Origin of the sequence: Kitasatospora sp. NPDC058046 (assembly GCF_042885595.1) — a bacterium.
Taxonomy (GTDB): domain Bacteria; phylum Actinomycetota; class Actinomycetes; order Streptomycetales; family Streptomycetaceae; genus Kitasatospora.
The window spans coordinates 167,797-224,414 of sequence record NZ_JBHVRS010000018.1; the positions used below are offsets into that span (position 1 = coordinate 167,797).

50 protein-coding genes (1 of these 50 running past the window's edge) are annotated in these 56,618 nt (G+C 73.8%); 20 read left to right on the plus strand and 30 right to left on the minus strand.

Annotated elements, in window-relative coordinates:
- The 7 genes from ACFVU7_RS30900 to ACFVU7_RS30930 all read right to left on the minus strand — a co-directional run.
- A protein-coding gene (locus ACFVU7_RS30900; RefSeq protein WP_388048362.1) for an amino acid adenylation domain-containing protein crosses the window boundary here: on the minus strand, positions 1–2,757 show its 5' portion. 2,202 nt of this gene lie to the left of the window's left edge; 2,757 of the gene's 4,959 nt are visible here — the first part of the coding sequence; it begins with the start codon at positions 2,755–2,757; its stop codon lies beyond the left edge, outside the window.
- On the minus strand, positions 2,754–4,802 hold the full coding sequence (locus ACFVU7_RS30905) for an ABC transporter ATP-binding protein (protein WP_388048364.1): 2,049 nt from the start codon (positions 4,800–4,802) through the stop codon (positions 2,754–2,756). The genes ACFVU7_RS30900 and ACFVU7_RS30905 overlap by 4 nt, the downstream gene beginning before the upstream one ends.
- Positions 4,799–5,029 carry an MbtH family protein gene (locus ACFVU7_RS30910; protein WP_074005399.1) on the minus strand — a complete coding sequence of 77 codons (231 nt, stop codon included), beginning with the start codon at positions 5,027–5,029 and terminating at the stop codon, positions 4,799–4,801. The genes ACFVU7_RS30905 and ACFVU7_RS30910 overlap by 4 nt, the downstream gene beginning before the upstream one ends.
- A gap of 67 nt (positions 5,030–5,096) precedes the next feature.
- Positions 5,097–6,398 carry a (3,5-dihydroxyphenyl)acetyl-CoA 1,2-dioxygenase DpgC gene (gene dpgC / locus ACFVU7_RS30915; RefSeq protein WP_388048365.1) on the minus strand — a complete coding sequence of 434 codons (1,302 nt, stop codon included), beginning with the start codon at positions 6,396–6,398 and terminating at the stop codon, positions 5,097–5,099.
- Entirely contained in the window at positions 6,395–7,078 is a 684-nt protein-coding gene (gene dpgB, locus ACFVU7_RS30920) for an enoyl-CoA-hydratase DpgB (protein WP_049659703.1), read from the minus strand. Before dpgB ends, dpgC begins: the two co-directional genes overlap by 4 nt.
- A 21-nt stretch (positions 7,079–7,099) precedes the next feature.
- Positions 7,100–8,245 carry a 3,5-dihydroxyphenylacetyl-CoA synthase DpgA gene (gene dpgA, locus ACFVU7_RS30925; protein ID WP_387975187.1) on the minus strand — a complete coding sequence of 382 codons (1,146 nt, stop codon included), beginning with the start codon at positions 8,243–8,245 and terminating at the stop codon, positions 7,100–7,102.
- Positions 8,242–9,612 carry a PLP-dependent aminotransferase family protein gene (locus tag ACFVU7_RS30930; protein ID WP_063780398.1) on the minus strand — a complete coding sequence of 457 codons (1,371 nt, stop codon included), beginning with the start codon at positions 9,610–9,612 and terminating at the stop codon, positions 8,242–8,244. The genes dpgA and ACFVU7_RS30930 overlap by 4 nt, the downstream gene beginning before the upstream one ends.
- A gap of 941 nt (positions 9,613–10,553) precedes the next feature.
- Between ACFVU7_RS30930 and ACFVU7_RS30935 the strand changes: the two genes are divergently transcribed.
- On the plus strand, positions 10,554–12,566 hold the full coding sequence (locus tag ACFVU7_RS30935) for a M4 family metallopeptidase (protein WP_387821655.1): 2,013 nt from the start codon (positions 10,554–10,556) through the stop codon (positions 12,564–12,566).
- 155 nt (positions 12,567–12,721) lie between these two features.
- On the opposite strand, the gene ACFVU7_RS30940 is transcribed toward ACFVU7_RS30935, so the two are convergent.
- The 7 genes from ACFVU7_RS30940 to ACFVU7_RS30970 form a co-directional block, all read right to left on the minus strand.
- Positions 12,722–13,507, minus strand: a complete 786-nt coding sequence (locus ACFVU7_RS30940) for an MHYT domain-containing protein (protein ID WP_049659004.1) — start codon at positions 13,505–13,507, stop codon at positions 12,722–12,724.
- Between the two features lie 455 nt (positions 13,508–13,962).
- On the minus strand, positions 13,963–14,916 hold the full coding sequence (locus ACFVU7_RS30945) for an SAM-dependent methyltransferase (protein WP_388048367.1): 954 nt from the start codon (positions 14,914–14,916) through the stop codon (positions 13,963–13,965).
- Positions 14,904–15,527: a cysteine hydrolase family protein gene (locus ACFVU7_RS30950; RefSeq protein WP_388048369.1), complete on the minus strand. Its 624-nt coding sequence runs from the start codon at positions 15,525–15,527 to the stop codon at positions 14,904–14,906. The genes ACFVU7_RS30945 and ACFVU7_RS30950 overlap by 13 nt, the downstream gene beginning before the upstream one ends.
- Positions 15,524–16,657: an isocitrate/isopropylmalate family dehydrogenase gene (locus ACFVU7_RS30955; RefSeq protein ID WP_388048370.1), complete on the minus strand. Its 1,134-nt coding sequence runs from the start codon at positions 16,655–16,657 to the stop codon at positions 15,524–15,526. Before ACFVU7_RS30955 ends, ACFVU7_RS30950 begins: the two co-directional genes overlap by 4 nt.
- Positions 16,654–17,190 carry an EF-hand domain-containing protein gene (locus tag ACFVU7_RS30960; RefSeq protein WP_388048372.1) on the minus strand — a complete coding sequence of 179 codons (537 nt, stop codon included), beginning with the start codon at positions 17,188–17,190 and terminating at the stop codon, positions 16,654–16,656. The genes ACFVU7_RS30955 and ACFVU7_RS30960 overlap by 4 nt, the downstream gene beginning before the upstream one ends.
- A gap of 252 nt (positions 17,191–17,442) precedes the next feature.
- On the minus strand, positions 17,443–18,315 hold the full coding sequence (locus tag ACFVU7_RS30965; protein WP_388048374.1) for a hypothetical protein: 873 nt from the start codon (positions 18,313–18,315) through the stop codon (positions 17,443–17,445).
- Entirely contained in the window at positions 18,302–18,826 is a 525-nt protein-coding gene (locus ACFVU7_RS30970; RefSeq protein WP_049660912.1) for a SigE family RNA polymerase sigma factor, read from the minus strand. Before ACFVU7_RS30970 ends, ACFVU7_RS30965 begins: the two co-directional genes overlap by 14 nt.
- 221 nt (positions 18,827–19,047) lie before the next feature.
- Here ACFVU7_RS30970 and ACFVU7_RS30975 point away from each other — a divergent pair, with 221 nt between their 5' ends.
- Complete coding sequence (locus tag ACFVU7_RS30975; protein ID WP_074005407.1) at positions 19,048–19,860, plus strand: maleylpyruvate isomerase family mycothiol-dependent enzyme; 813 nt, start codon at positions 19,048–19,050, stop codon at positions 19,858–19,860.
- A gap of 52 nt (positions 19,861–19,912) precedes the next feature.
- Here ACFVU7_RS30975 and ACFVU7_RS30980 read toward each other — a convergent pair whose 3' ends face one another.
- A complete protein-coding gene (locus tag ACFVU7_RS30980) occupies positions 19,913–20,197 on the minus strand; it encodes a hypothetical protein (RefSeq protein WP_388048375.1) in 285 nt (94 codons plus the stop codon).
- A gap of 110 nt (positions 20,198–20,307) precedes the next feature.
- Complete coding sequence (locus tag ACFVU7_RS30985) at positions 20,308–20,766, minus strand: MarR family winged helix-turn-helix transcriptional regulator (RefSeq protein WP_049654428.1); 459 nt, start codon at positions 20,764–20,766, stop codon at positions 20,308–20,310.
- A gap of 145 nt (positions 20,767–20,911) precedes the next feature.
- Here ACFVU7_RS30985 and ACFVU7_RS30990 point away from each other — a divergent pair, with 145 nt between their 5' ends.
- The 4 genes from ACFVU7_RS30990 (at position 20,912) to ACFVU7_RS31005 (ending at position 25,887) form a co-directional block, all read left to right on the plus strand.
- Positions 20,912–22,168 carry an alpha/beta hydrolase gene (locus tag ACFVU7_RS30990; RefSeq protein WP_388048377.1) on the plus strand — a complete coding sequence of 419 codons (1,257 nt, stop codon included), beginning with the start codon at positions 20,912–20,914 and terminating at the stop codon, positions 22,166–22,168.
- A gap of 157 nt (positions 22,169–22,325) precedes the next feature.
- Complete coding sequence (locus tag ACFVU7_RS30995; protein WP_074005410.1) at positions 22,326–22,859, plus strand: PadR family transcriptional regulator; 534 nt, start codon at positions 22,326–22,328, stop codon at positions 22,857–22,859.
- On the plus strand, positions 22,856–23,542 hold the full coding sequence (locus ACFVU7_RS31000) for an ABC transporter ATP-binding protein (RefSeq protein ID WP_074005411.1): 687 nt from the start codon (positions 22,856–22,858) through the stop codon (positions 23,540–23,542). Before ACFVU7_RS30995 ends, ACFVU7_RS31000 begins: the two co-directional genes overlap by 4 nt.
- A complete protein-coding gene (locus tag ACFVU7_RS31005; RefSeq protein ID WP_388048379.1) occupies positions 23,539–25,887 on the plus strand; it encodes an FtsX-like permease family protein in 2,349 nt (782 codons plus the stop codon). Before ACFVU7_RS31000 ends, ACFVU7_RS31005 begins: the two co-directional genes overlap by 4 nt.
- 92 nt (positions 25,888–25,979) lie before the next feature.
- On the opposite strand, the gene ACFVU7_RS31010 is transcribed toward ACFVU7_RS31005, so the two are convergent.
- Positions 25,980–27,059, minus strand: coding sequence for a hypothetical protein (locus ACFVU7_RS31010; protein ID WP_074005413.1), 1,080 nt, complete (start codon positions 27,057–27,059; stop codon positions 25,980–25,982).
- A 482-nt stretch (positions 27,060–27,541) separates the two neighbouring features.
- Positions 27,542–27,760, minus strand: coding sequence for a hypothetical protein (locus tag ACFVU7_RS31015; RefSeq protein ID WP_074005414.1), 219 nt, complete (start codon positions 27,758–27,760; stop codon positions 27,542–27,544).
- 58 nt (positions 27,761–27,818) lie between these two features.
- On the opposite strand from ACFVU7_RS31015, the gene ACFVU7_RS31020 reads away from it, so the two are divergent.
- Entirely contained in the window at positions 27,819–28,163 is a 345-nt protein-coding gene (locus tag ACFVU7_RS31020) for a hypothetical protein (protein WP_388048381.1), read from the plus strand.
- A gap of 77 nt (positions 28,164–28,240) precedes the next feature.
- Here ACFVU7_RS31020 and ACFVU7_RS31025 read toward each other — a convergent pair whose 3' ends face one another.
- Both ACFVU7_RS31025 and ACFVU7_RS31030 read right to left on the minus strand, forming a co-directional pair.
- A complete protein-coding gene (locus ACFVU7_RS31025; protein WP_388048383.1) occupies positions 28,241–28,930 on the minus strand; it encodes a DUF6518 family protein in 690 nt (229 codons plus the stop codon).
- Positions 28,927–29,499: a VanZ family protein gene (locus tag ACFVU7_RS31030; protein ID WP_388048385.1), complete on the minus strand. Its 573-nt coding sequence runs from the start codon at positions 29,497–29,499 to the stop codon at positions 28,927–28,929. Before ACFVU7_RS31030 ends, ACFVU7_RS31025 begins: the two co-directional genes overlap by 4 nt.
- 1,037 nt (positions 29,500–30,536) lie before the next feature.
- Here ACFVU7_RS31030 and ACFVU7_RS31035 point away from each other — a divergent pair.
- Together ACFVU7_RS31035 and ACFVU7_RS31040 are read left to right on the plus strand one after the other, a co-directional pair.
- Positions 30,537–30,932 carry a hypothetical protein gene (locus tag ACFVU7_RS31035; protein ID WP_388048387.1) on the plus strand — a complete coding sequence of 132 codons (396 nt, stop codon included), beginning with the start codon at positions 30,537–30,539 and terminating at the stop codon, positions 30,930–30,932.
- The gene (locus ACFVU7_RS31040) at positions 30,932–31,102 is read left to right on the plus strand and encodes a hypothetical protein (protein ID WP_388048389.1); all 171 of its coding nucleotides are present in this window, start codon (positions 30,932–30,934) and stop codon (positions 31,100–31,102) included. The genes ACFVU7_RS31035 and ACFVU7_RS31040 overlap by 1 nt, the downstream gene beginning before the upstream one ends.
- A gap of 54 nt (positions 31,103–31,156) precedes the next feature.
- On the opposite strand, the gene ACFVU7_RS31045 is transcribed toward ACFVU7_RS31040, so the two are convergent.
- A complete protein-coding gene (locus tag ACFVU7_RS31045; RefSeq protein WP_380739712.1) occupies positions 31,157–32,137 on the minus strand; it encodes an endonuclease/exonuclease/phosphatase family protein in 981 nt (326 codons plus the stop codon).
- Between the two features lie 402 nt (positions 32,138–32,539).
- On the opposite strand from ACFVU7_RS31045, the gene ACFVU7_RS31050 reads away from it, so the two are divergent.
- From ACFVU7_RS31050 to ACFVU7_RS31060, 3 genes are read left to right on the plus strand one after another with little or no spacing between them, the layout of a single operon-like run.
- Positions 32,540–33,283: an ATP-binding cassette domain-containing protein gene (locus ACFVU7_RS31050; RefSeq protein WP_375876081.1), complete on the plus strand. Its 744-nt coding sequence runs from the start codon at positions 32,540–32,542 to the stop codon at positions 33,281–33,283.
- Positions 33,284–33,285: 2 nt separating this feature from the next.
- The gene (locus ACFVU7_RS31055; protein WP_388048391.1) at positions 33,286–34,545 is read left to right on the plus strand and encodes a hypothetical protein; all 1,260 of its coding nucleotides are present in this window, start codon (positions 33,286–33,288) and stop codon (positions 34,543–34,545) included.
- A complete protein-coding gene (locus ACFVU7_RS31060) occupies positions 34,542–35,144 on the plus strand; it encodes a hypothetical protein (protein WP_074005420.1) in 603 nt (200 codons plus the stop codon). Before ACFVU7_RS31055 ends, ACFVU7_RS31060 begins: the two co-directional genes overlap by 4 nt.
- 124 nt (positions 35,145–35,268) lie before the next feature.
- Here ACFVU7_RS31060 and ACFVU7_RS31065 read toward each other — a convergent pair whose 3' ends face one another.
- The 3 genes from ACFVU7_RS31065 to ACFVU7_RS31075 all read right to left on the minus strand — a co-directional run bounded on the left by ACFVU7_RS31065 (position 35,269) and on the right by ACFVU7_RS31075 (position 38,663).
- On the minus strand, positions 35,269–35,808 hold the full coding sequence (locus ACFVU7_RS31065; protein WP_388048393.1) for a hypothetical protein: 540 nt from the start codon (positions 35,806–35,808) through the stop codon (positions 35,269–35,271).
- A 249-nt stretch (positions 35,809–36,057) separates the two neighbouring features.
- Positions 36,058–37,575, minus strand: coding sequence for a S8 family serine peptidase (locus tag ACFVU7_RS31070; RefSeq protein WP_388048395.1), 1,518 nt, complete (start codon positions 37,573–37,575; stop codon positions 36,058–36,060).
- Between the two features lie 380 nt (positions 37,576–37,955).
- On the minus strand, positions 37,956–38,663 hold the full coding sequence (locus ACFVU7_RS31075) for a CHAP domain-containing protein (protein ID WP_388048397.1): 708 nt from the start codon (positions 38,661–38,663) through the stop codon (positions 37,956–37,958).
- Positions 38,664–38,892: 229 nt separating this feature from the next.
- On the opposite strand from ACFVU7_RS31075, the gene ACFVU7_RS31080 reads away from it, so the two are divergent.
- The 7 genes from ACFVU7_RS31080 to ACFVU7_RS31110 all read left to right on the plus strand — a co-directional run bounded on the left by ACFVU7_RS31080 (position 38,893) and on the right by ACFVU7_RS31110 (position 46,940).
- Positions 38,893–39,807, plus strand: a complete 915-nt coding sequence (locus tag ACFVU7_RS31080) for a helix-turn-helix domain-containing protein (protein WP_388048399.1) — start codon at positions 38,893–38,895, stop codon at positions 39,805–39,807.
- Between the two features lie 314 nt (positions 39,808–40,121).
- Entirely contained in the window at positions 40,122–40,721 is a 600-nt protein-coding gene (locus ACFVU7_RS31085; RefSeq protein ID WP_380739727.1) for a hypothetical protein, read from the plus strand.
- Positions 40,722–40,905: 184 nt separating this feature from the next.
- Entirely contained in the window at positions 40,906–41,382 is a 477-nt protein-coding gene (locus ACFVU7_RS31090; protein ID WP_380739729.1) for a hypothetical protein, read from the plus strand.
- On the plus strand, positions 41,382–43,556 hold the full coding sequence (locus ACFVU7_RS31095; protein WP_388048400.1) for a hypothetical protein: 2,175 nt from the start codon (positions 41,382–41,384) through the stop codon (positions 43,554–43,556). The genes ACFVU7_RS31090 and ACFVU7_RS31095 overlap by 1 nt, the downstream gene beginning before the upstream one ends.
- On the plus strand, positions 43,553–44,260 hold the full coding sequence (locus ACFVU7_RS31100) for a helix-turn-helix domain containing protein (protein WP_388048401.1): 708 nt from the start codon (positions 43,553–43,555) through the stop codon (positions 44,258–44,260). The genes ACFVU7_RS31095 and ACFVU7_RS31100 overlap by 4 nt, the downstream gene beginning before the upstream one ends.
- Positions 44,257–44,553 (plus strand): hypothetical protein, encoded by a 297-nt coding sequence (locus ACFVU7_RS31105; RefSeq protein ID WP_388048403.1) that lies wholly within the window; start codon positions 44,257–44,259, stop codon positions 44,551–44,553. The genes ACFVU7_RS31100 and ACFVU7_RS31105 overlap by 4 nt, the downstream gene beginning before the upstream one ends.
- Positions 44,554–44,597: 44 nt before the next feature.
- Entirely contained in the window at positions 44,598–46,940 is a 2,343-nt protein-coding gene (locus tag ACFVU7_RS31110) for a Helicase associated domain protein (RefSeq protein ID WP_388048405.1), read from the plus strand.
- A 114-nt stretch (positions 46,941–47,054) separates the two neighbouring features.
- On the opposite strand, the gene ACFVU7_RS31115 is transcribed toward ACFVU7_RS31110, so the two are convergent.
- From ACFVU7_RS31115 to ACFVU7_RS31130, 4 genes are read right to left on the minus strand one after another with little or no spacing between them, the layout of a single operon-like run.
- A complete protein-coding gene (locus tag ACFVU7_RS31115; protein ID WP_388048406.1) occupies positions 47,055–48,752 on the minus strand; it encodes an ABC transporter family substrate-binding protein in 1,698 nt (565 codons plus the stop codon).
- A 50-nt stretch (positions 48,753–48,802) separates the two neighbouring features.
- The gene (locus ACFVU7_RS31120; protein ID WP_388048408.1) at positions 48,803–50,947 is read right to left on the minus strand and encodes a dipeptide ABC transporter ATP-binding protein; all 2,145 of its coding nucleotides are present in this window, start codon (positions 50,945–50,947) and stop codon (positions 48,803–48,805) included.
- Positions 50,944–51,912, minus strand: a complete 969-nt coding sequence (locus ACFVU7_RS31125) for an ABC transporter permease (RefSeq protein WP_388048410.1) — start codon at positions 51,910–51,912, stop codon at positions 50,944–50,946. Before ACFVU7_RS31125 ends, ACFVU7_RS31120 begins: the two co-directional genes overlap by 4 nt.
- 1 nt (position 51,913) lies before the next feature.
- Entirely contained in the window at positions 51,914–52,897 is a 984-nt protein-coding gene (locus ACFVU7_RS31130; RefSeq protein WP_049649271.1) for an ABC transporter permease, read from the minus strand.
- A 330-nt stretch (positions 52,898–53,227) separates the two neighbouring features.
- Here ACFVU7_RS31130 and ACFVU7_RS31135 point away from each other — a divergent pair, with 330 nt between their 5' ends.
- Positions 53,228–54,382, plus strand: coding sequence for a DUF6183 family protein (locus ACFVU7_RS31135; RefSeq protein WP_388048412.1), 1,155 nt, complete (start codon positions 53,228–53,230; stop codon positions 54,380–54,382).
- 416 nt (positions 54,383–54,798) lie between these two features.
- Here ACFVU7_RS31135 and ACFVU7_RS31140 read toward each other — a convergent pair whose 3' ends face one another.
- Entirely contained in the window at positions 54,799–55,293 is a 495-nt protein-coding gene (locus ACFVU7_RS31140) for an HAD domain-containing protein (RefSeq protein WP_388048414.1), read from the minus strand.
- A gap of 185 nt (positions 55,294–55,478) precedes the next feature.
- Entirely contained in the window at positions 55,479–56,546 is a 1,068-nt protein-coding gene (locus tag ACFVU7_RS31145; protein ID WP_388048416.1) for an MBL fold metallo-hydrolase, read from the minus strand.
- Positions 56,547–56,618: the final 72 nt, after the last annotated feature.

Sequence of the window (56,618 nt, forward strand, 5' to 3'; positions counted from 1 at the left end):
CCACTGCGCCAGGTCGCCGGTGCGGTACATCCGGGCGCCCTCGGGTTCGTCCTCGGCGGGGAAGGGGCAGGCCACGAAGCGCTCCGCGGTGAGTGAGGGACGGCCGAGGTAGCCGCGGGCCAGTCCGGCCCCGGCGAGGTAGAGCTCGCCGGTCATGCCGACCGGCACGGGCCGCAGGAAGGCGTCCAGGACGAACACCCTGGTGTTGTCCATCGGCCGCCCCAGCGGCACGGTGTCGGGCACCGCGTCCGGGTCGGTGAAGGGCAGCTGGGTGGTGAAGGCGGTGGTCTCGGTGGGGCCGTAGGTGGTGCGCACCACCATGCCGGGGTGGGAGCGCAGCAGGGTCCGTACGGCGTTCGCGGAGACGACGTCGCCGCCGGTGGAGACCTCGCGCACGCCGCCGAAGATGTGCGGGGCCTGCTCGGCGAGCACCCGGAAGTGCCCGGCCGTGGCGTGCACGTTGGTGACCTGCTGGGCCGCGATCAGCCGGCCGCGTTCGACGGTGTCGATGTCCCCGGGGGGCACCAGCACCAGCCGGCCGCCGTGCAGCAGCGTCGTCCAGATCTCGTAGGTGGAGGCGTCGAAGGCGTGGTTGGCCTGCACCAGCACCCGCTCCAGGGCCCCGCTGGACCAGCACTCGTCGAGGCAGAAGGCGAGGACGCTGCCGTAGGTCACCGCGACGCCCTTCGGCAGGCCGGTGGACCCGGAGGTGTAGATGACGTACATGAGGTTCTCCGGCCGGACCGGCACCGGCGGGAAGGCCCCGGCCTCCGGCTCCGCGTCCGTCTCCTCGGCGGGCTCCGCCGCCAGGCGCAACAGCTCGGCGGGGGCGAACAGTCCGGCGTCGGCCAGGCCCCGCCCGGCGTTGGGCGCGTCCACCAGCACGACGGCCGGGCCCGCCTGCGCCGCGACCGCGCGGAGCCGCCCGGCCGGGTGCCGGCCGTCCATCGGCAGGTACGCCGCGCCGGCCTTCACCACCGCCAGCAGCGCGGTGATCAGTTCGGGCGAGCGCTCGGCCACCACGCCCACCAGCGTCTCGGGGCCCACGCCGAGCCCGGCCAGCCGGTGCGCCAGGCGGTTCGCCCGCCGGTCCAGCGCGGCGTAGGTCAGCTCGGTGTCCCCGGCGACCACGGCCACCGCGGCGGGGGTGCGGCGCACCTGCCGCTCGAAGAGCTCGGCGAGGGTCGCCTCGGGCAGCTCGCGGCGGGTCCGGTTCCCGGAGCCGTCCAGGTCCCGCCGCTCCTCGCCGGTCAGCACGTCGAGCCGGCCCAGGGGCACGTCCGGGTCGGCCGCGACCTGGCGCAGCACCAGCGTCATCCGGTCGACGAGGCCGCGGGCGGTGCGCTCGTCGAACAGGTCGGGCCGGTAGTCCAGCCGGATCTCGGTGTCGTCGGCCGGCGTGACGACGACGGTCAGCGGGTAGTGGGCGGCCTCCTCGCCGCCGCCGGCCGCCACCCGCACCCCGGTGGGGCCGCGCCGGGAGACCCAGGCGGGCATCGGCGGCGGCTTCGACGTCCCGTCGGCGGGCGCGGGCGCGGGCGGCTCCGGGCCCGGCCCACGCCCCAGTGGGCCGCCGGCCTGCTCCCCGCTGCGCAGCGCGGTGCCGCCCAGGCCCTCGCCCGGGGGCGGGGGAGCGGTGGGCCGCGGCGCGCCGGGCGCGGCCGGGTCGGCGGCGGGGGCCGCCATCGGGCCGCGGGGGTAGTTCTGGAAGACCATCAGGGTGTCGAAGACCGCGCCCGGGCCGCCGGCGCGCTGGATCTCGGGCAGGCTCAGCTGCTGGTGGTCGAGCAGGGCGGCCTGCTGGTCCTGGAGGGCGGCCATCGCGGTGCGGAAGGGCACGGCCGCGTCCAGGCGCACGCGCACCGGCACGGTGTTGATGAACAGCCCGACCATCCGGTCGGCCTGCGGCACGTCGGCGGGGCGGCCGGAGACGGTCGCGCCGAAGACCACGTCCAGGCGGCCGGACAGCTTGCCGACCAGCAGCGCCCAGGCGACCTGGAAGACCCGGTTGAGGGTGACCCCGGCGTCGCGCGCGGTCTCCCGCAGCCGGTCGGTGAGGTCGTCGCCGATCCGGTCGATCACGTGCCGGAGCATCACCGGCGGGCCGCTGCGGTCGGCCGGGCCCACCAGGGTGGGCTCCCCGGTGCCGGCCAGCATCGCGCGCCAGGCCGCGCGCGCGGCGTCGGTGTCCCGGCGGCCCAGCCAGGCGAGGTAGTCGCGGTACGGCGGCACCTTGGGGAGCACCGAGGGGTCGCCGCCGTTGTCGTAGATCCGCCACAGCTCGTCGAACAGGATCGGCAGCGACCAGCCGTCCATCAGGATGTGGTGCATCGTCACCACCATCCGGTACCGGTCGGGGCCGGCGCGCAGCAGCAGCACCCGCAGCAGCGGGGGCAGGCCGAGGTCGAAGCGCCGGGCGTCGGTCGCGGCCAGGGCGCCGGCGCGGGCGTCGGCCTCCCGCTCGTCCAGTGCGCCGAGGTCGGCGTACGTCCACGGGATCCGCACGCCCTTGGCGATCACCTGGACGGTGTCGCCGGCCGCGCGGGAGCGGAAGCCGGCCCGCAGGCTCGCGTGCCGGTCCAGCAGCGCCTGCCAGGAGGCCTGGAGCACCTCGGGCCGCAGTTCGCCGTCGAGGTTGAGGACCCGCTGCCCCACGTACACGTCCCGGGGCGCGTCCTGGTCGTACGAGGCGTGGAACAGCAGTCCCTCCTGCAGCGGGGAAAGCGGCCACACGTCCTCGACCGTCAGCTGGCTCATCGTGCTCTCCGTTCGGGTTGGTCGGGCCGTTCGGGTCGGTCGGGGCCGGCCGCCGCCTGGGGCGGCGGCAGCAGGCGCAGGGGGCCTCCGCCGGGCGGCGGCGGGGGCGGGGCGCCGTAGCCGTCGGCCGGGTCCGGCCCGGCTTCGGGGCGCGGCGCGGGCGGGTCGGCGAACTGGGTGCGGTAGAGCTCCGCGTACAGGCCGCCGGCGTCGACGAGCGCGGCGTGCCGGCCGCGTTCGACCACGCGCCCGTCCTGGAGCACCAGGATCTGGTCGGCCTCGCGGATCGTGGACAGCCGGTGCGCGATCACCAGGGCGGTGCGGCCGGCCAGGGCCGTCCACAGCGCCTTCTGCAGGGCCGCCTCGGACTCCGAGTCCAGGTGCGCGGTGGCCTCGTCGAGCACGACCACGGACGGCTTCTTGAGCAGCAGCCGGGCGATCGACAGGCGCTGCTTCTCGCCGCCGGAGAAGCGGTAGCCGCGGTCGCCGACGACGGTGTCCAGGCCGTCGGGCAGCGCCGCGACCACGTCCCGGACCTGCGCGGCCTCGCAGGCCTCGACGAGCTCCGCCTCGGTGGCGTCCGGCTTGGCGTAGAGCAGGTTGGCGCGGATGGTGTCGTGGAACAGGTGGGCGTCCTGGGTGACCATGCCGACGGTGTCGCGCAGCGAGGCCAGGGACAGGTCGCGCACGTCGACGCCGCCGATCCGCACGGTGCCCCCGGTCGGCTCGTACAGCCGGGCCACCAGCTGGCTGACGGTGGTCTTGCCCGCGCCGGAGGGCCCGACCAGCGCGGTCAGCCGGCCCGCCGGGGCGCGGAAGCTCACCCCGCGCAGCGCCTGGGCGGTGCCGGAGCGCTCCGGGGCCGGCAGCGACAGCGTCTCCAGCGAGGCGAGGGAGACCTCCTTCGCGGCCGGGTAGCGGAAGGAGACGTCCTCGAACTCGACCTCCGGGGCCCGGCCCGGGCCCGGTACGGGCAGGGCGACGGCATCGGGCCGCTCCACGATCAGCGGCTTCAGGTCCAGCACCTCGAAGAGCCGGTCGAAGGAGACCAGGGCGGTCAGGTAGTTCGACTGCAGGTTGGAGAGCTGGTTGATCGGGCCGAAGAGCCGGGCCAGCAGGGTGGCCAGGGCCACCAGGGTGCCGATCTGGATGCTCCCGGCGACCACCAGCTCGCCGCCGACGCCGTAGACCACCGCGGTGGCCAGCGAGGCCAGCAGCGTCACCGTCACCAGCAGCATCCGCGCGTAGACGGAGGTGACCACGCGCACGTCCCGCACCCGGGCCGCGTTGCCGGCGAACCGGCCGTCCTCGCGCTCGGGCCGCCCGTAGAGCTTGACCAGCAGCGCGCCGGCCACGTTGAAGCGCTCCTGCATGAGCGAGCCGAGCTCGGCGTCCAGCTGCATCGAGGTGCGCAGGTTGCGCTGCAGCCGCCGCCCGACGACCCGGCCCGGCAGCACGAACAGCGGCACCGTGACGAGCACCACCAGGCCGATCAGCCAGGACAGGTAGAAGATCGTGGCGACCACCAGGCAGAGCACCAGCAGGCTGGAGAGCACGTTGGACAGCAGCACCGTCACCGCCTGCTGGGCCTCCATCACGTCGGTGTTGAGCCGGCTCACCAGCGAGCCGGTCTGGGTGCGGGTGAAGAACGCGAGCGGCTGGCGCTGCACGTGCCGGAAGACCTCGGTGCGCAGGTCGTAGATCAGCCCCTCGCCGATGCGCGCCGAACTGCGGCTGACCAGGAAGCCCACCAGGGCCTGCAGCAGCGCCAGGACCGCCACCGCGACGGCGGCGCCCGCCACCACGGCCCGGTCGCGCGGCACGATGCCGCGGTCGATGAGCTCCTTGAACAGCAGCGGCGTGGAGACGGTGATGAGGGCGTCGACCACGGTCAGCGTCAGCAGCGCGACGATCTGCCGGCGGTAGGGCCGCAGGTAGGGCAGGATCCGCCGGGAGGTGCCGGGCCTGACCTGCCCCCGGGCCGGCTGCGTCCCGTCGCCGGGGGTCGCCCGGATGGTGATCAGCGGGCCCGGGCCGCTCGTCATGGCGCGACGACCTCCCTGCCGTCCGGCGCCGCGGCCGTCGGGGCCGGCGGGCGCTGGTCGGTCCAGACGCGGTCGACGTACGCCAGGCACTCGTCGCGGGAGCCCCGGCCGCGGGCGATCCGCCACCCGGCGGGCACCTGCGCGAACCCGGGCCACAGCGAGTACTGGCCCAGGGGGTTGACCAGCACGAGGTAGGAGGCGTCCGGGTCGTCGAAGGGGCTGGTCATCTCGGTCTCCTTGTTCGTTCGGGTGCCGCCCGCCGGGGCGGCGGGGGAGGGCAGCGGCGCGGCGCTCTCACCCGGAGGGCCGGGCCGTGAAGCGGCCCGCCTTGCCGAGCACGTCCGCCGCGCGGATGCGCAGCGCCTGTTGGACGGCGAACTCCGCCAGGTAGGCGCGGAAGCCGTCCGCCGGTTCCAGGGCGAGGTTCACCATGCGGCGGTTGGCGGTGACGGCCGGGTCGCGCAGCAGCTCCAGGGCCCGTTCGACGGCCCGGTCGAGGTCCGCCGGGTCGACGACCTGGTCGACGAGCGTGCGGGCCTCGGGGTCGCTCGCGCGCACCCGTCGGCCGCCGAGGATGATCTGCCGGGCCAGCCGGGGGCCGGTCACCGCGGGCAGCCGGAAGTCCGCCGCGCCCGGGACGATCCCCTCCTGCGCGGCCGGCAGGCTCAGGTAGGCGTCGGAGGCCGCGAGCACGTGGTCCACCGCGAGCAGCAGCTGCATGCCGCCGCCGATCGCGAAGCCGTCCACCGCGGCCACCCACGGCATGTCGGTGAACGGGTAGCGCCAGGACGCGTCGTCCGTGCGCAGCCCGAGCAGCAGCTTCCTGAGGTAGCCGAGCTCGCGGCGCAGCAGGAACCCGACGAGGGTGATCTCGCCCGCGTGCAGCCGCTTGAGGTTGATCCCGGCGCTGAACACCCGGCGCCCCGCGTAGCGCGGGTGGGTCATCTCGCCGCCCCGGATCAGCCCGATCTCGCAGCCCTCGTCCAGCAGCGCGAGGTCGACCGCGGTCTCCATGTCGTCGACCTGCTGCTCGTCCTCGGCGTTGAGGCGGTCCCCGGCGCACATGGTGATCCGGGCCACCCCCGCGCGCCGCTCCAGCCGGGTGCTGTCCATCCGCACCACCCCGGTGGCCCGGAACTCCCCGAGCAGCTCCAGCGCCCGCCCGGTGGGCCGCAGCATGGAGTCCATCAGGTGGCCGCCGGCGGCCGGGCCGCGCAGCACGCCGCGCAGCAGGACGCCCAGGTCGACCTCGTAGCCGAGGCGCTCGGCCACCGGCAGGGCCCGCTCCGCCCGCAGCTGCGCCGCGGTGGGCACCAGGTTCGGTACGGCGGACGCGGCGCCCTCCACCAGGGCGTCCAGCCGCGGGCGCAGGGTGCGGCCCGCGGTGATCCGGTCGTAGAGCTCCTCGGCGTGGCGGTCCAGGAAGGCGGTGCGCCGCGCGCGGCCGGCGTCCAGCTCCCGCTCGGCGCGCTCGCGCTCCTCGCCGGTGCGCGGCCCGGGCGCGGGGAACGGGGTCAGCAGCCGCGCCGCCCGGTCGAGCCCGTCCGCGGCGCGCTCCCGTACGGCGGCGGGCGCCCGCCCGGTGGCCGCGCTCACGCCGTCACCCCGTCCGGGGCCCGGGTGCGCCGCAGCGCGCGGTCGCAGGCGGCCAGGTGCGGGCCGAGCGCGTCCTCGAAGCTCATCCACTGGGCGTCGAAGGCCAGTTGGCGGCGGATCGCGAGTTCGGGGCCGGACAGGCGGCGCAGCAGCCGGGCGGCGGCCGCCAGGGTGCGCCCGGGGTCCCGGCTCACCTGGTCCACCAGGCACCGCTCCAGGGCCTCGCGGGCGGTGATCGGCACCCCGAAGAGCACCGTGCGCCGGGCGCGGGCCGGCCCGAGCTGCTGGACCAGCCGGTAGCCGGCCATGCCCGGCCAGACGGCCTGCCCGTGGAAGGACGGCAGCAGCCGCAGGTCCGGGGCCGCCACCCGGACGTCGGCCGCCAGCAGCAGGTCCAGCGCGACGCCGCCGCACTCCCCGCTCGCCGCCGCCAGGGTGGGCAGCCGCAGCCGCTCGAAGCGCCGTACCGCCCGCTCCCACTTCGTGACGGCGGCGGTGTCGCCCGCCTTCGCCACCGCCTCGCCGTCGGGGGCGCCGGACAGGAACAGGGTCGCGGCGTCGGCGCCGGCGCTCTCCGCCTCGTCGCACAGGGCGCCGAGGGCGGCGGTCAGCTCGGCCGAGATCTCCCGGCGGCCGTCCACGTGCAGCACGGGGCCCTCGGGCAGGGCGTTGACGGGCATTGCGGTCTCCCTAGGGTCGGTTCACCACTGGATGAGCGCGGACTCGATCGTCGAACCCGGCCCCATGGTCATCAGCACGCCGTAGTCGCCGTCGCGGACCACGCCCTCCCGCAGGAGCCGGTCGTAGGAGAAGAGGAACGAGCCGCTGGAGACGTTGCCGAAGTCGCGCAGCACGGTGATGGTGTGCCGCAGGTCGTGCCGGGTCAGCCCGAGGTTGACGGCGACCGCGTCGATGACCTTCTTGCCGCCGGAGTGCACCAGCCAGTGCGCGACGTCGTCGCGGCGCAGCGAGGTGCCCGCCAGCAGCCGGTCGACGACCCCCTCCACGTGCGCGCCGACCAGGTAGGGGACCTGCGGGTCCAGGAAGAAGCTGAAGCGGCCCTGGTCGCGGTCCCAGTCGTAGCGCATCGCGTCGATCGCGTCGACGATGGTCACGCTCGCGGTCCGCAGGATCCGGGGCCCCTCCAGCCGGCGGCCGGGCCCCTCCTCCTCGGCCTCCTCGTCCTCGGCCCCCTCCGCCGTGCGGCGCCCGTCGTTCACCGGGTCCGCCACCACCGCCACCGCCGCGGCGCCGTCGCCGAACAGGCTGTTCACCACGGCCGTGCGCATCGTGGCGTCCATCGTGTACGCGGCCGAGCAGGCCTCCGAGCAGACCATCACGGCCAGCCGGCCCGGGTTCGCCGCCGCCCAGTTGCCCACCACCGCCAGCGCGTTGAGCCCGGCGTTGCAGCCCATGCCGACGATGTCGGCCCGCGCGGTGTGCCAGTCCATGCCCAGCTCGCGGATCAGCAGCGCGCTCAGCCCCGGCGTCAGGAAGCCGGTCGAGGTCACGCAGCACAGGTACGCCACCTCCGACAGGTCGGCCCCGATCCGCTTGAGGCACAGCTGCAGCGCGTCCGCCCCCATGCTCACGGCCCACGCCTTGTGCTTGTCCAGCAGGTCGCCCTGGCTCTCCCGGAGCCTGGTGCCGTCCGGCGCCGCCGGCGGCAGCACCAGCGAACGCTGCCGGATGGAGCCCAGCAGGAACACCGAGCGCACCCGGCGGTCGGTGATCCCGAACAGGTCCAGCAGCTCCTCCTGGGAGTAGTGCTCGGGCGGCACGGCGGTGCCCACGCTCACGATGCGCGGGACCGTGGCGGCCGGCGCTCGGTCCAGGGCCGTGGTCATGGTGCGTCACTCTCCGTTCCGGGTACCGGGCACGTCACCACCGTGCGTCCACCACCGCGCGCCCCACCGCCGCGCGTCTCCTCACTGAGCGTCTCCACGAACCGCACCAGCCGCTCGACGCCCTCGACCACCTGCCCGGGCGTCAGGTAGCTGATCGACAGCCGGATGTCCCGCTCGCCCCCGCCGTGCGGATGGAAGAACTCCATCGGCGTCCAGATCACCCCGAACTCCCGGGCCGACCGCTCCAGCGCCGCCGTACCGGTCCGGAAACCGGTGCGCAGCGTGAGGAAGAAACCGCCGTCGGGCCGGTTCCAGCCCACCCCCAGCTCCCGGCGCCGCCGCTCCGGCAGCCACCGCTCCAACTGCGCGAGCGTCGCGGCCATGCTGCGCCGGTAGTGCTCGGCCGCCCGCGCGTTCAGCACCGACAGCCGCCCGTCCGAACCCAGCAGCGCACCCGCCGCGGCCGCCTGGCTGAGCGAGGACGTGTTCACCGTCACCATGCTCTTCACCTTCGCCAGGTCCCGCGCCAGCAACCGGATCCCGCCGCGCCCGTCGCGCACCTCCTGGTCGGCCACCACGTAGCCGACCCGCGCACCGGGGAACACCGTCTTGGAATAGGTGCCGAGCTGGATCACGCTCCTCGACGTGTCGAGCGCCTTGAGCATCGGGCACCGCGGCCCCGGGCCGCTCAACCGGTAGGGACTGTCCTCCAGGACGAGCAGACCCTGGCGCCCGGCCAGCTCCAGCAGCCCGGTACGCGTCGGAAGGTCCAGCGTCGACCCGGTCGGATTGGCGTGGTCCGGCACCACGTACACGGCCCGCGGCCGGCGGCCCGCCGCCCGCTGCGCCCGCACCGCCGCGTCCAGGTCCGCCACCACCAGCCGCCCGTCACGCTCCGGCACCGCGACCACCGGGATGTCCAGCAGCCGCGCGGCCCCCATGATCCCGACATAACAGGGGGTCACGAGCAGCAGCACGTCCGCGGGCGTCGCGAACAGCGCGCGCAGCACCAGGAACATCGCCTCCTGCGCACCGACCGTCACCACGATCGCCTCGGGCGCGACCTCGAACCCCTCGTCCTGCCGCAGCGAGTACGCGATCAGCTCCCGGATCTGCCCCGCCGCCGGCCCGTACTGGTAGAAGCCGCTGCGCACTTCGGCCGGCCCCGCGCCCCGGCTCTCCAGGTAGGCCGCGTACCGGCGCAGGTAGGTGTGGACCTCCTCGACCTCGAAGAATCCGTCATAGGGGCGGCCCGGCGCGAAGGACACCGCGTCCGGGTAGCTGGACGTGATCTCGTTGAGGAAGTTCATCCGGTCGAGAACCGGGTCCTCGATGCTCGAGTGCAGCGTGGTCGAATCGAGCACCATGGTGCCCGCCTTTCCGTGGACGAGCCGCCGTGCGGCACCCCGTCGGACGGCGGATGCCAGGGCTCGCGTGAAGGACGCGCGGCAGGGCGACGGTGCGGCGGCGCCCCGTGGGCGGATCGCCGGTACCGTCCTCCCGCGTTCGAACATCGGTCGGTCTCGACGTCGGTCTCATGGCGGCCCCTCGGACGGGCCACGGGCTCCGGCGGCGCCACCGCGGGCGCACCGTCCGAACGGCGGCGGCGCGGTGCCCGCACGCGAAAACCGCCGTCGGGCACCGGGCCGAAGGCGGCGCGAGGGGGTATCGAGATCCCAGCACGCCCTGTCGCCGCTTTCGCACCGGCCGCGGTATCCGACGGATATCCGGAGCACAGGGCCCTGTCTGCTGTTTGTCCTCGTTCCAGTACGCGCCCCCGGGCGAGGGGCTGTCAAGCGCTGTGGGTTTCCGCCCCGTCACAGCCTGCTACCGGATTCCCGGTCCCGCCGTCGTGCCCGCGGCCCCGGCGCCGACCGGCCCGCCTCCGCGCCCCCGCGGCGCCGGCCCGCCCGGGGCGCCGCCGGGGGAGCGTCCGGGGCCCCATGGCCGGGCGGCCCCGGGGGCCCGCCCACCGGCCCGGCCCACCGCCGCCGGCCCGCCCCGACCGGTCGCCGTCCGATCATGGCCCGTCACCTGACGTGGTCTCAACCACTGGGACAAAAGCCCAGGTTGGCGCCGAACCGGACCGCCCGGCTTGACGGAATTCGCCAACCCACCGCCCCGCGCGCACCGGGCATTGACCCGAGCATGACGCCGTGTGAGGGTTCGGGCACCCGAGCGCGGACGGCCCGCACGGCCGTCCCCCGGATACGGCTGCGCGGCGCGCCACCAGCCCCTACCGTCCGCGGTCGAGGACCCCCACATGCGAGGAGCCTCGATGCAACGCAGAGTCACCGCAGGCAGGTTGCTGACCACGGCGACCACCCTGACCGTGCTGGCCGGCATGATCGCCGCCGCCACGGGCCCGGCCACCGCCGCGCCCACCCCCTCCCCGGCGCCGCCGAGCGCCCTGGCCGCCGCCGTCAACGCCGCCGACGCCGTCGCCGCGGCCGGACTGGACGCGCTGGCCAAGGGCCCGGGCGAGACCTACGAGCGCAAGACCGTCACCCCCTGGCTCGGCGGCCTCTACTCCGTCTCCTACGAGCGCAGCTACCACGGCCTGCCCGTGGTCGGCGGCGACGCGGTCGTCCTCGCCGACTCCCAGGGCAAGGTCCGCGCCCTGCAGTCCGCCGCCACCGGCCCCGTCGGCGGCTCGACCGCCCCGCAGGTCAGCGCCGAGCACGCCGAGAAGACCGCCCGCACCAAGCTGGCCGCCGTCGACTCCGTCGAGTCCCGCCGCCTGGTCGTGCGCGTCAAGGACGGCACCGGCCGCCTGGCCTGGGAGACCGTCCTCACCGGCCACAAGGGCAGCGCCCCCAGCCGCCTGCACGTCTTCGTGGACGCCACCACCGGCGAGGTCGTCGACAGCTACGACGACGTGCGCGCCGGCACCATCAACAGCGAGTGGAACGGCCCCGCGCCCGTCACCATCAGCACCACCAACTCCGGCGGCTCCTACTCGCTGCGCGACCCCAACCGGCCCGGCCTGTCCTGCTCCGACTACAGCACCGGCCAGGTCTTCTCCAAGTCCAGCGACTCCTGGGGCACCGGCAGCGCCTCCAGCAAGGAGACCGGCTGCGGCGACGCGATGTTCGCGGCCCAGAAGGAATGGGACATGCTCCGCGACTGGCTCGGTCGCAACGGGCACAACGGCAACGGCGGCAGCTGGCCGGTCAAGGTCGGCCTCAACGACGTCAACGCCTACTGGGACGGCAGCACGATATCCATCGGCCACAGCCAGGCCAACAAGTGGATCGCCTCCATCGACGTCGTCGGCCACGAGTTCGGCCACGGCATCGACCAGTACACCCCCGGCGGCGCCAACAACGAGTCCGGCCTGGGCGAGGCCACCGGCGACATCATGGGCGCGCTGACCGAGTCGTACGCCAACGAGCCCGCCCCGTACGACTCCCCGGACTACACCGTCGGCGAGATGATCAACCTGGTCGGCAACGGCCCGATCCGCAACATGTACAACCCCTCCCTGGTGAGCAACAACCCCAACTGCTACTCCTCCTCCATCCCGCAGACCGAGGAGCACGCGGCGGCCGGCCCGCTCAACCACTGGTTCTACCTGCTCGCCGAGGGCTCCAACCCCGGCGGCGGCAAGCCCACCAGCCCCACCTGCAACAACTCCTCCGTCACCGGCATCGGCATCAAGGACGCCGGCCGGGTCTTCTACGGCGGCATGCTGCTCAAGACCAGCGGCATGACCTACAAGCGCTACCGCACCGCCACCCTGACCGCCGCCAAGAGCCTCGACCCGACCTGCACCTTCTTCAACCGGGCCAAGGCCGCCTGGGACGCCGTCAGCGTCCCCGCCCAGAGCGGCGACCCCACCTGCTCCAACAACGGCAGCAACGACTTCTCGCTCTCCCTCGGCCCGGCCTCCGGCTCCGCCCAGCCCGGCGCCTCCACCACCTCCACGGTGAGCACCGCCGTCACCTCCGGCACCGCCCAGACCGTGAGCCTCACCGCCTCCGGCCTCCCGGCGGGCGTCACCGCGAGCTTCAACCCCTCGTCGGTGCAGGCCGGTTCCTCCTCCACCCTGACCCTGTCCGCCGCCTCCAGCGCCGCGACCGGGACCTACCAGATCACCGTCACCGGCACCGCCGGCGCCACCACCCACATCGCCCAGTACAGCCTCACCGTCGGCGGCGGGGGCAACCCCAACCCCGGCGGCACCTGGACCGCCGGCACCACCTACCAGGCGGGCGACGTCGTGACCTACAACGGCGCCTCCTACCGCTGCCTCCAGGGCCACACCGCCATGGTCGGCTGGGAGCCGCCGAACGTCCCGGCGCTGTGGCAGGCCGTGTGACCCGCACGCGCTGACACCCCGTGAAGCCGCTGCGCCGCGGCCCGTCGAGGGGGACGGGCCGCGGCGCAGCCGTACGCGCCAAACGCCCCGGGGGCGGCCCGTTGTCCGGGCCGCCCCCGGGGCGTCGGTGCCGTGCGCGCGGCACGGCGGGCCGGTCAGGCGCCGCGGTCGAAGAGCTTGACGCGCAGCGGCTCCCGGGCCGGCACGTCGACCGGGTCCTGCGGGGAGAGGGTGAGGACGAACCCGCCGATCGCGATGACGGCCATGATGGCGACGGCGAGCGGGACGACGAACTGGGAGGCGGGCAGGCCGGCGGGCAGGAGCCGGTCGTCCAGCCGGACGGAGACGGAGGCCATCCCGGTGTAGTGCATGGCGGTGACCGCGACCCCGGCGATCAGGGAGGCGACCAGCGAGGCGGCGAAGCCGGTGATGTTGAGGGTCATCCACAGCGCCGCGGTGGCGGCGGCCACGGCGATGGCGATGGAGACAGCCACCAGGACGGGGTCGTAGGAGACCACGCCCTGGACCTGCATGGCGGCCATGCCGAGGTAGTGCATGGCCGCGACGCCGCAGCCGGTGACGGTGCCGCCGATCAGCAGGGAGGCGAGCGTCCTGCGGCGGTAGCCGACGTACAGGACGCCGGCGCCGACGACGACGATGGCCAGCAGGAGGCTGCCGAGGGTCTCGGGGACGCGGTAGACGACGGACGAGCCGGTGACGGCGAAGCCCATCATCGCCATGAAGTGCATGGTCCAGATGCCGCAGCCGAGTTCGACCGCGGACAGCAGCAGCCACCCCAGGCGGCGGGCCGGCGGCAGGGTCAGGGCCCGTACGGTGCAGCGCAGTCCGAGCGCCGCGCCGGTGCAGGCGATGAGGTAGGACAGGACCGGGTTGATCCAGCCGTAGTGGAACCCGTCGATGTGGGCGGTGTGGGGATGCATGGTCACCTGGAGTGCGTTCGTGCGGGGGGACGGGCGGAACGCGCTTCTGCCCGGGCCGGTGCGGCGACTGCGGGGGCTGCCGGTCCGGCCGGGGATCAGGATCCGATTCCTGAAGGATCGTATAGCGACGAACAGTTTCCGCGAAATCGACAACCGGGTGAACCGATGAGGATCGGTCAGGTGAATCCGCCGACGTCCGGCATTTCCCGGCACCCCCGCCGGTCACGCGGGGATCGGTGAAGTCCCTTGCCATGCAGCGGAATTGACGTGGACCCGGGCCCCGGCCAAGGGCGGCGCGAGGCGGCGGAATCCATGATCGACATTACGTCGAGTAATGCGGTTTTCGCAGCGGGTGCATCCTTTTCCCTTTCGGAAAACCCCTTGGATAATCCCGCCCGTCCGGCGGGGGAGACCCCCCGCCGAACGGCAGGGAATACCGCGGAATGCCGCGGAATTCAGCGGCGGCCCGGGATGCCGCCCGGGACGCCGCCCGGCCGACCGCGGCGGGCGGCGAAGACCCAGCGGTTGGCCGCCAGGGCGTCGTCCGGCTCCGGCGCCGGACCGCGGCCGTGCAGGGCGGTGAAGTCGTACGGGCTGCGCACGGCCACCGTCCAGCCCAGGCGGGTGAGTTCCGCGGCGGAGTCGGGGCGGGGGCCGGCGTCGAAGAGGGCGCGCAGGTCGATGCCGAGCCGCTCCCGGGCCGCGACGTACGCGGGGGCCGTGCGCACCGCCGGCGGTTCGGCGGCCACGTCCTTGAGCTCGTACGCCAGGGTGCTGCCGGGCGCGCTGAGCCGGTGCACGGTGGCCATCAGCCGCCGCTCGGCCTCGGCGGGGAGGTAGAGCAGCAGCCCCTCGGCGAGCCACGCGGTCGGCTCCGCCGGGTCGAAGCCGCCCTCCAGCAGCGGCCCGGCCCAGTCGCCGCGGAGGTCGGCGGCCAGCGGGCGGCGCTCGGTGGCGGGGGCCGCGCCCGCCGCGTCGAGGACCGCCCGTTTGAAGGCCAGCACCTGCTCGGTGTCGATCTCGTGGAGGACGCGGCCGGGCGGCCAGTCGAGCCGGTACGCCCGGGAGTCCAGGCCCGCGCCCAGGATGACGACCTGGCGCGTACCGGCCCGCGCCGCGGCCAGCAGGTGGTCGTCCAGGACGCGGGTGCGCAGCCCGAAGTAGCGCCCGAGGCGCCCCCACAGCGGGTCGGCCTCCGCGTCGGGGACCTGGTCGGGGTGGAGGGGCCAGTGCGCCGAGGCGGGGGAGGCGCGCACGAAGTGCTCGGCGAGCGGGTCGCGGGCCAGGGCGTCGGGGCGGTGGGTCTCGATGGCGCGGGCGGCCGCCACCAGCAGGGCGGTACGGCCCACTCCGGAGGCGACGCCGTGCGCCGCGGCCGTCCCGTCCTCCGGTCCGGTCAGGGCGTGCACGGGTCCTCCTCGTGCGCGGGCGCGGTCCACGCCGCGGGGTCGTCGCCGGTGGTGGTGCGGGCGCCGTACAGGACGCGCATGAACCGCAGGACCTCGTCGTGGGGCAGGTGCAGGGAGGTGGTGCAGTCCGTCAGGACGGTGATGTGGAAGCCCTTCTGGAAGGCGGTGCGGGCGGTGGAGTCCACGCAGACGTCGGCGTAGAGGCCGGCGAAGACGAGGTGCCCGGTGCCGCCGGCGCGCAGGTGCTCCTCCAGGCCGTCGCCGAGGAAGGCGTCGAAGCAGGCCCGTTTGGTGAAGACCCGCTCGCCCGGGGCCGGGGCCACCCCGTGGAACCGGGCTCCCCAGGTGCCCTCCAGGCACTTCGGCCGCTTGCCCAGCCGCCGGTCCCGCGCGCGCCAGGCCGCGCCCTGGTGGGCGGTGTCGCCGAGGAAGCGGACGAACACCACCTCCACGCCCGCGCGCCGGGCCAGGTCCACCGCCCGGACGCTGTTGGCGACCACGGCGTCCAGGACGGCGCCGTCGCCGCCGAACCGGGCCCTGGCCACCGGCCCGGTGCAGAAGTCGTTCTGCAGGTCCACCACCACCAGGGCCGTTCCCGTCCGGGCGCTCACGGCCCGCCCACCGGGGCGGTGGATCCGGTGGGCGCGCCGGGCAGGTCGAGGACGTCGACCAGCGCGTCGACCACCGCGGTGGTGGAGTGCCGGCCGCCGAGGTCCGGGGTGTGCACGCCCTTGTCGTCCAGGACGGCCAGGGCGGTCTCGACCGCCCCGACGGCGCCGGGCACCGCGGCGTGCCGCTCGGCGACGAGGGCCGCGGCGCGCAGGGTGGCCACCGGGTTGACCAGGTCGCGCCCGGCCAGGTCGTCGGCGGAGCCGTGCACGGTCTGGTACTCCACCAGTCCGGCCGCGCCGGGGCCGAGGTACACGTTCTCCGTGCAGCGGCTCTCCTGCCGCTGGGCGCCGAAGCGGTCCAGCAGGACCACGTGCATGATGTCGGCCCACTCGTTCCCGGCGATCAGCAGGGTGCGGTCCGGCAGGCCGTGGGTGATGAGGTTGCGGTTCACGGTGTCGGGCTGGAACACCTCGATCCGTATGCCCAGCCGCTCGGCGATGTCGGCGACCCAGGCGTCGAACGCGCCGTCCAGGAGATGGAACTTGTAGGCCATGACGATGCGGTCGATCCGCCCGTCGGGCCATTCGCGCCGGGCCCGCTCCAGGGCGTGGCGGACGACGGCCTCGGTGGTCTCCCGGCTGAAGGCCATGGTGCGGACGACCTCTCCCGGGGTGTGCCGGTTCTCCCCGGTGTAGAAGCCCTGGGCCTGGTCGCGGACCAGGAGCAGTGACGTTTCTCCTTCCCGTAACAGGTCGACCTTGACGGCGCGCAGGCGGTGGCGCACCAGGTACAGGGACTGGGCGTTGATCGCGGTGCGGAAGACGGCCGTGGTGCCGGCGTCGGCGAGGTCTCGGCAGAACCGCTCGTAGTGCTCCGCGTCCTGCCCGGTCAGGTCCTGGATCCCGGCGGGGCCGGCCAGCGGGCGCAGCGAGACGTAGGAGTGGTAGAGGCGCGGGGAGCGGACGATCCGCACGCCCGTGGGGCGGGCGGCGGTGAGCACCCGCAGGACGCGTTCGAAGACGGCGGCGAGCTCGGGGCCGGTGCCCCGGCCCACCGCCAGCCCGATCGCGGGCTGCCCGGCGACGGGCACCGGCGCCGGGCCGGTGCCCTGGTGGGCGGCCGGGGTCACCGGGCCGTCCCGGGGACCAGGCGGTCGCCGGGGATGCCGGCCTTCTCGGGGCGGTAGTAGTCGCGGATGCCCTCCGCCCAGACGACGACCGGGACGCGGTCGCCGTCCACCGGGCCGAACGCGTCGAACAGGGCCGTGGTGTTCCGGTGGTCGAACCCGATCGCGGTCATCAGGGCGAGGAAGTCGGGGCGGGTGACCAGGCCGTCGCCGTCCGGGTCGCCGAGCTCGGAGAGCGCCCGGGCGAACTCGTCGATGGTGGCGTCGAAGCGCTCCGGGTCGAGCACGACGGCGGTGAACTCCTCGGGGCTGATCCGTCCGTCGCCGTCGGCGTCCAGCTCGGTCACCAGCGTGCGCCAGTAGCGCTGCAGGGCGTCGAGCAGCCGGTCCCTGGCCTCCTCGTCGGCCTGGGGGAGCGCCGCGACGACACGGCTGCCCATCAGGTCGAAGTCGGCCGGTTCGATGGCGCCGTTCCCGTCGGCGTCGAACAGTGAGAACACGAGCCCGACACGGTCGGTGGCTGCGGTGGTGGGCATGGCGGTACACCTCGGTCTTCCGGACGAAGGGCGCCGGGCCCGTGCCTCGGCGACCGCTCCACTATCCGGTCCCGGCCCGGCCGTCGGCGCGCGAAGTACGGCCGGACCACCCGATCGTGGGCAATGCGCCCGCGCGCGCATGACGGGCCGGTCGGTTGGACAGATAGTCAGGCTGGCTCGTGCGACGGCCCGCAGCCGCCGCCGGGTTGCCGCCCGGCCCCTCGCGCGTGGCGAGGGGCCGGACGACGGGGCCTACGGCGTTGCCGCCCGGCCCGTGGGGCCCGGCGAGCGGCCGCCCGGCGGGGCGGAGCGGACGGAGTCGAAGGCCTGCCGTGCCTGGCGCACCGTCGGGTCGGAGGCCTGGCGCAGGCAGGCCGTCACCTCGACCACCGCGGCGGGGCCGTCGCGGTCGATGGCGCGCAGGCCGGTCAGCTCGCGGTCGCCGCCGAGCGCCGCGCACTCCTTGTCGAGGGCCGTGTCGCCCAGCCCGGACGGGTCCGGGCCGAGCTTCTCGGCCAGCCCCTGGCCGTCCACCAGCCGGAACGCGAGGACGGCGCCGTCCACGGCCAGCCGCCCGGCGAGCGGGCAGCGGGCCGCGACCGTCGCGCACGACGGGGACGCCCCCAGCGGCTGGGTGCCGAGGTAGCCGAACCGCTCCCGGGGGTCGGCGCTCGACGCGGCCAGGGCGTGCCAGTTCACCGGCGGGTCGAGGAGCATCTCGGGCAGCCGGGGGAAGAAGACCGTCGCCCCGCTCCCGGCGGACGGTTCCCCCGGCACCGTCGGGGCGGGCGAGACCGACGGGGCGGGCGCCGCCGCCGGGGGCGACAGGACCGGGGCGGACACGGAGCCCGCGGGCCCCGTCGCGGCCCCCCGCACCGGTGCCGGCGCGAGCGCGGGCGCGGCGGCCAGCACGGCGGCGGTGAGTCCGGCGGTGAGGCCCGCGGCGAGCCCGGCCGCCCGCCGGCGGCGCCTGGACCGCTCGACCCGGGCGAGGACGCGCTCCATCCGGTCCTCCGGCGAACCGAGGGCGGGGACGGCCCGGTGGAGCAGGATCCGCAGCTCCTCCTCGTCGTCGGGCCCGCCCTCGCCCGGACCGTACGGGTCGAGCAGGTCAGCGCCGTTCACGGGGTCCCCCGTCCAGCAGGAGTTCCCGGGCCGGCAGCCGGCCGCGCAGGCCGGCCAGCGCCCGGTGCGTCTGGCTCTTGACGGTGCCCGTGCTGCAGCGCAGCACCTCGGCGGTCTCCTCGACGCTGAGGTCCTCGAAGAAGCGCAGCACCACCACGGCCCGCTGACGCGGCGGCAGCGACCGCACCGCCTCGGCGACCACCCGGCCGAGCACCACCCCGTCGTACGGGTCCGGGCCCGGCGGCGGCTCCGGCAGTTCGCCGTGCGGCAGCTCCCCGGTCCAGCGGCGCCGCCACCAGGAGACGTGGCAGTTCACCAGGACCTTCCGCAGGTACGCCTCGGGCCGGTCGGGGGCGATGCGCGTCCATCTGGGCCAGACCTTGGCGAGCGCCGTCTGCAGCAGGTCCTCGGCCTGGTGCGGGTCGCCGGTCAGCAGCCAGGCGGTGCGCAGGAGCTTGGGCCCGCAGGCGGCGACGAACTCCTCGAAGTCCGGCGGTGTCGCGTTCGTCATCCTGCCGTCGTCCCCGCCATGGTGTCCGTGCCGTCCCCGTCTGCCGTGGCGGCCGCTCGGGCCGCGTGTTCGTTCTTGCTCTCACGGCAGCTCGACGCGTCGGGGGGCGGTTCGGGTTGCCTGCGGGCGCGGACCCGCGAGCCGGTCCGGGAGTCGGCCCGGTGCCCCGGGCGGTGCGGGGACCTGGACAGCGGCGCGGCACTCGTCCACGCTTCACCTCCATGACTCTCCCCCCGCACTCTCCCGGTGCCGCGCGCACCGCGCTCTTCGAAGAGGTCACCGCGGTCGGCGACGAGGCCGTCGCCCTGCTCGCCGGCTGCCGCGGCGACACCCGGATCCCCGGCGCCGAGTGGACGGTCGCCGAGGCGGCCGCCCACCTGGCGATGGCCAACGAGCTGATGGCCGCGCTGGCCGCCGGCGAGGAACGGCCGTACGGGGACGGCACCCCGGGCTCGCTGGCCGCGGCGAACGCGGCCTCGCTGGCCGAGCGGCCCGAACGGGACCCGGACGTGCTCGCCGAGGAGATCGCCCGGCGGGCACGGGAGTTCACCGTGGCGGCCGCCCCGCGCGCGGGCACCGAGCCGGTGTCGACCCCGCTCGGCCGGATGGACCTGGACACCCTCGGCGCCTACCTGCTGACCCACATGCTGGGCCACCTCTACGACATCGCCGTCGCCCTCGGCCGCCCGCACCCGATCGACCGGCGCCGGGTCGGGCTGGCGATGCCGTTCGTGCGCACGGTCATGCCGCGGGTGACGGACGCCCGCGCCGCGGCCGGCCACAGCGCCTGCTACCGGCTGCGCGGCCGGGGCCTGGACGGGTTCGCGGTGACCTTCACGGACGGCGCCGCCGCGGTGAGCCAGGACCCGCCCCGGCGCCCGGACTGCACGATCCTCGTCGAACCGGTGGCGTTCCTGCTCATCGCGCTGGGCCGGCGCAGCGCCCCCGGCGCCCTGCTGCGCGGCGAGGTGCTCGCCTGGGGCCGCCGCCCCTGGCTGGCCCCGTCCTTCCCCGGGCTGTTCGCCGCCCCCTGACCCCTGACCCCGCCGGGCGGCCCGCCCGGGCCGGGGCCGGGCCGGGCCCGGGTTACGCCGGACCGGGGGCGCGGGCCGCCGCGCCCCCCTCGGCGTCGCGGCACGCCCCGCAGGTGTTCCAGCGCGGCCGGCCGGGCCCGGGGGAGCGGTGCGGGGCGAGGGTCATGTCGGAGGTGCGCAGGCCGCACAGGGTGAGCGGCCCGCAGACGCCCGAGGCCTCCGCGGGGGCGGCGTGCGCCATCCGTACCGGGTTCTCGGGGTCCGCCGGCACGCGGCCGGGGCCGAGGATCCGCACGTTGGTCGGCGTATCGGGTTCGAGCACGATGACGGTGTCCACCTCCACAACCTCGCCGCAACGCCGCCCCCCTGCACCCGCACAGCGGCATCCGGCCCAGCCCCGGCGCCCCCGGACGTCAGGGACGCCCCCGCTCCGGCTGGTTCACGGCGTCACAGCCGGTCGTAGACGGCGGACAGCCGCTGCAGCACCTCGGTGGCCCGGTCGAGGGCGTCGTCGTCGTAGTCGCCCAGGTCGCCGTGCAGGGCGTCGGCCAGCGCCCGCTGGCGCTGGTCGTGCAGGGCCCGGCCGGTGTCGGTGAGGGCGACCAGGACGGAGCGCTTGTCCTCGGGCTGGCGGGTGCGGGTGACGTAGCCGGCCGCGACCAGGCCGTTGACCAGCTGGGTGGTGGCGGCGCCGGTGGTCTCGGTGCCGGCGGCGAGCCCGCCGATGCTGAGGGGGCCCTGTTCGGCCAGGGTGCGCAGGGCCCGGGCGTGGGTGAGGGAGAGCGCGCCGGGGGTGCGGGTGGCGCGTCCGCGCAGCCGGGCGTCGGCGGCGCTGAGGCGGTAGGCGGCGCGGGCCAGGCGGTCGAGCGCCCGGGCGCGGTCGTCGGTGGGTGGCGGCTCGGCCATTGGTCGGTCCTCTTCGTCGGGTTGACAGCAGCCTAGCCTCGGGACTTAATAGCTAAGTACTTATTCATTAAGTGCTTAGCCAACTGGATCCCGCCGGGGGACCCGCAACCGGATCCCCCCGTCGGACCCCGTAGAGGAGACCGTCATGACCGTCCGTTCGACCGGCCAGAGCTGGGCCCTGGACATCGCCCTCGCCCAGGGCGGCTTCGACGCGCTGCACCCCGAGGCCGTCGGAACCATGGAGCAGCTGGGCCACGACCACACCGACTTCGCCAAGGTCTTCGCCCTGGTCAGGAGCGGCGCGATGCTGCCCAAGGCGTGGGCGACGGTGGCCGGCCAGGCCGAGGAGCGCGCCGCCCACCACGAGCGCGGCGGCTTCGCGCAGACCGCCGCCGACCTCTACCTGAGGGCGGCCGTGATGTGGGGCCGGGCGCAGTACTCGCTCTTCGACGCCGCCGACCCGCGCAAGGCGGCCATGCGCGAGCACGCCAACCACTGCGTGGAGCGCCTGGGCGCGCTGCGCGAGGGCCGGGTGCGGCGGGTGGAGCTGGACTTCGAGGGCTCGCGGATCTTCGCCCTGCTGCACCTGCCGGCCGGGCCGGTCCGCAACGCGCCGGCCGTCATCCTCGGCCCCGGGATGGACATGATCAAGGAGGACTACATCTGGGCGGCCGAGCGCTACTACACCTCGCGCGGGATGGTCGCGCTGTCCATCGAGGGGCCGGGCCAGGGCGAGAGCCGCGCCGGCGGGCTGACCGTCGACCTCGGCAACTACGAGCGGGCGATCGGCCGCTACCTCGACCACCTGGCCGCGCTCCCGGAGGTCGACGCCGACCGGATCGGCATGTTCGGCATCTCGATGAGCGGCTACTGGGGCTCCCGGGCCGCCGCGGCCGACGGCCGCCTGGCCGCGCTCGCCGCCTTCGAGGCCGTCACCGGGGACTTCGCCACGATCTTCGAGCGCGCCCAGCCGACCTTCAAGAACAACTACATGTACATGGCCGGGTACACCGACGAGGAGGCCTTCGACCGCGACCTCGCCCACCGCATGCCGCTCGGCGACCTGGTGGCCGACATCGCCTGCCCGGTGCTCCACGGCATCGGCGAGTTCGACGAGCTCACCGACCTCGCCCAGGCCCTGGAGAGCTTCGAGCGCATCCGGGCGCCGAAGGAGCTGCGGGTCTACGAGGACGAGTTCCACCCGCTCGGGGGAGTGGCGGCCGAGGTCTTCCGGTTCGGGGCGGAGTGGCTGGAGCGGGCCCTGGCCGGCGAGTTCACCGACCCCGGACGGGACGTGCGCCACTACGTCCACCGCGACGGCCGCACCACCGACGGCAGCGCCGACCCGGCATGGTGGCTCGGCACCGCCCCCGCCCCGCTCGCCGCGCTGCGCCGGGGCTGACCCTTCGCGGACGGACGGCCACGCCCCGGGGCACCTCCACGCCCCGGGGCGTTCCCCCGTTCCCGGCGGCGGCCCCGGGCTGGAGGAGCCCGCGTCGGCGGCAGCCCCGAACCTCGCTATACATGCCATGTATACATGGTGTGTATAGTCCTTGATCATGTCACTCGGACAGATGCTCCTCGGCTTCCTGGAAGCCCAGCCCCGCCACGGCTACGACATCAAACGCCTCTACGACGAGCACTTCGGCCGCGACCGCGCCCTGCACTACGGACAGGTGTACGCCACCCTCTCCCGCCTGCTGAAGAACGGCCTCGTCGTCGTCGAGGGCGTGGAAGCCGGCGGCGGCCCGGACCGCAAGCGCTACGCCATCACCGACGCCGGCGTCACCGACCTCGCCGACTGGCTCGCCCACCCCGAGGACCCGCAGCCCTACCTGCAGAGCACCCTCTACCAGAAGGTCGTGCTCGCCATCCTCACCGGCCGCTCCGCCGCCGACGTCCTCGACACCCAACGCGCCGAACACCTGCGGACCATGCGCGAACTGACCCGCCGCAAACTCGCCGGCGACCTCGCCGACGAACTGATCTGCGACCACGCCCTGTTCCACCTCGAAGCCGACCTGCGCTGGCTCGAACTCACCGCCGCCCGCCTCGACGACCTCACCGCCCGCCTGACGGAGACCCCGCGTTGACCACCGCCGAACCCCTCCTCCACGCCCAGGACCTGCACAAGTCCTTCGGCCCCACCCCGGCCCTCGCCGGCGCCTCGCTCACCGTCGCCGCCGGCGAACTCGTCGCCGTCATGGGCCCCTCCGGCTCCGGCAAGTCCACCCTCCTGCACTGCCTCGCCGGCATCACCCGCCCCGACCAGGGCGCCATCACCTACCAGGGCCGCTCCCTCACCACCAGCACCGACAGCGAGCTCAGCGCCCTGCGCCGCACCGACTTCGGCTTCCTCTTCCAGTTCGGCCAACTCGTCCCCGAACTCTCCTGCCTGGAGAACGTCGCCCTCCCGCTGCGCCTGAACGGCACCCGCCGCAAAGCCGCCGAAGCCCGCGCCGCCGAATGGCTGGAACGCCTGGAAGTCGCCGACACCGCCGCCAAACGCCCCGGCGAGATCTCCGGTGGCCAGGGCCAACGCGTCGGCGCCGCCCGCGCCCTGATCACCGGCCCCCGGGCCGTCTTCGCCGACGAACCCACCGGCGCCCTCGACTCCCTCAACGGCGAACGCGTCATGAAACTGCTCACCCGCGCCGCCCGCGAGAGCGGCGCCGCCGTCGTCCTCGTCACCCACGACGTACGGGTCGCCGCCTACGCCGACCGCGAGATCGTCGTCCGCGACGGCCGCACCCGCGACCTGGCCACCACCCGGTGAGCGCCACCGACCCCCGGGTCCGCCGACCGCACCTGGACCAACTAGCCCTCGGCGCCCGGCTCGCCGTCACCAGCGGACGGGACGGCTGGGGCCGCCTGCTGCTCACCGCCTGCGGCGTCGGCCTCGGCGTGGCCCTCCTGCTCTTCACCGCCTCCTTCCCCGGCCTCGTCCACCACCGCGACCAGCGCCTCTACACCCAGAACGACACCTTCCGGGACGAGGACCTGCCCACCCCCGGCGACCGCACCGTCCTCGTCGCCACCGCCGACACCGCCTTCCACGGCACCCCCGTCCGCGGCCGCGTCGTCCAACCCGAAGGCCCGAACGCCGCACTCCCGCCCGGCCTCGCCGCCTACCCGGCCCCCGGCACGATGGCCGTCTCCCCGGCCCTCGCCGACCTCCTCAAGGACCCCGCCAACCACCTGCTGCGCGAACGCCTGCCCTACCCCGTGACCGGCACCATCGGCCCCGCCGGACTGCTCGGACCCGGCCAGGCCGACTACGTCCTCGGCGGCGACCACCTCTCGGTCGACACCGGCGCCGTCCGGATCACCGCGTTCGGCCACTTCTCACCGCCCAAAGCCATGGACCCCAAGCTGGTCCTGCTCAACGCCGTCGGCCTGACCGTGATGCTCGCCCCGGTCGGCGTCTTCCTCGCCGCCGCCGCCCGCTTCGGCGGCGAACGCCGCGACCGCCGGCTCGCCGCACTGCGCCTGGGCGGCGCCGACCGCCGGATGACCTCCCGGATCGCCGCGGGGGAGTCCCTGGTGGGAACGGTGCTGGGCCTGGCCGCGGGAACGGCGCTCTTCCTCCTCGGCCGGCAGCTCATCGGACGCGTCCGCCTCGCCGGATTCAGCTTCTACCCCGAGGACGTCGCACCCCAGCCCGCCATCGCCGCCGCGATCGCCGTCGTCGTCCCGCTCATGGCCGTCGGCGTCACCCTGCTCGCCATGCGCCGGGCCGCCCTCGACCCGCTCGGCACCGTCCGCCGCTCCGACCCCGGCCGGCGCCGCATCGGATGGCGCCTCATGCTGCCACTGGCCGGCCTGTCCCTGACGGTCTTCGCCCTCACCCTCTCCGACCCGGCCCAGGGCACCCGCGGCTCACTCCTCGTCGCGTTCGGCGTGCTGCTCACCCTCACCGGCGTCTGCACCCTCCTGCCCTGGTTCGTCGAAGCCGTCACCCGACGGGCCGGCGGCGGCCCCCTGTCCTGGCAACTCGCCACCCGCCGCCTGCAGACGGGCTCCGGACCGGCCGCCACCGCCGTCAGCGGCGTCGTCGTCGCCATCGCCGGCGCCATCGCCCTGCAGACGCTCTTCCTCGGCATCAGCACCCAGTACGAGCAGTACGCCCGGCCCCAGCCCACCACCGGCCCCTACCGGCAGTCGGTGACCTTCCCCGGCGGCGCCCCCAGCGCCGAGGCCCTCGCCGACCGCCTCGCCCGCGGCCCCGGGATCCAGGCCACCGCCGCCTACACCGAGTTCGCCCTGGAGAGCGCCACGGCCAAGTCCTGGGAACTGCCCTCGGTCCGCATCGCCTCCTGCGCCGTCCTGCGCGGATTCGCCACCCTGCCCCACTGCGAGGACGGCGACGCCTTCGCCCTCCAGGGCCCGACCGCCCGCCCCGGCGCCGACCCCGTCCCGCCCGGAACGACCGTCCACGCCGCCTACTACCGCGGCACCGGCGAACCGGCCCCCTTCCCCCTGCCCGCCCCGACCGCCACCGTCACCCCCGTCCAGGACGCCGACCCCAACGGCCGCATCGGAGCCGGCCTGCTCCTGCTCACCCCCGCCGCCGTCCCCGCCGACGCCCTGCGCGGACAGCCGGCCACCGTCCTGGTCTCACTCGCCGACGCCCTCCCGGACCCGAACGAACACCTCACCACCGCCGTCATGGCGATCGACCCCCAGGCCCGCACCGAATTCCCGCTCGACCCCGCCCCCGACGCCACCTACCTCGCCGTCAAACGCCTGCTGACCGCCGGATCGGCGATCACCCTCCTGCTGGTCGCCCTCAGCCTGCTGGTCGGCCAACTGGAACGCCTGCGCGAACAGCGCCGCGTCCTCGGCGTCCTGAACGCCGTCGGCACCCCCCGACGCGTCCTGGCCCTGTCCGTCCTGTGGCAGACCCTCCTCCCGATGGCCCTCGGCCTGGCCCTGGCCACCGCCGCCGGCCTCCTGACCGGAACGGTCCTCCAGTACTCCTCCGGCGTCCCCCTGAACACCGACTGGGCCTCCCTGCTCGCCATGACCGCCACCGCCGCGGGCGCCGTCCTCCTCACCACCGCCCTCGGCCTGCCCCAACTCCTGCGCCTGATGCGCCCGGACGCCCTGCGCCACGAATAACCCCGCCCCCCGCCCGGACGGCGCCGCCCGGGTGGGTGACGGTCAGCCGGCCCGGGCGACGGCCCCGGGCCGGTCGACCGTCACCGGCGCGGTCAGCCGCCGGCGGCCGATCCGTTCGGGACCGGCCGCCAGGGGGAGAGGTCGACGGCACCCTGGACGTACCCGGCCTTGTTCCAACTGCCGTTCGCGTGGCGGACGGTGTGGAAGAGCGTGCCGCTGCTGGTGCAGGTCTCGAACACCAGGTGCAGCTCGTTGTCCACGTTGGCGCCGTCGGCGCCGCACACGTAGAAGGGCTGGTCGAGGACCTGCTGGCCGATGGGCCCCCAGCCGCCCCAGTTGCCGTCGGAGGTGCGGATCGTGTGGTAGACGGCGATCTGGCTGTTGTTCACCACGGCGACCTGAAGCTGTCCGTTGATGCCCGCCGCGACCACGTCGTGCGGCGCACCCCACGGGGAGGGGGTCCCGGCCGCGCCCATGATGTTGCCCCAGCCGTCCCAGGTGCCGTTCGCGTGCCGGATGGTGTGGAGCACGCTTCCGTCGTTCGACACGGTGGCCACGATGTGGAGTTCACCGTTCACCTCGGCCGTCGCGAGGCTGGAGAACCGGTCCGAGGCGAGTCCCGGAGGGGCACTGATCGCCCCCCAGGGCTGCCAGTTCCCGTCCGGGCCCTCCACGGTGTGGACGAGCCGGCCCGAGGGGTCGATCGCCGCCAGCTGGACCTGGCCGTTCACCACCGCCGCGCCGGCCCTGCCGGTCTGGAAGTACTGACTGGAGAGGGGCAGTTCCGCCAGGCCCTTCATCGGGGTCGGCGCGGGCCAGCTGCCGTCGGGCTGCTGCGTCGACTGGACGAACTGCGTGCTCATCGGACCGGAGTACCGGAGGCCGAGCAGCCGCAGCCGTCCGGAGTCGACGACGGTCGTCCAGTACCGGAAGCTGTAGAACTGCGGGACCTCCCTGGCGGCGTCCCAGGTCCCGTCCGGCGCCCGTCGGGTCTGGACGACCTTCCCCGGATCGGCGCGCAGCATCAGGTTCAGCCCGGCGGTCGGCGCCTCAGCCGTGACGGCCCGGGGCGCGGCACCGGCCGGCGCGGCCGTCATCACGGCGGCGAGCGCCACCGCCGAAGCCAGCATCGAGGCGACGCGCCCCCGGTGCCGACGCTTGGTCTTCCACATGTCGTGTTCCCCCCTGCGCACATGGGCCCGATCGGGCCGGGTGCTGTCCTATCAGAGCCCGAAGGTCGATGGAAAGCGAAAAAAGCCACCCGCCGACTGCCGGAGACAGCCCGCCTGCCCCCGCCCTGTCCAACCGTCCCGGCCCGGTGGCCGGGCCGACCCGAAGCCCCCGCCCCGCTACCGCCGCGCGACGGGGGCGATCATCAGGCCAAGATGGCGCCGACCGCCGGCGCCGGGACGGATGGCCTCGCCGCGCAGAAGAGACGGAGTGCCGCCACGATCCAGCCCGTACACGACAGAGTCGGGCTGCACCCGGACCGAGCGGAGTCCGATCGCGCTCAAGGACGCCCGGGCCGTCGTCGCCGCGTGCGAGGAGACGGAGCACTGCCGCTCCCGGTGCGAAATGCACCGGGAGCGGCAGTGGTCACGGCGGTCCCACGCTGGACGGCGTCAGGTCTGCCGAGTGGTAGAAGTACCGTGGGTCAGCAGTCGCTGACCGCCGGGGTTTGGAAACGTCCCTGGCCCGTGACGCTGAGGAAGCCCACCACGCTGTTGCAGAGAACGTTGAGGTTGTGCCAGGCGTAGGACTTGGTCTCCCCGGCGTTGATGCTGAATGCCCCGGCATCGTTGTAGTCGGTGCCCTGGTAGTTGAAGCCGAAGCGCGCCGTGACAGCGCCTCCGGCGCTCTTCGAGTAGGTCACCTCGACGGTCGATCGAGCGTCCTTGATCCGGACACAGAGGGTTCCGTTGCTGAGGCTGGTGCACCTGCTGGTGTCCAGGATGGATGCCGGCGCCTCTCCCGTCGACGGCGCCTCTGCTGCGGCGGCGGGAAGGGCCCCCGCTCCGAGTGACAACAGGGACGTCGCGGCGATCGTTCCTGCCTTTGTCAAGCTTCACATGGGATTCTCCCTGGTATTCCTGGGCCCTGATCGGGCTTCGGAATCGACCTTATTAATCGGTGATCGTGCACGCAATGCTGAATTGACTCTTGGCTGGAACGGCTCGGCGTTGACCCGCCAATGGTGGCCATCATTCCGGTTTTTGAATCATGATATCCGTATCGAGATGCCGATTTTTGCCGGATGGGATGTGTTGCGGAATTGAAAATGGAATGTCATGATTTGGCCGCGCGGGTTTATGGGTGATATGTCGCAGGTGAATTCTGGCCCGGCGGCCAGAATTCACCACGATCGGAGCAGGTGGAGCGACTGCGCGGTGCTCCACAGGAAGAACCCGATCGCCGACGTGCAGACCAAGGAGCCGAAGGCGGCAGCCGGCCTCAGGCCGCGACTCACCCACAGGGCGCCCCCGAGCGGCGCGGCGATCAGCAGCAGTGAGATCCAGACTCGTGCGGTCGCGTCACCACCGAACATGTAGGACCGCGTCGGACTCCAGGCGTAGAGGCCCTGGACCACCACCAGGCCCCCCAGGACGCCCGCGGCCAACGACTTGGCGAGGGCGGTGCCATGGGTGATCCGCCATCCAAGCGCGCCGGCGGCGGGACCGGCGACGGCCGCCACCATCGCCCAGAAACCGGTCTTGTCCACCAGATAGCCGCTGCCGGCGCTGGGTCTGATGTGCACTACGGCGTTCCCGCCGTAGTAGGTGAGCACGGCGAGGACCATGATCAGCGCGCCTGCGCAGGCCGCTGTCAGCAGCCTCTGACAGGCTGCTCCCAGAATCCCGGCTCCCACTCCCCAGGCGACGCCAGTGCTGGCGGCCACCGACAGAATGGAACCGAGCTGACCGGGGACAGTGTCGGCGACCAGGGCCACGACGCCCAGTGCCAACCCCGCCGGGACGGCGAGTGCGCAGACGACCGCGTCGGCCGGGCGAGTGGGTGATTTCGATTCCCGCGGCACTGGGGTCACTGGGTCACCGTCGTTCCATCGCGGTCCTTCTGCTGGGTGCGGTTCGCTGTGCCCAGCGAGAGGATCCTGTGCGCAGCGAGAAGCAGGGCAACGCCCAGGAGGTATCCGGCCGTATTGCCCGCGACGTCCATGATGTCGGAAGAGCGGCCGCTCTTGGTCAGCCACTGCACCGATTCGATGGCGACGGAGAGGGCGAAGCCGAAGCCGAGGCCGAAGAGGCGGCGACTGAACCCGGTGAACGCGACGACTCCGAGCGGGAGCATCATCGCCGCATTGAGGATGAGCTCCTCCCAGGCGAGGCTGTGAGGTTGCGCGGCATCGTCAAGGAATGCGGCCGGGGTGAGGTTGAGGCTCCGACCGCTGTGGCCGATATTCCCCCAGCCGCCCTGTGGCCGAAGGGTGATGTAGAGGATGACGGCGGATGCGATAACGGTGGCTACCTGGGAGATTCGCACCATCAGTCGCCTATTTTTGCGTAAGGCGATCGCAAAGGCTAACGCGCAGGTGAGGGCCGCCAGCATGCCGATCGTCACGGTCATGACGTTTACATGGAGGGCGATCTTCCACATGGGGGCAAACTCCGATCGAATGATTCGCCAGGGGCTGTCGCCTCGGAACACGATAGTGGCAGATGCCTGTCCAGCCCCAGCCCATGTGTATCCGGAGGTCTAGGCAGCAGTCGTTTGCGGAGAAACCGGAAAGATGGAGGGCGATCGGAATTCGGGAATCAGAACCGTCCGTGCTCCCGGCGACCCGGTGGCGTCCCGTCAAGCCGCGGCCGGTGGGCCACCACCGTCCAGGAGCACGCCAAGCCGTTCCTGGGCCACCGCCTTGGCGGTGGCCGTTGGAGGGGTCACCCCTCCGGCGCCGCATGGCTCTCCACCCCAACCGCTCTCACCTGCCCTCCCGCCCTGCTCCGTGGGCCGTGCGAACCTGGACGGCTCGCCACCGTCGGTTCGGGCACCGTTGCCCACGGGGACCTCGTCGGCCACAGCCCCGCACCCGGACGCACGCGCCGCCGGCTGCACCGCGCTGCGCTCCTCGCCGGTGCGGGGACGAGGTCGAGCGGGCCGCGGGTCTCGCCGCGGTCTCGGGTGTCGGTGACGAAGGCGGCGTGGATCCGGCCGACGTCGAGCAGGTAGTCGCTCCCCCGCCGGACCCCTCGGCATCGCGGCGCCGGCCGGGGTCGGCCTGCCGGCCGTGCGCGGGCGACGGGACGGTCCGTCAGCCCGTGCGCCAGTTCCGTGAATTCCCCGGTCCCGGAACCCGTTCCAGTGCCCTGCTCGTTCCGCCGCGGCTTTCCAGGCGCCGCCGAACGCGCAGCTCAGGGCACATGTCGCCGTTCCAGCGTCCCGAACCGCCGGGCAGCGCTGGCGGGCGGGACGGATTCCGGGGAAGCCCAGCAGCAACCAGTACTGCGACACCCGGTTCCCGGTCTCGGTGTCCACCCGGGCCGCCGACGTCCCCGCGCAGCTGTTGTCCTCGACGCACCCGTGGCCGCAGGGGGCCGGCTCGGCCGGGTGGAATGCGCCCTTCGGGACGGCCGACCGGAGTTCGCGGTGGGCGCGCGGGAACGGGCGGTCCCGGGCGTGCCATGCTGCTCCGCATGATCGACACTCCCGACAGTGGCGCCTCGGGCCCCACCTGGTCGTTCGCCGGCGCGTGCGAGCCGGCCGACTATCCCGCGGTCGGGGTCTTGGGCGTGCCCGGTGTCCAGCACGCCGGGGGCACGGGCCGCACCCTGTGCGGGATCCGCGGCCGGTACCTGAGGCGCTTCCTGAACCTCTTCGAGCCGCAGTACCCGGGCTCGTGCCACAAGTGCCGGGCGCTTGCCGAGGCCGCGCCGTCCCGGCCGTGCGGACAGGAACGCCTGCACGACCTGCTCCTGCGGGACGCCGACGACGCGCCACTGCGCACGGACCTGCTCGCCGGGGTGCGTCGATCGCGATCTGGATCACCGGCCCGACAACGGACCTCCAGTCCCACACCCGGCTCGATCTGATGACGGAGGAGGCCGGTCCGGCCGCCGAGGCGCTCGCGGCGGTCGGCAGGTCCGTCACGTTGGCCCGGGTGGAGGACGCCGACCGGCAGTACCTCGTCGTCCTGCCGCCCGACGGCCGCGCCCGCATCGCGCGCGGGGCGGTGGTTCCCGCTCCGGCGGCTGGTCGGTGACCCCGGGGCAGTGGTGCGGGGCGTTCCGTACCGCCGGCTCCCCGGGGTCGGCGTTCAGCGCAGGACGGCGAGTTCGGCCACCACGGCCCGGTGGTCGCTGCGCGGCAGGGCGTGCTCGGAGACGTCGACGGCGGTGAGCGCGGGCCCGTGCAGGACGTGGTCGATCTGGATCACGGCCGGGACGCGGTAGTCGGGGTGGTCCTGGGGCCAGGTGGGGAAGAGGCCCGCGCCGAGCTCCTCGTGGGTGTCGGTCAGGCCGGTGCCGATCAGGTCGCGCATCGGCTTGTGGTCGAGGGTGGCGTTGAAGTCGCCCAGCAGGACCGCGTTGTGGTTGCGTCCGGGCGCGGCGGCGCGCAGGCCGTGCAGGTCCTCGGCCCAGCGGCGGGCGTCGCCGAGCGGGTAGTAGGTGTGGACGGCGACGAGCTGCACCGGGCGGCCGCCGACGTCGACGGTCAGGTTGGTGGTCGGCCAGGCCGGGTCGGCGGCGGAGCCGACGGGCAGCCGGGTGTAGAGCGCGGTGTCGGTGCCGGCCGGCCGCTCCCGGTGGGGCAGCAGGGTGCGGATGCCGGCCGCGTCCAGGGCGTCGGCGGCGGAGTCGCTCTGCTCCTCGACCGCGAGCACGTCGATCCGCTGCTCGCGCACCAGGTCGACCAGGGACTTCGGCGAGACCTGTCCCATGAAGTTGTTGCTGGTCGCCACCCGCAGCCGGGGCGCGTCGGCGGGCGCGTGGGCCCCGTCCGGGACGAACCGGGGCACCAGCCACCACAGTTGCAGCACCACCAGCGCGGCCGCGACCCCGGTCAGCCACCGTGCGCGCAGCACCGCCACCACCGCCAGCAGCAGCACGCTGAGCAGCGCCGCGTACGGCAGCCCGGCCATCGGCAGGGCCAGCACCGTGCCGTCGTCCCACCCGAGCAGCCGCACCACCGCGAGCCCGGCCGGGCCCAGCAGCAGCACCCCGCACCCGACCAGCGCGGCGAGCCGCCAACGGCTCCGGCCGGCGGGCGACGCGCTCTTCGACGTACGGTCCGTCACGGTGCTCCTTCCAGGGCGGCGGCCGGCAGCCATGATCACCGGCCGCCGTCGAGAAGGACGGACGCCCGCGCCCGGGGCCCCGGTTCCGCACCACCGGCCGAAGCCGGGCCCCTCGCCGATCTGTACGGCATCATCGGATCCGAACTTTCGTAGCAGGCCTCGCGGCAGAGCCCTCCAGAAGGAAGATGGTGCAGATCAACGGATGTGAGCATGCTTCCGTCGCCATCTCCGGGGAGGAACGCTCCGACACGTGCCGGCGCCCGCATGGATGCCCCGGCTGTGTCAACCGCCCGGACCGGCGTGCGGTGGGATAGCCGATGCTGCACGTGTCTGTGGGAAAGCGTCCGGGTGACGCGGCGCCACATCTCTCACCAGCTCAGAATGCAAAGCGGATCGGTGATCATGCCTGTTCAAGTAACTGACTGCTCCTTCGGCTACCGCAAGGGCTCCCGGGTCCTGGACTCCTTCAGCCTCCGCCTGGGAGAAGGGTGCAGCGTGCTGCTCGGCCCGAACGGCGCCGGCAAGTCGACCCTGCTGGGCCTGATCGCCTCCGCTCTCAGGCCCGAGGCCGGTCGCATCACCCTTGACGGGTTGGACACGAGCAGTTCCAAGGACCTCAAGGCCTACCGCCGGAAGGTCGGCTGGCTCCCTCAGCACGTGCGGCCGGTGCCCGGCCTGCGAGTGCGGGAACAGGCGGCCTACGCGGGCTGGCTCAAGGGCATGTCGCGGAGCGAGGCCTGGGAGCGGTCCCGGCAGGCCATCGAGAAGGTCGGGCTCACCTCGCTCGCGGACCGGCGCAGCGGGGAACTCTCCGGTGGACAGTTACGACGGTTGGGGATCGCCCAGACCCTGGTACACGACGCCCAGGTCGTGCTCCTGGACGAGCCCACGGCGGGACTCGACCCGGTCCAGCGCGGAGTCTTCCGGGAACTGATCGGCGAGCTGCGCCACCTCACGAGTTTCGTCGTCTCCACTCATCAGACCGAGGACCTGGCCGAGACCTACGACTCGGTCGTCGTCCTCGACCAGGGAAAGGTGCGTCATCAAGGGCCCATCGATTCCTTCCTGACGCTCGCGCCGCACGGTGTCCCCGCGGAACGGCGTGCCGAGACCGCCTATGCCGGCATCGTCACCGGGGAGGTGTGACCGTGCCCTGGCGCACCATCTTCCGGATCTCGTCGGCCGTGCGGGCCATGCCCGTCCTGCTCGTGTGGATCACGATGTACAGCGGCAGAATGACCGGCTGGATCACCGACGGCTACTGGCCTTCCGTCACGGCCCAGAGCAGTTTCCTGCTCAGCTTCACAGCGCCCGCCGTCGCGGCCTGCGGGGCCTGGGAAGGCCTCAAGGTGCGCCGGTCCGCGGTCCTCGGTACGGCACCCGCCCGTTCCGCCACCGCCATCGCCCTCTCCGTTCTGGCCCCGACCCTGGCCCTCGGCACGGTCTCCGTCCTGGCCGCCCTGGCCTTGTTCGTTCCGCAGGCCGGTGGGGTTCCGGGCTGGTCCACCCCCGTCGTCATCCTCCTGGAACTGCTGGTCGTCCTCGCGCACACCGTGGTCGGCTACGTGCTCGGACATGTCCTGCCGCGGCTGCTCGCCGTGCCCCTGACCCTCGTCGCCAGCTTCCTCTGGATGGCCTACCCGTCGACCCTCGACGCCTTCTGGGTCCGTCAGCTCAACGGCCGCAACCTCACCGAGTGCTGCGCGCTGGACCAACTGCCGGCCACCCGGGCGGTCCTCGCGCCGACCGTCGTGGCTGTCGGGATGGTGGTCGCCGCCTGGATCTGGACGAGGCTGCGCGGGAACTACCGGCTGACCGCCGTCCTGGCACTGGTGGCCACGGCGACGGCAGGGGCGGGGATCGCGGCACCTCTCGGATACCGTGCGGCGCAAGCACGTCCGGAAAGCGAGCAGACCTGCACCACGGCGGCGCCACGGGTGTGCCTGTGGCCCGAGCAGCGGGCCGACGCCACCAGCATCACCGACTGGGCGGTCGAGGCCCACCAGCGTCTCCAAGCCGTTGGTCTGGCACAGCCCTTGACGGTGGCACCGTTATCCGCCCGGCCCGGTAAGGACGAGGTGCAATCACTCGTCGCGCTGGGGTACATCCCCAACGGGGCTCCCGACTGCGCCAAGGAGTCGTTCGCCCGCTGGCCCGGCGTGGAGGCGGTCGCCCCACTGTCGTCCTGGCTGAAGCTCACGGCCGGAGTCACCCCCAGGACGGTCGAAGGCAGCTACCGGCCACAGGAGGTGCAGCTCGCCCGTCAGGTCATGACACTCCCGCAGAGTGAACAGCTCGCCTGGTTCCGGAAGAACGCGGACACATTGGGTCGCTGCGACGTCAAGCCGGTCCTGGACCCCGCGCAGTACCATCAGCCGGGCGCGCCCTCCTTCCAGGCGGTCCGATGATCTGGTGGCTGCGCATCAGGTACGTTCCCGCCGTCGCCGTCGGCCTGCTCTCCTGCATCCTGCTGGGCAGCGGTGCCGACTCCGTGATGGTCCCCATCCCGGTGGTGATCGGCGGGCTGACGTTCGACCTGCCCATGTCCTCGCTCCTTCCGCTGGTTCCCGTCTGCCTGATCCTGGAGGGCCAGGCCCGTGCCGACGCTGTCGCGGAGCGCGTCGCGGTCCGCGCCGTGGGCGGATGGGACGCGGTCTTCATGGCCGCATGTGTCGTGGTCTGCGCGCTGGCCGCCGTCGTGGCATCCACGGCGGGCGCGGGCAGCGCCGCCACCGCCCTGGCCCGCGACTTCGCCGGCTACCTCGGCCTCGCCCTCATCATCCGCTGGCTCGCGGGAGGGCGAGTCGCCACGGCGGCCACTGCGCTGTTCCCCTTCCTGTGCGCCTCCTTCGGTCTGGTGCACAACAGGCCCGGCATCTGGGCCTGGCCACTGCACGACGCCAGATCAGTTACCGCGTCGATACAAGCTCTGGTCCTGCTTGCCATCGGTGCTCTCTCGCTCGTCGTCCCCCCGCTGCGCCGGCGTGCCGGTGTCGATGGCGACTGACGTCTCGATCGCTGTCGGAGCGGGACCGTCGGATGAAGGGGGCCTCGGTCGTGGCCGCACCGATGAAGTGCCCGCCCGATTCGCGGCAGCGAGCGGTTGCCGCATAACGGGCTGCCGATCCGGCTCAGAGGAACAGGGCGACGATTCCGGCGAGCAGGCCGGCGGCGATACCCAGGACCGTTACGGCCATGAGCCCGACGCCGGCGCTGGTGAGCAGGATCCTGCCCTCCGGGGCGTGGCCGCGCCAGGCGGTCGTCAGCAGCCAGCCGGCCGACACGGTGCCCAGGACGAGGATCATGGCGGCGGCGATGCCGTACTTGATGACGGGTGACGCCGACGGTTCGTGGGCCACGCCCTTGGCCAGCCGTACCGGCAGCAGGGTGCCGGCCCGGTGTTTTCCGCTCGTGTCCTGTACCACGATGGGCCGGGCCTGGTCCGCGCCGCCGCCGGCGGGGGTGAAGCTGCCCTTGCAGTTGGTTCCGTCGTTGTAGCCCTCGCTGTCGGACACCTCGTAGCAGTCCTCCACCACGACGACGCCGTCCGGCGGGCCCAACCCCAGGGCCGCGCTCATCCGCTCCGCGGCCAGCGTCCAGGTCAGCGCCGCCGCTCCGGCGAGGAGCGCCACCGCCAGTACCGCCGCCGCGATCCGTGTTGCCGTCCGCACCCTCGCCGCCTCCCTCCCCGTATCCGCGCCCGCTCGGCGGACCGGTCCTGCATCGGCCAACTGATGGTGACAGCAGCCTAGTTGACGTTCAATGCCCGCACCCGCCCGAAAGGTCCCGGGGCCTACCGCCCGACCTGTGGGGCGTGGCGCGCACCCGGCGTGCCGCGAACGCCGACGCCCCCGGCCTGGACAGCCGGGGGCGTCAGCGCGTTCGGGCACGGGACGGGTGCGGTGCCGGCTATTCGACCGCTACTTGACCGCGCGCAGCGCGTTGACGATGCCGAAGCCGTAGAAGCCGTTGACGCGCTTGCCGCCCGCGCAGACGGGGTCCGCGGCGCCGTCGCCGTTCGGACCGGCCGGGCAGCCCGGGTTGTCTGCCTGGGCCTTGAGCAGTGCCTGCAACTGGGCCGGGGTCGCCTCCGGGTGGGTGGACTTCAGCAGCGCGGCCACACCGGAGGCGTGGGGAGTGGCCATGGAGGTGCCCTGCTCGTAGCCGTACTGGTTGTCCGGCAGCGTCGACAGGATGCCGCCTTCCTTGGACGGCGTGTCCGAGGCCTGGTACTGGTCGCCGCCCGGCGCCGCGACGTCGATCACGCCGAGTCCGTAGTTGGAGTAGTACGCCTTCGCGCCCTTGGCGCCGGTCGCGCTGACCGTGACGACGCCCGGCAGTTGCGCGGGCAGGTCCCAGCACCTGTGCGGGTCGACCGTCCGGCTCGACGGGGTGGAGTCGTTGGGGCTGCCGCCGTCGGTGAAGCCGTCGGAGGCCAGGTCGTGGTTGGCGTTGCCGGCCCCGGCGACGTTGAGGGTGCCCTTGCGCTGCGCGTAGAGCTGGGCGCGGTTGACCGCGTCGACGATGGCCTTCTGGTCGGGGTCGTCCAGGCAGTTGTACTGCCACGGGTCCACGTAGTAGCTGTTGTTGGTGATCTGCACACCGTGGTCGGCGGCGAACACGAAGGCGCAGACGACGCTCTCGGCGTAGATCAGCTGGCGCGGGGTGGGCTGGGAGACGGTGATGCCGGAGACCTTCACCCCGGGTGCCACGCCCGCGACGCCGACGCCGTTGCGGGCGGCGGCGATCGTGCCCGCCACGTGCGTGCCGTGGAAGTAGTTCGCGTCCACCGGCCGCCAGGAGCCGTAGGTGGTGTCGGCCTTGCCGCTGGCGCAGTTCGCGGACTGCGAGGGGGAGAAGTTCGGGGCGAGGTCCGGGTGGGTGTCGTCGACGCCGGTGTCGACGACGGCGACCGTGACGTCCCTGCTGCCCGGGTTGATCTCCGCGGCCTTGTCCGCGCCGATCGCCCGCAGGGCCCACTGCTCGGCCTCGAGGGGTTCGGTGCCGCTGCCGGACGCCTTCGCGATCGTCGCCACCTCGGCCTCGGACAGGCGCCGCACGGCACCCGCCTCGGTGGTCCCCGCCGCGCTCAGCGGCGCGGTCCGCGTGGCACCCGCCGACTCCACGCCGCGCACCGCGCGCAGCCGCCCGCCGAAGCCGGGGTCCGCCGAGTGGGCGACGATGACGCCGATCCCGTCGTACGTGACGACGACGGTGCCGCCGGCCGCGGTGATGGCCCGCTGCACCTCGGCGATCGTGCGGTGGTCGGCCCTGGTGTTGACGACGTACGACAGGGTGTGCGCGTCCTCGGCCTGCGCGGCGGACGGTATTCGGGGCGCCGCCGAGGCCGAGGCGGGAAGGAAGCCGAGCGAGGCGGTCAGCGCCAGCGCGACCGGGACGGCCAGGCCGAGCCGGGGCAAGGAACGTCGTCGAGCCATGTGGTCTCCGCATCATCAGGGTGGGGGACCCGCCCGACAGCAGAGTGACGGCCGGGCAGGCACATGAGGGTGGTACGGGAGTAAAGCTGTCCACCACCTCGCCCCGATATGCCGACCGTGCCCAAGACGGCCCGCGCGACCGGGAGTTCCAGTACCGGGCACGCCCCCCGGACGCCCGCCAAGGTGCGCGGCCCCGCGTCGAACCGGAGAGCAGGGATCGACAACTGCCCCCGGAACGCCACGGCTTGGTCGCCAGGACGTACACCGTGACCGGGCCCGGGTCCCCGCCCCCAGCCGCACCGCCCGCGAACCCCCCGGCCCGGGGCCGCCCCTCCACCCCACGGAGGAAGCGGCCCCGGGCCGGGGCGCGGAGGTGGGGATCAGGCGCCGGGCGGGGTCACGTAGCCGGAGATCTTCCACTTCTTGACGCCGCCCTTGGCGGTGCGCGGGTCGATGTGGCGGTGGGCCACCTTGTTGCTGACGTTGCCCTCGACGGTGTCCAGGGTGCCGTCACGGTTCACCGAGACCACCACGCCCACGTGGCCGCCCTGCTCGTAGGCCGGCGGGCCGTAGACGACGAGGTCGCCGGGCTTCGGCGAGCCGGTGTGGAACAGGTGGTGCTCCTGCCCCCACTTGCCGACCCCGCGCCCGAGCAGGGTGGTCGGGACGCTCTTCACCCCGGCGTGCCGCCAGGTCCACTCGGCGAACGCCGCGCACCAGGAGGTGTTGCGGCAGGTCTGGCCCTTTCCGGTGAGGTACTTCTGGCAGGCCGAGTCGCTCTCGGTGACCCCGATCTGACCGCGCGCCGCCGCCGCGATCCGGTCCCGCAGGGTGGCTGCCGCCGGCGCCGCGGCACCCTCGCGCAGGGCGTCGGCGTCGGCAGCGGTCCCGCCGGTGACGGTGACGGTGGCGGTGGTGCTGCTGTCGGCGGTGGCGGTGGAGCCGGCGGCGGGCGGGGTCGCCGGGAGGGCGAGCGCGTCCGCCGCGCCGGTCCCGGTGAGCGCGGCCGCCGCCAGCACGGCGAGGGCGACGGCGCGGCCCGTGCGCTGCTTGAGGGTGGGGAGCGTGAGGTGACGGGTCGGGTACATCGGTGACTCCTTCGAGTGCATCCCGTGCCCCGGGGCGGCATACGAATGCCCGGGTACGGGAGGGGGGTGGGATTCGCCGGGGGTTTCACCGGCTGGTCGTCAGCGTTGCACGGCCGGGCCGCCGACTCCTACGCTGCGCGATCAGATGGTTACTCATTCGTATGCAGTCGGGTATGCGTGCGCTCCGAGCTGCGGATATGCACGGGCCGAAGGAGAGGGGAGCGGACGGATGCCGGACAGGGGAGTCACCGGGCCGGAGGCGGAGGGCGTCGGGGACGGGGCGTCGGCGCGGGTGGAGCTGGCGCGGACGCTGCGCGAGTGGCGGGCCCGTGCGGGGGAGCTGCCGCAGAAGACGGTGGCCCGGCGGCTCAACATCGCCCAGACCACCGTCTCCCGCTACGAGAGTCCGGACGGCCGGCACCCGGCGCCGGAGGCGGCAGTCCGCGCGCTCTGGTCCTGTTACCGGTTGGCGGAGGGGGACCTCGACCAGGCGCTCGCTCTGCGCGCGCGGGTGGACGAGGAGCTGCGGGCGGGGGCGGCATCCGCCAAAGTGGCGGCCCCGGTGCCGGTGGCGGCGGTCGCGGTGGCGGCAGGAGCGGCCGTGGGTGGGGCGGTGGTGGCCGCCGGGGCCGGGGAGCCGGCGGCCCCGGCGGCGGGCCGGAGCCGGCACCGGGTCGCCTGGGTGGCGGTGGCGACGGCGGCCCTGGCCGGGGTGGTCGCGGGCGGGCTGCTGGTCCACCGCCTGCTCGCCCCGACGGCGACGACCGGCGGGGCGGACGAGGCCCGCCGGTCGTCGCCCGCCGCCGCGCCTCCTGCCGCCTTCCCGACCACCGACTTCGACATCATCTACGGAAACACCTCCACGAAGGGCACCCTGACCTGGTACAACCGCTCGGTCGGCCTGAGCGGGCAAGGCAAGTCCGAGGACTCGGCCGACTGCCGGGACACCACGGCGACGAGCTACTCCGCCTCCGGCAGCGAACTGGGCAGCATTCACACCGGCGTCGTCTGCGGCGCAAGCGAGAACTACAACGCCGCAATCCCCGCGGATGTTGCCGGCGGTGCCTCCACCGTCAGGATCTGCCTCGACGACGGCGCCACCCCGCCCGCCGTGCTCAAGTGCCAGGATTCCAGGCGCCCCTGAGAACCGGCCGTGGACGCCGGGTGCGCCGCCAGGTGGCTCGCAAGGACGTGAGCGCTCCGGTCCGCATGACGGCCCGCCCCCCTTGTTGAGGTGCGGGCCATCAGTCCTCGAACACCACGCACAGGAACACCATGGACCATCCGGCTGGGAAACGATCTACGACGGAGCGGGAACCAGGCTGTAACCGGAACGGACAATCCACTGGTCGGCGCATCGTGTCGGTTGGCCACGAAGCCAGCCGCCCCAGGAATCGCCTGGGCGACCGGTCCGTGCCGTGAAAGGATGCCGGTTCAGGACAGGGGAGACGGGGCGTCATGGGGCTGGACTACAGCTACGAGATCTTCACGCCTCCTCGGAACGTCGCAAGGGCACTGAACCGGCTGGCCGAGCTCGCACCCCAAGCCCGCGACACACCACCGCTTCCGGTGACCCTGCCTGGCGGCGAGCAGCTGACCGTGCCGTTCACCTCGAAGTTCAGGAGCGAACCCGTCGACTGCTCGGCAGGCGGCACGCTCGAACTGGACACCTCGATCGCCATCGGTGTCGACGACGCGGTGCGCGAGTTCTTCCTCGACGATTTCGACCGGGTCGACGAGCGGGGACGGGTGTCGGTCGGGTACGTCTACCTGTCCGTCAGGTTCTCGCCCGCGTGGCACCCGGACTTCGCGTCGCTGCAGTTCACCGCGGCCACCTCCGGCATGAGCCGGATGTTCGCGCGGTCCGCGAGCGTCAGGAAGGTGTTCACCGACCTCACCGCCGCCACCGGTGGTGTGTGCTGCCTGCTCGACACCGAGGCCGACGTCTTCGACATCTGCTGGCTCAACGGCGAGACGGTCAGCGGTGAGACCGTCCCGGGCCCCCGCTTCCCGCGCTTCCACGATCTCGTCGCCGCCTGGTGCGCGCCGGCGGAGTAGCACGGCAACCACGCCCACGGAGGTGGCGCCGCAGCCGAGTCGGCCGCGGCGCCGCTCGCCCCTGCCCTCGCCGGGCCGGCCCGGCTCGCCGGCGGCCACCTGCCCGGTCGCCCGCTGCCGGGAAGCGCCCCAGCGCTACCCTATGTGGAGTTAGCCGACACCATGGGACTATGAGGGGGTTCACATGAGACTCGTCCTGGAGGGCGTGTCCGAGGACCTGGCGCGTGAGCTCTTCGCGCTGCTGGGCAGGCACGGGGCGGCGCCGGTGCTCCAGGACGCGCAGTGGACCGTCACCAGGGCCGCGCAACTCCTGCGGGACCTGCCGGCCACCGCCGTGCAGATCATCCGCCTCGCCGCCGAAGGCGAGGGCTGGGTCGCCTCCGGCCACCTGCGCGGCCCCGACGGGTCGGAGTCCCTGCGCGGTCGGTCCGGTGCGATCACCAAGGCCGTCAACCGGGGTGCCGCCAAGAAGCGTTGGCCCGTCGGGATGCCGCAGCCCGTCGAGGCGCAGTACGACCCCGAGAACCCCTCCTACCAGCGCACGACGGGCTACGTCATGAACGAGGACCTGGTCCCCGTCTTCAAGGCCGCCCTGGCCCGCATCGACCGGGAGACGGCGGAGCTCGCCACCGCGACCGTCACCGCGGAAGGCGGCGCCTGATGGACCGCAAGACGTACACCGCCGAGCTCGCCGGTCTGCGCGAGCTGCGCGCCGGGATCGCGGCCGCCGAGAAGCAGGTCGCGGCCGCGCGGAAGGAGCTGGACAGGCTCGCCGCCCAGCGTTCGCGACGGGTGGCCGGGCTGGCGGGGTACGAGGGCGCGAAGGCCGACGCCATCGCGAAGGCCGCGGGCCTGTCGGTCGGCGACGTCGTGCGGATCGCCCCGCTGCTGGACCCGACCCCGGCCGCCGTCCGCGCCGCCGCGCCCGCCCCGGTGCCCGTCGCGGAAGTGGCGGAAGCGGAGGAAGTGGCAGATCCGGCGCCGGTTGCCGAGCCACCCGCCGCCGTCGCCCCGGCGCTGACCCGCCCCGCCGCCGTACTCGAACAGCCGGCCCCGGCCGAGGCCCCGGCCGAGCAGCCGACCCCGGCCGTCGCCGCGCCGGTCGTCCCAGCTGCCCCGGTGCATCCGGTGGCCGAGGCCGGCCCGCGCGAGCTGCCCACCCTCCCCGAGGGCCCGGCAGGCGCCCGGTTCGAGGCCGTGACGATCGGCCTGCTCTCCAAGCGCCCGAACTTCACACAGCAGGCCCGCTCCACGGTGTTCCTGGACGCGGCCGCCGGGATGCTCGCGGTCCGCGACCAGGTCGTCCGGGTCGACCTCGGTGCCCGCACCCCCGGGGAGATCCTGGACGCCGTCCTGGCGACCGCGCCCGGCACCGAGCGCGTCTACATCACCGCCGGCGCCCCCTGGCACGACGGCGCCGAGCGCTACAGCACGCTCAAGGACGCGGTCGCCGCCTGGCTGAACACCCCGTCCGAGCGGTGGACCACCGCCGTCGGCTCCGGCCGCGACAAGCTCGCCGGCCACTTCGTCCACCAGCGCCAGCCCGTCGGCCGCTACGCCCCCACCGCGGCCCCGGACAGCGGCACCACCGAGATCCGCAGCATGGGGGAGTGGTTCGACCCGGACGGCGCCGACGTCGTCACCTGCCGTCAGGCGTTCACCCTGCTGTGGCAGGCGCTGCGCCGCCACTGGGACGACGCGGTCCTCATGGGCTCGCCGTCGCAGACCGGCCGGGACCTGTGGTCGCGCACCGTCCCGACCACCGGCAAGTGGGCCGGCGGCTACCCGGTCCTGTCCGAGGAGCTGCGCGGCCTGCTGCACGCGACCGGCGGCCAGGGCCGCACCGAGCTGGTCCTGCCCCCGCGCGTGCCGCAGCAGCTGCCCGCCCTGGTGGAGTACGACCGCACCTTCGCCTACGCCAAGCACCTGTGGAAGTCCCCGGTCGGCACCCCGCGCCGGATCACCGCCGCCGCGTTCGCCGCGATGACGGAGGCCGAGCAGACCAAGGCCCTGATGTCCTGCTCGCACTGGAACGTCAAGGTGACCGTCCCGCAGGGCTGGAACCACGTCGGCCTGCTGCCCGCCCCGGTCACCGGCGACCGCGCCTGGACCTACCCCTCGGCGCCCGGCGAGACCTTCACCACCTGGGCGGGCGGCGCCGAGGTCCACCTCGCCCTGGCCAACCACCTCGCGCCGTGGCGGATCGAGGTCCTCGGCGGCCTGCTCTGGGAGGACGGCAAGCCGCTCGACGAGTGGGGCAAGCGCCTCAAGTCGGCCTGGGCGGACCTGACCAACCTCTCCCGCATGCACGGCGACGACCGCCAGCGCACCGCCGCCTACCTCGCCTCCCGCGCCGTCCGCGCGGTGCTGCTGTTCGGCCTCGGCGGCTTCGCCCAGCGCCCGCGCCTGGTCTCCGGCACCACCCCCATCGGCGAGACCCTCCCCGCCGGGGTCGAGATCCTCGGCCGGGACGGCACGGTGGTGACCTGGCAGCGGCAGGCCGGTTTCTCCCGCGACCCGTACGCCCACCCCGAGTGGGCCGCCTACGTGTGGTCCGGGGCGCGGGCGGCGCTGCTGGACATGAGGTACCGCCAGGGCAAGGAGGTCATCGGCCACGCCGGCGCCCTGCACGCGAAGCCCGGCACCGTCGTCTACTTCGGCACCGACGGCATCGCCCTGACCGAGCGCCAGCCCTGGCCCTACCGCGGCGAGCCCGGCGACTACCTCCTCAAGGGCCACCTCACCGGCCCCGTCGAGCACCCCACCAGCCAGGAGCAGTACCTGAAGCTGCGCGGCCTGGGTCGCGCCGAACTCGCCGCGGAGGAGACCCGGTGAGCCCGGCCGACCCGAACCAGCCCAACGAGGCCGCGCGGCTGACCCAGCAACTCATCGACCACGGCTACACCAAGCGCCAGGTCGCCACGATGCTCGGCCGCGACGCCTCCCTCGTCTCCCAGTTCTTCACCAAGGGCAAGGGCGCCAGCATGGTCGGCGCCCTGCGCCAGCTGGTCCGGGCGGTCCGCGGCGGCGAGCGCGACGAGGAGACGCTGTCCGGGATCGCGGAGGCGAACACCAGCCGCCGCCGCACCAGGACCGGGCAGAAGGCCCGGGTCCGGGGCAAGGACACGGTCGGCGAGGCCGGCGGGTCGATGGCCGGCCGTGCCGGGAAGCAGGCCATCAGGTCCGGCGCCGGCCACCTCGCGCCCGTGGTGCACGAGACCGGCCGGGCCGGCGGCCGCCTCGCCTTCACCGTCCGGATGAAGGCCGACCAGTACATCTACAGCGCCGGCTCGGAGCAGGACTCCGGCGGCATCCGGCGCGGGTTCGTCCCCCGCGCGGACGGCACCGAGGAGCGCACCTACGGCTCCGCCTCCACCGGAGGCTTCGACGCCGCCGAGTGGTCCCGGCGCGTCGCCGACCACCACGGCGACGTCACCGAGGCCATGAAGGCCTGGCTGGTGGAGACCGGCCGCGCCATCGCCGACGCCGACATCCAGTACCTCGAAGTCCGCGGCTGGATCCCCGGGGAGAACCGGTGAGCGCAGGTCATCCGGACCGGCACACCGCACCGGACCCCGACCGCCCCGCATGGTTCGCCGGCTCCGACGAGAAGCTCACCGTGCTGCGCCGCGCCGCCGAGGCCCGCGGCGTGGCCCTCGACCCGGCCACCCCGCCGAGCGAGGAGGACGCCCAGGAGCTGACCGACCGACTCGCCGGCATCCTCCTGGCCGAGGGCGGCTTCGACGGCGACTGGCAGGCCACGCCGTTCGGCGACCTGGTCGAAGGCCTGATCGACGCCCTCCACCGCTACGCCTACCCCGACGAGCACTGACCCTTCCCCTCAGCACCCGGCACACGAATGGAGACACCCGCGTCGTGGAGAGCACCGCCACCGCCGAGCAGGACGCGCCGACCGGGCCGTGCGCCCAGGCCCGGCCGCCGCTCCCGGCGCAGCCGCCCGGTATCGCCGTGGCGAACCCGCTGCCGCTGCACGGGTTCCAGAAGGACGCGGTGGCCGCAGCGGTGCGCGAGGTGAAGGACGGCGGCCGCGCGACGGTCGTCGCGGCGACCGGCTCCGGGAAGACCCTGATCGCCGCCGGCTGCGCCCGGCGCCTGGCGGCGAGGGGCCGGGTCCTGGTGCTGGTGCCGACGATCGAGCTGCTGGAGCAGACCGCCGAGGCCTGGTCCCTGCGAGGCGGACGCCGCGGCCTGGCGGTGGCGGCCTGTTCACGGGAGGAGGCGCTGGAGAGCGCGGAGGCCGGCGGCCGCGTCCACGCCCGGGTGACCACCCAGGCCCCGCGGATCGCCGACCTCGTCGCCGGCGCCCCCGACGGCCAGCCGGTGACCGTGTACGCGACCTACGCCTCGCTGGAGCGGATCGTCCAGGCCCACCGCGAGTTCGGCCTGCCCGCCTGGGACCTGGTCGTCATCGACGAGGCGCACCGGACCGCCGGCGCCGAGAGCAAGGCGTGGGCGGCGGTCCACGACGACGCCCAGGTCCTCGCCACCCGGCGGCTCTACTTCACCGCGACCCCGCGCATCGCCGACGACCGGCGCGCGAAGGACGGCCTGGCCGACCTCGCCGAAGCCGACGGCCAGGCCCTGCCCGCGCTGTGCTCCATGGACGACGAGAGCATCTACGGCCGGACCGTCTTCACCTGGACCCTCGGCCAGGGCATCGAGCACGGCTACCTCGCCGACTACCGCGTCCTGGTCCCCGTCGTCACCGACGAGGACCTGCGCGAACTGCTCCGCCTCCCCGCCGTCGCCGACCTGCGCACCCAGCGCTCCAACGAGGAACTGCTGCGTCTGGCCCTGCAGATCGCCGTGCTGCGCGCCGTCGCCGACCTGGACCTGCGCCGCGTCATCACCTTCCATTCCCGGGTCAGCGCGGCGCGGGAGTTCGCGGACACCCTGCCGGACGCCTCCCGGCTGCTGGAGGACGCGGAGCGCCCGGAGCGGATCTGGGCGAAGGCGGTGGCCGGCACGGACCGCCTCCGCGACCGCCGGGCCGCGTTCGCCGACTTCAAGGCCCACACCGGCGAGGACGGCGAGGAGTGCGGCATCCTCTGCAACAGCCGGTTGCTGACCGAGGGCATCGACGTTGCCGCGGTGGACGCCGTCTGCTTCGCCGACCCCAAGAGCTCGGTCATCGACATCGTCCAGGCTGTCGGCCGCGCCCTGCGCCAGTCCTACCGGCAGGGCAAGGTCTCGTGGATCGTCATCCCGGTCTACCTGCCGACGCCTCAGGTCGGCGACGACACCGCCACCGCGCACCCGTCCGAGGTCCACGACGCCGGCGAGGCCGTGAAGGCGGAGGCCGACACCGAGATCGAGGCGTCCAGCTTCCGTACGATCTGGCGGGTTCTGCGCGCTCTCGCGGCGCACGACGCCCGGGTGGTCGGCCGGATCACCGAGCTGCGCGCCCACCGCTCCCAGGGCGCCGCGCACACCACCGCGGCCAAGCCGGCCGAGGGCGATCAGCAGCCGGCGGCCCCGGTCGAGTCGCCGGTCGAGTGGCTGAAGGTCGACGCCCGCCGGCACGCCGCGCGCATCCTCCAGACCGTCAAGCTGCGCGCGTTCAACCCGCGCGCGGCCGAGTGGCAGCGGATGCACGCCGTCGCCGCCGGGTTCCACATCGAGCACGGTCACCTCGACCCCGTCGACAAGGCGAAGCACGCCGAGCTGGTCTCCTGGCTCGCCCGCCAGCGCCACCTCCACGGTCAGGGCCTGCTCGATGCCGCCCGGGTCAGTGAGCTGGACGCGCTCGGCATGATCTGGTCGAAGAACGCCAACGCCTGGGAACGCGGCGCCGCGTACGCCGCCGCGTTCCACCGCCGGCACGGCCACCTCGCCATCCCCGCCACCGCGAAGCTGGACGACTACGCGGTGGGCGCGTGGATGCGCCGCCAGCGCAAGGCCGACAACCTCACCGGCGACCAGGCGGCGAAGCTGGACGCGCTGGACGAGCTGTGGCGCCTGGAGCCGGACTGGAACCGCTCCTACCGCCGCCTGCTCGCCTACCTCGCCGCCGGCGGAGCCCTCGCCGGCCCGGTGAACCGCACCGGCGGCGAGGCCGACCCGGCCTTCCGCCCCGGCACCTGGCTGCGCAAACAGGACAAGGCCCGCACCGACGGCAAACTGACCAACCGTCAGATCACGCTCCTGGACGCCCTCCACCGGCACGCCGGGACCGCCACCGGCGGCCGGACCGGGTGATGCTCCGCCGAAGGGCGGCCCGCGGAGCCGCCCTTCGGCGAGCGCACGTCCGACGTGCGCCGTGCGTCCCCCGACGGTCCGGGGAGCCGACCGTCCTGGGCGCCGGCGGTGCTGCTACTTCTGCCAGCCGACGGTCTCGGGCAGCGGGCTGTAGAAGATGGCGGCGCCGACGTTGGCGAGGCCCTTGCGGATGCCGTAGGTGGAGGGGCCGCTGTAGAGCGGCAGCAGGGAGTACTGCTGGAGGGCCTTCTGCTCGACCTCGTTGACGGCCGCGATCTGCTGACCGAGGTCGGCGATCTCTCCGGTGGCGCGGATCTCCTTGTCCAGTTCGGGGGTGCCGGCTCCGGTGATGTTGGAGTCGCGGTCGGAGCAGTAGAAGTCGCACAGGTACCGGGCGCCGAAGGGGTCCGTCGAGCGGTTGCCGGAGATGAACAGGTCGAAGCGGCGGTCGCTGAGGACCTTGGAGAAGTCGTTCTCGGAGACCTTGTTGACGTCCACCTTCACGCCGACGGCCTTGAGCATCGCGGTGAACGCACTGGCGGTGGCCTTCTCGATGGGGCCGTCGCCGAGCAGGGTGTAGCCGATCGCGAGCTGCTTGCCGTCCTTGGCGCGGATGCCGTCGGCCCCGGGCTGCCAGCCGGCCGCGTCCAGGGTCCTGCGCGCCTGCTCCGGGTCGTACTTCAGCACGGAGGCGACGTTGTCGCGGTAGCCCTGCTGGAAGCTGTAGAGCACCGACGAGCCGGGCAGCGGTTCGGTGTAGTCGAGGCCCTGGAACCGGATCTTCGCTATCTGGGCGCGGTCGATGCTCTCCTGCACGGCCTTGCGGACCTGGACGTCGCCGAGCAGCGGGGACTTGGTGTTGAGGTACAGCGAGTACTCGAAGGGGCTGCCGCCGCTGCGGATCTCGGCGTCCTTGACCGTCTTCACCTGCTTGAGGTTCTCCGCGGTCCCGACGGGGGCGTAGTCGAGTTCGCCGTTCTTGAAGGCGTTGATCGAGGCGGCGCTCTCCAGGTTGACGTAGACGCGCTTGTCGAGCTTGCCCGGCCGGCCCCACCAGGTGGGGTTGCGCACGAAGGTGATGTTGCCGGAGTGGTCGTCCCAGGTGCCCACGGTGTACGGCCCGGTGCCCCACTCGGGGTGGGCGGTCTTGACGTACGCCTTGTTGAAGTTGTCGACGGTGGCGGCCTGGGGGTGCAGGAAGGTGGTGAACAGCGCGGACCAGGAGGCGTTGACGCCCTTGAAGGCGATGACCGCCTGCTTGTCGTCCGCGCCCCGGGTGACGGAGGTGATGCGGTCGTAGCCGTCGGTGGAGGAGGCCGCGTACTCCTTGTCGGAGCCGTTGTTGGCCTTCCAGGTGGCCTCGATGGCCCGCCAGTCGATCGGGGTGCCGTCGTTGAACACGGCCTTGGGGTTGAGGGTGATGACGACCTTCTGGTCGCCGCCCTCGACGGAGACCTTCACGTCGCTGTAGTAGTCCGGGTTGTACTGGACCTCGCCGGTGGGCGAGTAGGTGATGGCGTCGGCGTTGTACCAGGACCAGACCCGCAGCGCGTTCAGGGTGCCGTTGACGTTGAACGGGTTGCCCTGCTCGTCGAAGGTCCCCGCGGTGGTGTAGGTGCCGCCGTCCTTGATGTTCTCGTACGGCTGGGGGTTGTAGTCGGTGACGGAGGACGCGACCTTGGCGGCGTTCTTGGCGTCCTGCCCGGGGGAGGCGCCGGTGGAGCCGCCGGAGGGGGACGAGGAGGAGCAGGCGGTGGCGGCGACCGAGACGGCCGCGGCGAGCGCGAGGGGCAGGGCGAGCTTCCGACGCATGGGGTGTCCTTGGTGGGATTCGGTGAGACGGGGAAGAGCGGGGGGCGGTGTCAGACCGCGTGGCAGGCGTACCGGTGGTCGGAGCCGTCCGGGGCGCCGACGGTCGCCGGCCGTTCGGTGCGGCAGCGCGTGCGTACGGCCTCGTCGGCCTCCCGGTGGAGCGGGCAGCGGTCGACGAACACGCAGCCCTGCGGCAGCCGGGCGGCGCTGGGCTGCTCGCCCGCGAGGACGATGCGCTCGCGGTGGCGCTCGCGCTCCGGGTCGGGGACCGGGACGGCCGACAGCAGGGCCCGGGTGTACGGGTGCCGGGGCCGGGCGAAGATCTCCTCGGTGGCGCCGGACTCGACGACGTGTCCGAGGTACATCACCGCGACGCGGTCGGAGAAGTAGCGCACCACGGCCAGGTCGTGCGCCACCACGAGGTAGGCCAGGCCCAGTTCGCGCTTCAGCCGGGCGAGCAGGTTGATGATCTCGGCCTGCACGGAGACGTCCAGGGCGGACAGCGGCTCGTCCAGGACCAGCAGCCTCGGCTCGCGGGCCAGGGCGCGGGCGATGCCGACGCGCTGGCGCTGGCCGCCGGACAGGGCGGCGGGGAAGCGGTCGCCCATGGCGCGGTCCAGGCCCACCAGGTCCAGGAGTTCGGTGACCCGGGAGCGGACGGCGGTGCGGTCGGCGCCGGCGGCCTGGAGCGGTTCGGCCAGCAGGTCGAAGACGGTCAGCCGGGGGTCAAGGGCGTCCGTCGGGTCCTGGAGGACGATCTGGACGTGGCGCCGCAGCTCGCGGACCTCGGCGGCCGAGCGCAGCGTGGCGACGTCGGTGCCGGCCACCTCGATGCGGCCGCCCTCGGGGGCGCGCAGCCGCAGCACCTCGCGCAGCGTGGTGGTCTTGCCGCTGCCGGACTCCCCGACCAGGGCCAGGGTTTCGCCCGCGCGCAGTTCGAAGCCGACGTGGCTGACCGCGTGCAGGGTGCCCACCCGGCGCTTGAGCAGGGCGCCCTTGGTGACGGGGAACGTCTTGACCAGGTCCTCGACGCGCAGGACCACCTCGCCGGCGGTCCGCTCGGCGGGGCCGGCCGTCGGCACGGGAGGGGCCGCCCCGACCGGGTCGAGGCTGCCGTCGGCGATCTCCCGGGCGCGGTGGCAGGCGGCGCGGCCGGGCCGCCCGGCGGGTGCCGGTGCGTTCAGGTCCGCTGAGGTCAAGTCCGGTGCGGCCAGGCCTGGTTCGGTGGTCCGGCACACGTCCACGGCCACCGCGCAGCGGGGTGCGAAGGGGCAGCCGCCGGGCAGGGCGACCAGGGACGGCGGCTCCCCGCCGACCGGGACCAGGGGCCGCGGGACACCGCTGTCCACGGTCGGGACGCTGGCCAGCAGGCGGGCGGTGTAGGGCATCGTGGGACGGCGGAAGAGCTCGTCGACGCCCGCGTGCTCGACGATCCGCCCGGCGTACATGACGGCGACGTCGTCGGCGTGGCCGGCCACCACACCCAGGTCGTGGGTGATCAGGACGAGGCCGGCGCCGGTCTCGCGCTGGGCCAGGCGCAGCACGTCGAGGATCTGCGCCTGGACGGTGACGTCCAGCGCCGTGGTGGGCTCGTCGGCGACGAGCACCGAGGGCTTGTTGGCGATGGCCAGGGCGATGACGACGCGTTGGCGCATGCCGCCGGAGAACTCGTGCGGGAAGGACTTGGCGCGTTCGCGCGGGTCGGGGATGCCGACCAGGTCGAGCAGTTCCACCGCCTGTTCCCAGGCGTCCTTCCGGGACAGCTCCCGGTGTACGCGCAGGGCCTCGGAGAGCAGCCGGCCGACGGTGAAGATGGGTGTGAGCGCGGACATCGGGTCCTGGAAGACCATGCCGATGTCCTTGCCGCGGACCCGGGAGAGCTCCTTGTCGTCCATCGCCGCCAGGTCGCGGCCGCCCAGCAGGATCCGGCCGCCAAGGCGCGCGGTGGGCGGCAGCAGGCCCATGACGGCGAGGGCGGTGGCGGACTTGCCGGAGCCGGACTCGCCGACGATGCCCAGGGTGCGCCCGGGCAGCAGGTCGAAGTCGACGCCGCGCACGGCCTCCACCGGCCCGGCCTCGGAGGGGAAGGAGACGCTCAGGCCGCGGACGGACAGGACGGGTGCGGGCCCGGCGGGGTCGGTGGACCCGGTGGGAGCGGTCGCGGGCCCGGTGCGGGGGGCGGGTGCCAGGGTCATCGTCGGGCTCCTGCCGCGCCGGTGGTGGACGTGGGGTCGAGGGCGTCGCGCAGGCCGTCGCCGACGAAGGTCATCGAGACGGTGAGCAGGACGGTCAGCCCGGCGGGGAAGGCGAAGAGCCAGGGGGCGCTGGTGATGGTGCCCGCGCCGTCGGCGAGCATCGTGCCCAGTGACACGTCGGGGGTCTGGACGCCGAAGCCGAGGAAGGACAGGGCGGTCTCGCTGAGCACGGTGGAGACCACGCCCAGGGTGAGGTTGACGATGAGCAGGGAGCCCAGGTTGGGGATGATGTGGCGCAGCACGATGCGCAGGGGGCGCACGCCCATGTACTCCGCGGCGCGCACGTAGTCGCGCTCGCGCAGGGACGTCGACACCGACCAGACCACGCGGGCGGTGGACATCCAGCCGAACACCGTCAGGACGAGGATGAGGACCCGCCAGTCGCCCGCCAGCCGGTGCGAGACCAGGGCGAGGACGAGGAAGGACGGCACGACCAGCAGGAAGTGGATGAGGGCGAGGGTCGCCTTCTCCAGCCGGCCCCCGACGTAGGCGGCGCCCGCGCCCACGACCGCGGCGAGGGCGACGGTCAGCAGGGACACGGTCACCGCGATCACCAGCGAGCGCTGGAGGCCGTGCACGGCGGCGGCGTAGACGTCGTTGCCGCCCTGGTTGGTGCCGAACCAGTGCTCGGCGCTCGGGGCCTGGGTGAGGGCGGAGAAGTCGGTGTCCGCGAAGCCGTACGGGGTGAACAGGCCGCCGAGCGCGCTGAACAGCACGAGCAGCAGGAAGATCACCACGCCGGCGACGGCGGTCCGGTTGCGCAGGAAGCGGCGCAGGTAGAGGCGGCGCCGGCCCAGGTAGCGGCCGTCGTGCTTGTCGTGCCCGTCGTGCTTGTCATGCTCGGCGGCCGCGTCGGGACCCACAGGGGTCACATCGGGACTCACGGGGGTCACAGGGGTGCTCATCTCAGCTCACCCGCACCCTCGGGTCGAGGAGGACGGTGGCGATGTCCGCGAGGATCGCGCCGACCGCCGTCAGGGCGGCGGCGAACGCGGCGGTCGCCACGGTGCCGTGCACGTCGTTCTTGCTGATGGTCTGGATGAAGTACTGGCCCATGCCGTTCCAACCGAAGATCGTCTCCGTGAGCACCGCGCCGGTGAACACCGCCGGGATGCCGAAGGCCACGGACTGGGCGGTGGGGATCAGCGCGGTGCGCAGGGCGTGCCGGCGGATCGCCTGGGCGCGGGTCAGCCCGGTGGCCCGGGCGGTGCGCACGAAGTCGGAGCCGATGACGTCCAGCAGCAGCGAGCGCTGGGTGAGGTGGTAGCCCACGTACCCCGTCAGGGTCAGGGTGAGCGTCGGCAGCACCAGGTGCAGCAGCCGGTCGCCGACCGTCGCCCAGAACCCCTCCACACCGGGCGAGTTCTCGCCCGCGACGTACAGGAAGTGCCAACCCGCCTGCTCGTTCAGCCGGATGGCCAGCAGCACCAGCGCGAGGGCGGCGATCGACACCGGGACGTTGAACAGCGCCATGGACAGGGCCTGCGCGGCCCGGTCCCGCCAGCCGTACTGGCGCGAGGCGGTGTGCACCGCGAGCGCCACACCGACGACGACCGACAGGACCGTCGCACCGGTCACCAGCTCGGCGCTGACCAGGGAGCGGTAGCCGATCTCCCCGTTCACCCGCACCCCGACCGGGGAACGGCCCCAGTCGAAGCGCAGGACCACCCCGGTCAGCCAGTCCCACCAGCGGTGCAGCAGCGGCTCGTGCGGGTCCAGGTTGTACGGGGCCAGGGCCCGGGAGATCTGCTCCTCGGTGCGGACCGGGCGCAGCTCCTTGAAGTTCGAACGCGGGTCGAGGAACCAACTGGCCAGGAAGTAGGTGGCGTTGGTGGCCACGGCGATCACCAGGAACCAGCCCGCCGCCCTGCGGGTCACGTACCGGAGCACGGACGCCACCTCCCCACCGGATGCGACGGGTACGGCCGGGGAGCGCCGGGTCTGGGGGAGTTGGGCATGCGGGTGGAACTTCCTCGATCCAAGGGGTGGTTGCACGACCGTGCAGAGGCCAGTCTGTGTGCGAGCGACACCCGGCACCAGGGACCAGGGCAAGTGGACACGAACACGAAACGCGCCCGCAGCACATGGACGCGTTCGCGTCACAATTCGCCGAATCCGCAGGTCGCAGGGGCCGCGGCAGCCACCGGTCCGCGCCGACGCCGAGCGTCGGCGGGCGCGCCGCCGGCGGCGGACCACCCGCCGCCGGGAAACAATCACGCCATGGACAAGGACATCACCCGCACGGTGGACGCCCTGTGCGAGGCCGACGACGCGGACGTCTCCGTGCTGCGCGCCGAGGTCGAATCGCGGGTCGCCACCGGCGAGTTCGACTGGGCCGGCGGCCTCGCGGCGGAACTCGCCGCCCGCACCGCCGCCGGCCGGGACCTTCAGGGGCACTGCGCCGCGGCCCTGTACTGGACACTGAACGCCCTGGCCGCCCGCCCGGGGCCGCAGAGCCTGCGCGCCCTGGTGCGCGTGCTGGACTCGCCGCACCCCGGCGTCTCCCCGCGCTACCTGGCCGCGGTCGTCGCCCACGGGCACCGCATCGAGGACATCGCCGACGAGGTCTTCGACCGGGCACCCGAGACCGCGGACGCGCGCGAGTTCGCGGCCTGCCTGCTCCACGAGACGGTGCTCGTCTCGGACGCGGTCAACGGCCACCCCGCGCTGCGCGCCTTCGCCGACACCCTCCTGGCCGAGGGCCACCCGCTCGCCGTACTGCCGCTGGCCCTGCTGCCCGAGGAGCACGGGCTGCGGCGCCCCGCGGGAGCCGCCGACGACTGGACCTGGACGGTCCCGGCCGTGTGGCCGGAGCCGGGCGACGCGCTGGAGACCACGCCGGCGACGCGGCAGCGGGCGGCCGCGGCCGAACCGACCGAGACCGGCGTACCCGCCACGACGGAGGCCATGGGCGCGGCCGTCGCCCACTGGCTCGCCCAGTCCAACGGCAAGCTCGCCGCCCAGGAGTTCTGGCTACCCGACCCGGTCACCCCCGAAGACCTCCCGGCACTCCTCGCGCTCCTGCCGCTCACCCCCTGGCCGCCCGGCCAGACCCCGGCCCGGCTCCACCCCTCCGACCCCGGCCTCGCCCTACGGACCCTGCTCACCGCCGCCCTGCGCGCACCGGCCTACGGCCACGGCAACTACGGCGCCTACGGCAGACTCGCCGCCTGGCGCTCCCTGGCCGCCCTGACCGGCACCCCCGCCGACGCGCCGATCACCCGGACCGCCGACCGCGTGCGGCAGACGACCTGGCTCCGCCTCGGCACCGCGTCCGCCCCCTGGTTCCACAACGTCGCCTGGGACCTCGCCCTCGCCGCCCTGCACCCCGACGGCCGACACCTCGCAGTCCTGGCCGCCACCGACACCGACTGACCACGCACCACCCCGGCCGCCAGCCCCGCAGCCGCAACCCGTCCTCCCCCCGGCCGAGTTCGGGGCTTCACCGGACGAACGCCGGCGCGCCCCTCCTCGGACCGCAGGGCAGGTGCGGCGCCGGTCCACCGGCCGCAGTGCCAGGCCGGTGACCAGCCAGGCGACCAGGGCGGTGAACAGGGTGGCGCTGGGCAGCACGTAGCGGGTGAGGAGGCCGGTGACCCGGGCCTCGGCCTGGTCGGCGGCGGTGGGGTCGACCGGCAGGTAGCCGGTGACGCGCTGGTCCGGCAGGCCCTCGATGTCGGTGTACTGCCGCAGGGCCTCGGAGGTGGCCGGGGCGGTGGCCCGCTTGATCAGGGTGACGTCCCGGTCGGCGGAGCGGCATCGGAGCGCCTCGCGGGCTCGGGCACCGACGGTCACTCAGCCTTCGGCCGCCTCAGGTCCGTCGACCACCCCGACAACCGCTCGACCGCACTCCAGGTCAGGCCCACGCACGGATCGGTGTCGACCAGCAAGGTCGCGGCCGCGCGGCCGTCGGCCCAGGCCCGCGCCTGCGGCGTCAGCGCATCGTCCACCCAGGCCGCTGCCCGTTCTCCGACGAAGGCCGCCACCGCCGGCACCTTCTCACACGGTTCGAACGGCTTGGGCGGGAAGAAGACGACCGGCAACCGTTCCAGCCCCAGGAACGGCGCGAGGAACTCGTTCGCTTCCTCTTCCCAACCCGTCGCCCAAACGATCTCGAAGTGCTCGGCAAGTCCGTTCAGCCACCGCCCGTGGACCCGGTTCAGACGCACCGGCTCCTCACCGGGGAAGAAGCCGTACTCCTGGTAATCCGCCGGGCACACCGCCGCGGCGAACGGGTTCAGCACCCCGTCGACGTCCAGAAGCAACAACGGCAGGTCGGCAGTCACGACGACTCATCCTGCCGCCGTAGGACCCCCGCCACAACGGGAAGCGACCGCCGCGAACGCGGGAAACGATCCACCACCTGTACATGTGCGGGGTGGTGCGGCCTTGTCCACCTGACCTGGAGGAGCGGCGTCTGCCTCGGACACCACGCAGACGACAAGCTCCGGCTTCATGCCCGAATCCCGCGTCAGGCGTGCGGAGCCGCCACGGTCCGGGCTCCACGTGCCCCGGTTCCCGCCTCCGCCCCCGCCTCCTCCGCGGCCTCCGCGTCGGCGATGCGGCCGCGCACCATCGCGTCCATGACCGCCATGTACCGCTGCGTGCGGGGGCCGCCGAGGAGGAAGGGGTTCGCGGCGCCGGGCGGTTGGCGCCGCAGCTGTTCGGCTCGTTCGAGGCCGTGGTCGTTCGGGTGGTTGGAGAGCTCGACCTCCACGTTCGTCCGGCGCATGACGGCCCGGAAGGAGTGGACGGAGGCGAGGAGGGTGCGCAGTTCCGCCACCGTCGAGGGCGGGTTGAGGCCGCCCCACAGCATCGCGCTGTGGTACCGGCCGCCCGCCCGGACCGGGATGACCGGGGACACGGTGCCGGGGGTGTGGCCCGGGGTGTGGTGCAGCTCGATCGTCGTGCCGCCGAGGGTGAGCTGCGCGCCGTCCGCGATGTCGAGGTCGCGGACGGGGGCGTCGGCGGGGCGGGTGCGGGCGAGGAGGTCCCAGTCGGCCGGGGACATGTGCACGCGGGCGCCGTAGCGGTCGGCGAGGGTCTGGGCGCCGCCGAAGTGGTCCGGGTGGCCGTGGGTCACGACGACGTGCCGGATCGCCGCCGGGTCGGCGCCGACCGCCCGCAGCCCGGGGACGACGACGCCCTCGGCATCGGCGGGTGAGGTGAGCGCGTCGATCAGCACGATGCCGTCGTCCGTCAGCACCGCCATCGCCGAGACCCAGCCCGCGCTCAGCAGCACCAGGTTGTCGAACAGCTTGACGGGCGCGGGCGCGGGCAGCGGGGGAAGGACGGAGCCGGGCGTCAGCGCCGTCACCAGGGCCCGCAGCACGGGGTCGTCGGCGGCGAGGCGGCGGGCGCGGTCGTAGTGCGGACGGCCGGCGGGCGGTGCCGTCGCCGAGGAGGGGACGGCGGCCGAGGCCGTGCCCGGAAGGGCGGCCGGCGCGGCCCCGGCGGCGAGGCCGAGGACGGCGAGCTGGGCGAGACGGCGCCGGGTGAAGTCGGCGTCCGTGTCGGCCCGGCGGGTGGGTCGGATCATCGCGGTCGGGGCTCCTGGTCGGTCGGGAAGGGCGCTCCTTCGGGAGGGGATGCTCCTTCGGGACGGATGCGG

Excerpts from the sequence above, each read along its gene's own strand:
- ACFVU7_RS30905 (WP_388048364.1), bottom strand. The coding sequence starts at position 4,802 with ATGACGAGCGGCCCGGGCCCGCTGATCACCATCCGGGCGACCCCCGGC.
- ACFVU7_RS30910 (WP_074005399.1), bottom strand. The coding sequence starts at position 5,029 with ATGACCAGCCCCTTCGACGACCCGGACGCCTCCTACCTCGTGCTGGTC.
- dpgB (WP_049659703.1), bottom strand. The coding sequence starts at position 7,078 with ATGCCCGTCAACGCCCTGCCCGAGGGCCCCGTGCTGCACGTGGACGGC.
- dpgA (WP_387975187.1), bottom strand. The coding sequence starts at position 8,245 with ATGACCACGGCCCTGGACCGAGCGCCGGCCGCCACGGTCCCGCGCATC.
- ACFVU7_RS30930 (WP_063780398.1), bottom strand. The coding sequence starts at position 9,612 with ATGGTGCTCGATTCGACCACGCTGCACTCGAGCATCGAGGACCCGGTT.
- ACFVU7_RS30940 (WP_049659004.1), bottom strand. The coding sequence starts at position 13,507 with ATGCATCCCCACACCGCCCACATCGACGGGTTCCACTACGGCTGGATC.
- ACFVU7_RS30960 (WP_388048372.1), bottom strand. The coding sequence starts at position 17,190 with ATGCCCACCACCGCAGCCACCGACCGTGTCGGGCTCGTGTTCTCACTG.
- ACFVU7_RS30970 (WP_049660912.1), bottom strand. The coding sequence starts at position 18,826 with ATGACGAACGCGACACCGCCGGACTTCGAGGAGTTCGTCGCCGCCTGC.
- ACFVU7_RS30975 (WP_074005407.1), top strand. The coding sequence starts at position 19,048 with ATGACTCTCCCCCCGCACTCTCCCGGTGCCGCGCGCACCGCGCTCTTC.
- ACFVU7_RS30985 (WP_049654428.1), bottom strand. The coding sequence starts at position 20,766 with ATGGCCGAGCCGCCACCCACCGACGACCGCGCCCGGGCGCTCGACCGC.
- ACFVU7_RS30990 (WP_388048377.1), top strand. The coding sequence starts at position 20,912 with ATGACCGTCCGTTCGACCGGCCAGAGCTGGGCCCTGGACATCGCCCTC.
- ACFVU7_RS30995 (WP_074005410.1), top strand. The coding sequence starts at position 22,326 with ATGTCACTCGGACAGATGCTCCTCGGCTTCCTGGAAGCCCAGCCCCGC.
- ACFVU7_RS31010 (WP_074005413.1), bottom strand. The coding sequence starts at position 27,059 with ATGTGGAAGACCAAGCGTCGGCACCGGGGGCGCGTCGCCTCGATGCTG.
- ACFVU7_RS31030 (WP_388048385.1), bottom strand. The coding sequence starts at position 29,499 with ATGTGGAAGATCGCCCTCCATGTAAACGTCATGACCGTGACGATCGGC.
- ACFVU7_RS31035 (WP_388048387.1), top strand. The coding sequence starts at position 30,537 with ATGATCGACACTCCCGACAGTGGCGCCTCGGGCCCCACCTGGTCGTTC.
- ACFVU7_RS31040 (WP_388048389.1), top strand. The coding sequence starts at position 30,932 with ATGACGGAGGAGGCCGGTCCGGCCGCCGAGGCGCTCGCGGCGGTCGGC.
- ACFVU7_RS31050 (WP_375876081.1), top strand. The coding sequence starts at position 32,540 with ATGCCTGTTCAAGTAACTGACTGCTCCTTCGGCTACCGCAAGGGCTCC.
- ACFVU7_RS31060 (WP_074005420.1), top strand. The coding sequence starts at position 34,542 with ATGATCTGGTGGCTGCGCATCAGGTACGTTCCCGCCGTCGCCGTCGGC.
- ACFVU7_RS31070 (WP_388048395.1), bottom strand. The coding sequence starts at position 37,575 with ATGGCTCGACGACGTTCCTTGCCCCGGCTCGGCCTGGCCGTCCCGGTC.
- ACFVU7_RS31075 (WP_388048397.1), bottom strand. The coding sequence starts at position 38,663 with ATGTACCCGACCCGTCACCTCACGCTCCCCACCCTCAAGCAGCGCACG.
- ACFVU7_RS31080 (WP_388048399.1), top strand. The coding sequence starts at position 38,893 with ATGCCGGACAGGGGAGTCACCGGGCCGGAGGCGGAGGGCGTCGGGGAC.
- ACFVU7_RS31085 (WP_380739727.1), top strand. The coding sequence starts at position 40,122 with ATGGGGCTGGACTACAGCTACGAGATCTTCACGCCTCCTCGGAACGTC.
- ACFVU7_RS31090 (WP_380739729.1), top strand. The coding sequence starts at position 40,906 with ATGAGACTCGTCCTGGAGGGCGTGTCCGAGGACCTGGCGCGTGAGCTC.
- ACFVU7_RS31095 (WP_388048400.1), top strand. The coding sequence starts at position 41,382 with ATGGACCGCAAGACGTACACCGCCGAGCTCGCCGGTCTGCGCGAGCTG.
- ACFVU7_RS31115 (WP_388048406.1), bottom strand. The coding sequence starts at position 48,752 with ATGCGTCGGAAGCTCGCCCTGCCCCTCGCGCTCGCCGCGGCCGTCTCG.
- ACFVU7_RS31120 (WP_388048408.1), bottom strand. The coding sequence starts at position 50,947 with ATGACCCTGGCACCCGCCCCCCGCACCGGGCCCGCGACCGCTCCCACC.
- ACFVU7_RS31125 (WP_388048410.1), bottom strand. The coding sequence starts at position 51,912 with ATGAGCACCCCTGTGACCCCCGTGAGTCCCGATGTGACCCCTGTGGGT.
- ACFVU7_RS31135 (WP_388048412.1), top strand. The coding sequence starts at position 53,228 with ATGGACAAGGACATCACCCGCACGGTGGACGCCCTGTGCGAGGCCGAC.
- ACFVU7_RS31145 (WP_388048416.1), bottom strand. The coding sequence starts at position 56,546 with ATGATCCGACCCACCCGCCGGGCCGACACGGACGCCGACTTCACCCGG.